Genomic DNA, 42073 nt, shown 5'->3' with positions numbered 1-42073 from the left:
ATGGTCGCCAGGGCGTTGTCGAGCAGCACGGTGTTCGGCTTGTGCGCCTTGTAGTTACGGGCGAACCAGATCTTGTAGATGCCGTTGTCCAGGGCCACGATGCCTTCGGACGGCAGTGCGCGACGGATGTCGGCGACCAAGCGCTGCGGGTAGACCGGGAAGCGGTTGTCGTCGGCACCTTCGGCGATCTGGGCTTCGTTGGCTTCACGGATCGCCATCAGGCGGGTGAAGTCCCAGTGCGCAGTGTCGTTCAGCGCTTCGCTGATCTGCCACACGGCGTTGGCGATGTCGCCGATCACCTCGACCTGCGGGAAGTACACGGCATCGACTTCGGCGGAGCGGAAGCTGATGTGGATCACTTCGGTGCCGCCACGGACCATGAAGAACGGCGGCTTCTCGATCACGTCGTGGCCGATGTTGATGATCAGGTCGGCAGCTTCGACAGCGCGGTGGACGAAGTCACCGGACGACAGCGCAGCGTTGCCGAGGAAGCGCGGATGGCGCTCGTCGACAACACCTTTACCCATCTGGGTGGTGATGAACGGGATACCGGTCTTGTCGATTAACTGCTGAAGGACCTTGGCGGTCATCTTGCGGTTGGCACCGGCGCCGATCACCAAGATTGGGTTTCGTGCCGCGAGTAGTTTCTCAACAGCAGCTTCAATCGACTTGTGCTCCGCCAGTGGGCGGCGGTGCAGGCTACGCGGAACCGGTAGAGCATCGGTCTGCTCGGCGGCGATGTCTTCCGGCAGTTCCAGATGCACGGCACCCGGCTTCTCTTCTTCCGCCAAACGGAACGCTTCGCGCATGCGCGCCGGGATGTTGTCGGCCGAGGCGAACTGGTGGGTGTACTTGGTGATGGGGTCCATCATGCCGCACACGTCGATGATCTGGAAACGGCCCTGCTTGGACTTCTTGATCGGTTTCTGCCCGGTGATCATCATCATCGGCATGCCGCCCAGGTAGGCGTAGGCGCTGGCGGTTACCAGGTTGGTCGCGCCAGGACCCAGAGTCGACAGACTGACGCCGGTCTTGCCGGTCAGGCGGCCGTAAGTGGCGGCCATGAAGCCCGCGGACTGCTCGTGGCGGGTCAGCACCAGCTTGATCTTCGACTTGCGCAGGGATTCCAGCAGGTCGAGGTTTTCCTCACCGGGAATGCCGAACACATACTCGACACCTTCGTTTTCCAGGCATTGCACAACGACATCGGCGGCCTTGGCCATTTTTCTTGTAACCTCAAATTCAGAGTATTAGGCGCAGCAGAACCCGCGGGGCCGCAAGCGGCCCCGTGGGTGGTCTTCGGGTAAAGGTGGGCTATCAGGCCAGTTGGTACGTGGTTTTAACGCGAGTGAAGAATTGGCGAGCGTGAGTACCTTGCTCGCGGGAGCCGAGGCTCGAAGCGCCATTACCACCAAACGGGACGTGGTAGTCCACGCCAGCGGTTGGCAGGTTAACCATGACCATGCCTGCCGAGCTGTTACGTTTGAAGTGCTCCGCATAACGCAGCGAAGTGGTCACGATCCCGGCGGAAAGGCCAAACTGGGTATCCTCAGCGGCGGCAAATGCCTCCTCATAATCGCGGACCTTCAACACGCTCAGTACTGGGCCGAAGATTTCTTCGCGATAAATGCGCATTTCGGGAGTGACTTCGGTGAACAGTGCAGGCGTGAAGAGATAGGCACCTGCCTCATTCTCGATGCGCTCGCCACCACAGACCAACTTGGCGCCCTGCTCACGGCCGCTGGCTACGTAAGACAGGTTCTGCTCCAGCTGGCGACCATCCACGACTGGACCGATGTCGGTGGAGGGTTGCAATGCATCCCCTACTTTCAGGGCACGGGTACGCTCAGCGAGGCGAGCCACGAATGCATCATGAATGCCCTCAGTCACGATAACGCGAGAGCTGGCAGTGCAACGCTGACCCGTGCTGAAGAACGAACCATTCAGCGCGACGTCCACGGCTTGTTCCAGATCCGCATCATCAAGCACGATCAGTGGGTTCTTGCCGCCCATCTCCAGCTGAACTTTCTTCATGCCTTCAGCAGCAAGTTTGGCGATCTGGCGACCCGTGTTTTCCGAGCCGGTGAAACTGATGCCATCGACTTCAGAAGAACGAATAATGGTATCGCCGACGCTGCGGCCAGGGCCGATCAGCATGTTGAAAACGCCAGCTGGCAAACCCGAGCGGCTAATGATTTCGGCCAGGGCCCAGGCCGAAGATGGAACCAGCTCAGCAGGCTTGAATACCACACAGTTGCCGAAGCACAGTGCCGGCGCGATCTTCCATGCCGGAATGGCGATCGGGAAGTTCCACGGCGCGATGATGCCAATCACACCCAGAGGCTGAGTGAACACGTCAATGCCTACGTCCTGACGCACCGACTGGTACTTTTCACCCTCGGCGCGAAGGGCTTCCTGAGCGTAAAACTTGAACGAGCGGCCAGCGCGGTCAACTTCACCAAGTGCTTCACGAACGATCTTGCCTTCTTCGCGGGCCAGCAGAGCAGCAAGCTCTTCACGGCGAGCGAGGATTTCGGTACCGATAAAGTCCAGAGCATCCGCACGTTGCTGAGGGTTGCTGCGAGCCCATGCTGGCTGAGCGCGGCGTGCAGCAGCAATGGCCTGCTCGGTCAGGTGCTGGTCAGCGCGCTCAAAGCGCTCCACCACTTCACCTGGATTGGACGGGTTGCGGTTTTCGAGAATATCAGCGCCGCTACCCAGGGCAACGAAAGCGCCGTCAACGAAGCTGCTTTTAGTGGCGATGGTCATGCGGTACGGATCCTTTTCTCAGTGGTGTGACGGGCAACAAAATCAGTAATGTTGTCGACGGCGCGATCCATCAACTGCTGCATCGCATCCTCACTGCTCCAGGCAATGTGCGGATTGAGAATGAAATCATCGCGGTCGATCAACTGGAATAGAGGGTTGCTCGGGTGCAGCGGCTCGACTTCAACCACATCCAGGGCAACGCCACCCAAACGGCCATTTTGCAATGCATCGATCAAAGCGGCTTCGTTTACGATGCCACCCCGCCCAGTGTTGATGACTAGCGCATCAGGCTTCATCAACGCGAGCTTGTCAGCGTCGATCAAGTTATAGGTTTCAGGCGTCAATGGCGCATTGATTGACAGGACATCACAGCTTTTGAGCAGGCTTTCCAGCGAGCGATTCTCAGGCCCAGGACGTTTGCCGCCTCGGTCTTCAAACAACACTTCCATGCCAAAAGCACGCGCCAGCTCGGCCAGGCGGATGGCAATAGGACCGCTGCCAATGATCGCCATCTGTTTGCCTCGCACATCACGGATGCGGTGGTCGAAATAGATGTTTTTGTACTCGGCCTGCCCTGCATGCACTTTACGCATAAGCCGGCTGAAAGCCGCCGGACGACGGAACAGCTCTAGCATCATCGCCATGCTGTGTTCGGCCACCGTGTTCGCAGCATACCCAGGGACGCTGGACACCTCGATGCCGTGAGCATCGCAGTAATCGACGTCGACAATGTCGCGGCCAGTTAATGCCAACGAAATCATCTTCAGTTTCGGCAATTGACGCAGGTGCTCCTCACGAAGCGGTACGCTGCAAGTCAGTGCAACCGTGGCATCTTTCAGGTGCTCGAGCACCTGGTCAGGATGGGTGTATGCAAACTGCTCCCAGGTATGTTCGCAGTCAGGGCGTTTCAGACGCGTCGAGGCCGCAAGACCCTCGTCGTCGAGAAAGACAATGTGTTCGCTCATAATCCTATTACTTATTTTTTCTGGGCGGGAACGTAGCCGGCCGGTGCCATGGCAACCAGTTGGCGAGTGATGAAACCTGCGTCCTGATCGTGGTCTTCAAGGGACTCCTTTCGCACCAGAGCGTCGCGCACCATATGTGCACCAAAGAAGCGGAAAGGCTCAGGCGGCAGTAGTTTCATCTTCTGATTGACCAAGCCACAGTTGGCCCACTCATCGTTCGCGTGGGTAGCCAGCGACTTGATGATGCGGCTGGCGAAGACCGTGGTGGCAACACCGTTACCCGAGAAGCCGATGCCATAGCTCACCGTCTGGTGGTGGTCCAGATAGCCGAAGTTCGGCAGGCCTTTCATGGCGCGGTCGATCGGGCCGGTCCAGCTGCTGACCACCGGCACGTCAGCCAGCTGTGGGTACAGGCGGCGCAGCTCGGCGGCGACCTTGTCAGCGGCGGGCGACGGCTTTTCATAAAGGTTGCCGATTCGCCCGGCGTAGGCGAACTGGCCCAGCGGCTTGCCGAACACCACACGGCCATCCGGGGTGTTGCGCCAGTAGTTGAGCACGGTGCGTGAATCGGTCATGCACTCGCCGCCGCTGAAGCCGATGGCGTCAAGCTTGGCCTTCACCGGCGCGGTGGCCACCATGTCACTGGACATGATCGCGATCATGCGACGCAGCTCGGGGAACTGAGCACCCCAAGCATTCAGTGCCAAGACAACGTGGTTAGCTTTCACGCGTCCCAAAGCGGTATGCACCACCGGGTTTTTGCCGCGCTCCAGGTGAGTGAACGGGGATTTCTCAAAAATCTTCACCCCAAGCTTCAGCGCCACTCGGCGCAGGCCGCGAGCCAGCATGGCTGGCTGCACGGTGGCAGCATTAGGGTCGTAGATACCACCCAAGACCAGTGGCGAGCCAACGCGACCGCGAATGGTCTCGCGATCCAGTTCCTGGAATGGGTTCACATTGAGCTTTTGAAGGCCGTCAGTCAGAACTTTCCAAGAGCCCATTTGGCGCTGGTTTGTGGCTGTCCACAACCAACCATCTTTACGGTACTGAGCATCGATACCGTGCTCCTGGCAGAAGCTACCAATTTCGTCGATGGCAGACTCAGCAGCTTCACAGATACGCCGAGCTTCTACATCGCCGCAGATGGTGCGCACGGACAGATACTTGCCCCACCAGTTCGTGGCAACGCCGCCGTTACGTCCACTCGCGCCAGAACCGCAACGGTCGCGCTCGACAATAACGATAGTTTTTTCCGGGTGCGCCTGTTTCAGGCGGATGGCCGACCACAGGCCAAGGAAACCGCCACCGACGATACAGACGTCAGCTTGAATTGAATCCTGCAAAGCAGGGGCCAGATCGCTGTCCAGGTCGAGTGCCTGGGCATACCAGAATCCACGGTACATAGTATTGGTGCCTTTGCGTAAGAGCATGTTGGTTTTTGCAACATAATGCTCACCCTAGGGGCGCTCTCGCTGTAACAAGCATGACAATTGATAGTAGAAGCACGCCTAGGGACTACCTTTTGTCCCGTTTTTTCTACTTGCTGAGATTGATATGATATTCCGGACCCTGCACTCCATCTAAAATGTAGGCAGTCACGATGAGGTGAGGTATTCGTCCATGGTTCACCAAGAGCACTATGACGCTCCGCTCGAGGCGGATATCAAGCTGCCGGTCAAACCCGAACTGAGGGTAGGCTTTGTGCTGCTGAACCAGTTCACCTTGGTACCGGTTGCCGGGCTGGTTGACTCGCTGCGCTTCGCAGCTGACAAGTCCTTCCGCAGCCAGCAACTGTTTTGCCAATGGGATTGGATGACGCTGAATGATCAGCCCATCACCGCCAGCTGCGGCATGCCAATCCATCCGACCAAACCCCTAAACATGTTCGCCCAGTACGACTACATCGTCATTGCTGGAGGGCTGCTTGGAGAAACCAGGAATCCGCCCGACTGGCTGCTCGACGCGCTACGTAGCGTGAACGCTGCGCACATACCGATCATCGCCCTGTGCTCCGGCTCATTCGTATTGGGAAAAGCAGGACTACTAGACGGCCGTCGCTGTGCAGTTCACTTCACGTTGAGAGACGAGTTCAAAGAGCGGTTCCCCGCCTCAACAATGGTCATCGACAAGAGCTACGTCGATGATCGAGGAATCATCACCTGTCCCGGTGGCACCGCCATCGACTTGGCAGCGAACCTGATCAGACGTCACTGCGGCGCTGTGCGCGCCCAGAAAGGCCTTGAGTACCTGCTGGTCGAGGAGCGCCGAGAAGATGAGAGAGCGGCAGCAGCTAGTGAAAGCGTGTATCAGAACGACAGAGTTCAACGCGCCATCGAGTTTATGCGAGCACATCTGGACGCGTCGATGACCCTCCAAACGGTTGCGGAAGCGGTGGGCACTCACCCACGGCAGCTCCACCGCGAGTTTGTCGCCAACACGCAGGAGCCACCTGCCAACTATTGGCGCAAATTACGCCTTGAGCATGCGCGCCGCTTGCTCGTGAATACCAGCCAGAACATCACCACCATCGCACTGGCCTGCGGCTTTTCCGATGCGTCACACTTTATTCTTTGGTTCCGCAAGCTATATGGGGAGACTCCCTACACTTTCCGCAAACGACGCCATGAGGTGGAGCGCTTTGACTGGCACGGAGACAGCGCAGGCTTGGATCCAGACCTGTAGCCAATGAAAAAGCCGCCGCAACCTGAGTTGCGGCGGCTTTTTTGTGTTTCGAGCCTAGGACTAGAGCTGCCCGAACGCTTGAATCTCAATCCGATAGCCAGGCGCGGCAAGCGGCGCACCGACGCAAGCCCGCACAGGCGGAGCTTCGCCCACCCAGGCGTCATAGACCTCGTTCATGCGATCGAACTCAGCCATATCCGCCAGCCAGATCTGCATACGCGACAGATTGGCCTTGGTAGCACCCACCTGGGCCAACCACGCCTCCAGCTGACTCAAAACACAGCGGGTCTGCTCAGTGATATCGCCGTCGAGATTCTGTGCCACGATGCCGGAAGTCTCAATCCGGCCACCGATAACAACCAGCTGACTGGCACGCTTACCTGGGTTAATACGCTCAATCATGTACCAGCTCCTTAGAACAGGACGTAGGTCTTGCGCAGCGTCTCGTGGATGTTCCAGACGCCTTCACAGTTTTCCGGGAACAGCACAGCATCACCAGCACGCAACTCAACAGGCTCACCGCCGTCGGGGGTGAAGGTGCAGGAGCCGCTTACAATGTGGCTAAACTCGCGGTTTTTCAGGTGACGACGGAAAACACCTGGGCTGCTTTCCCACACACCAATTGCTGCATTAACAGCTTCATCAGCCTGATGCTGACCAGTCGCTGCATGGGCGATTACGTCGCCGATTGGCAGCTTTGCCGGGGCCATCTCACCCAGCGGGGACTCAGCAGCTTGACGCACGACAGTAAGAACTTGGCTCATGAAAAAAATCTCCGTTTGATTGAAATGTCTGGATCAGCGCGCGCCGGCGCAAACATCCAGTGAAGATGCTTGTTGCAGGTCGAGTTTCGCGGTCTCTGGCGCAAGCCACCACGACGCCAGAGCGCCGAACAGGGAAATCGCAGCAGCAGCCAGCATGGTGGGACCAATGCCGAGTGATGCCAGAGAAATAGGCACAAGGTACGTACCAGCAGCAGCGCCGATACGTGAAAGTGAAGTAGCCAGGCCAACACCAGAGGCGCGAATCTCGGTGGGGAAAAGCTCGTTGGGATACACGTATTGCAAGACCTGCGCACCGCCGATCACAAATGCATAAGCGCCGAACAAGAACAGGACTATCGCCGGAGCTGCATCAGGGAAGAAACCCAGTACTGCTAGCGCAACCCCCGACCAGAAGAGGCTATGTATGACCATAGGCCGGCGCCCCATGCTGTTGATGACACGTGTTGCCGCAAGACAGCCGACCACAAACAAGACGGTGATGGCGATCGAGCCCACACTTGCCATGTCATCCGAGAGCTTCAGCGCCTGCAAAACTTTCGGTGCAAAGGCGTAGATTGCGAACAACGGCACAATCGAGCAGGTCCAGAACAAGGTCACGAAAACCATGCGCTTGCCGTACCCAGAATGGAACAACGAAGCAACAGACACCTTCTTCTTGCTGGCCGGCTCCGGCAGATCACGCGACGAGTAATCAGGACCATAGATCCCTTTAATGATCTCGTCCGCCTCAGCAATACGGCCCTTGCTAATCAACCAGCGCGGCGACTCTGGGGTAAGCATACGCGGCACAAACAGGAGCAGCCCTGGCACAGCGGCACTGGCCAGCACCCAGCGCCACGCATCGGCGCCACCTAGGCGCAGAAGCATCTCCCCTACCCCATAAGCTACCGCGGCCCCTACGAACCAACTCACAACCATACTCGCCAGCAAAGGACCTCGAGCCTTCCGCGGAAGGAACTCGGCGAGCAAGGAGGTGGCAATAGGCAGGTCCGCCCCAACCACCACGCCGATCAGCAACCTGTACAAGAACAGCATCCAGGCAGAATCCACCCAGAACTGGGCAATCGAAATCACTATGATCACGGCGATGTCGATCACGTAGAGCAACTTGCGGCCGTAACGGTCAGTAAACCAACCGCCTAGAAAACCGCCGAAGAACAGTCCAATCAGCGCAGCGGAGGCGATCAGGCCCTCCCAGAACAGATTGATCTGCAAGGCAGAAGACAGGTGCGACATGATCACACCGATGATGCTCAGGACATACCCGTCCAGGAACGGACTGCCAGAGGTAGAAAACGCCAATTTCTTATGGAAGCCATTAAGGGAAGCGTCTTCAATGGATCGTTTACAACTCGACATTGAAGTTTCCTTTTATATTTGTTATTGCAGTAACGCCCAGCTAATCACTGTGACGCAAGGTCCAATATTACAAGTTTACGGGCACGCCAAAGTTGCGCGCTGACGATTGTCGCGTGCTTGCTCTGTACAACTCCCTCTCCTAAATCAGTCACTTAGAGCTGCGACCATGCGTCGCGCCCCACCTGTGAATCACTATGTCACTCCTGCACGCATACCCATATAACAATTATGACAAGTAGTCGTATGAATCCCCTGGCGCTCGAAAAACCAAGGCCGCACACCCAGCTCGTCAGCAGCCCTGCCCGATCATCACATGAGATGTCCCAAACGTTATAGGGCCTTGATCAACAAGGGTGAGAGAGTGCGCGCATACGGAGACGCGCACAGCCTGCATTTGATGCTTTCCGTACAATGTTGCCCTAACGCGTTGCGTGTCCCGACTCATTCAGAGCGCGCAGCGGTAGGGTGCGTGCTTGTCTGTATATATGAACAATAAGCTGGAGTTCCCATGGCCTTCAAAAGAACCATTCACGCGGTCGACACCCACGCTGGCACCCCAATGCGTGTGATTACTGGCGGCGTCCCGCACATTCCTGGCGACACCGTATACGCCAAGATGAAATGGCTGGAAGAGAATGATGACCAGTTGCGTAAACTGATGCTGCGCGAACCGCGCGGCTATCCAGCACACTGCTGCAACATTATCGTGCCGCCCTGCCATCCTGAGGCTGACGCTGGCTATGTCATCATGGAGCAGATCGAGTATCCAGTGATGTCTGGCGGCAACACCATCTCGGTAGTGACCGTGCTGCTTGAGATGGGCATGCTGCCGATGACCGAGCCGGTGACCGAGCTTACGCTCGAAGCCCCCGCCGGCCTGATCCGAATTAAAGCCCAGTGCGAGAACGGCAAGGTCAAAGGCGTTACTTTCCAGAACGTCCCCGCCTTCGCTGCTCATCTCGATGCCGTCATCGACGTACCCCACTTGGGTAAAGTCCGCGTCGACGTCGGTTGGGGTGGCATGTTCTATGTCATCGCCGATGTACGTCAGTTCAAAGGCCTGGAACTCAAACCTGAGCACGGCGGTGAAATCGCCCGCGTTTCGTCGATGATCCGCGAGGCCGCCATTGAGCAGTTGCCGGTCGCTCACCCAGACTATCCTGGCGTAGGCATCACCATCTCGCAGTTGTCCGGCCCGTCCGACGATCCAAAAGCTGATTGGAAAAACACCGTCACCATGTCCTCTGGCACCTTCTCGTGGGATGACCCTGCCACTTGGACTGGCGCATTGGACCGCTGCCCATGCGGCACTGGCACCAGCGCCAAGATGGCGACCCTGCACGCCAAAGGTGAACTGCCGCTGAACCAGGATTTCCGCCACCAAGGCATCCTCGGCAATATCTACACCGGCCGCCTGATCCAAGAAACCACTATTGGCCAGCACAAGGCCGTGGTACCGACCGTTACCGGCACCAGCTGGATCTATGGCCTGAACACCTTCGTGCTGGATCACGACGATCCATTCACCGAAGGCTTCACCATCGGGGATATCTGGGCTTGACCTGATGGGTGGCGTCGACTGACGCGCTCGAAGACAAGGCTTCCGATTGCGTGGATCAATCGGAAGCTTTTTTTTGGCCAATAATAATTTCCAAAGGGTCAATCATGAACATAAAAAACAAGCTGACCTTAGCGTTCGCGGGCATCGCCTGCCTGCCAGTCGTGCTGGTTGCGGCCATCGTGCTGATGAACATTCGCACACAGGCTCAAAACAACTTCATGGATAGCACCTCCCGTGAGATGCGCCAAATTGAAAACGCCATGGCGATTTTCTTCGATGGCATCTCGCAGAACGTGAATGACTTCGCCAGCAATCCCCAGGTAATCGGCGCTCGCCCACTGAAGGATTACACGTCGGCCGAAGCAAGCAGCATCCCGCTATCCCCTGATCACCAGCGTCTGATGCAGGTATTCGGGCAGTTTGCCCATTCACATCCCAGTACCGCGTATCTGTCCTATGGACGTGATGACGGCACCTTCGCAACATGGCCTGAAGACCCTCAGCGGCACAGCTACGACCCCCGGCAGCGTCCGTGGTACCAGCTTGCGATGTCTCAACCCGGGAAAACACTTCGCTCCAACGCCTATTATTGGCCAGCCGACAAAGCCATCCTGCTCAGTACCGTTCGCACCATCAGCGACGACCAAGGCAACCCCAAGGGAGTGTTCGCCTTGGACGTCTCCATCAATCAACTCACGGATATCATCCGCAAAATCAAGCTGGGCAAGACTGGATACCTGATGCTAATCGAGGGTAATGGCAACGTATTGGTCGACCCGACCAACGATGAGCACAATTTCAAGCCACTCGGTAACCTGGGCCCCGGCTACGCGGAATTGGTAGGACTCGATGGGCTTGGGAAAGTCCAATTGGGCGGGCGCAATTTCATGGCCAACAGCTGGCGGTCCGAAGCATTAGGCTGGCAATTCGTCGGTTTGATCGAGGAAGACGAAGTCAAGGCAACTGCTAGACAGCTCACCTGGTTGGTCGTAGCGATTGTGGTCATCCTTTCGATCGTATTCGCTGCACTGGGAGCATGGTTCGCTAACCTGATTGTTCGCCCCATCCTGACAGTTTCAGGCGGCCTGGCAGATATCGCACAGGGTGAAGGCGACCTCACCCGCGATCTCAAGGTTCAAGGGCGGGATGAAACGGCAACACTGGCCCGCTGGTTCAACCAGTTCCTTGGAGCAATCCGCCTGCTGATACAGCGCATAAGCAATGCATCTTCGCTGCTGGACCAAGCATCATCATCCGCCACCCAAACTGCGGCTGAAATGAATGATGCCGCAGGGCGACAGCGCGAATCAGTAGAGCTGGTGTCTACTGCCTTCAATGAAATGGTGGCTACCGCCAATGAGGTCGCTCGGTCCTGCTCTGAAGCCGCAAACTCCGCCGATGATGGTCAGCGACAAGTACATGATGGCCAGAGCCGCATCGAGGAAGCCACCAGCAGCGTATCCCGGCTTAGCGAGACATTGCGCGACTCGACGATCGCTATGCAGCAGCTCGAACGCGACAGCCAAAACATCAATACCATCCTGGGAACCATCGGCGCCATTGCTGAGCAGACCAATCTACTCGCACTGAATGCCGCTATCGAGGCCGCCCGTGCAGGGGATCAGGGAAGAGGCTTTGCAGTGGTTGCCGATGAGGTACGCGCCCTTGCACGGCGCACAGGAGAATGCACCGGGGAAATAGACTCGTTACTCAGCGGCCTTGGGCGACGAACCCAGGATGTGACTCGACAAATGCAAACGTGCCTGAGCATTTCCGATACCAGCGTCGCAAATATCCGGCAGGCGCGTGAGAGCTTCGAATCAATACGTTTCTCAGTGGATCAGATCCGCGACCAGAATACGCAGATAGCAACGGCTGCGGAGGAGCAGCATCAGGTGGCTGAGGGCATCAATCGACACATCACACAGATCCATGAGGACGCATGCCTAGTCGAGCAACTCGCTGGTGATGCCAAGACTGGATCTGAGCGTTTATCCGATGTATCCACTGAACTTCAAGGACTGGTAGGCCGCTTCCGCCAGTAATACTCAACAGGGAGGAGTGCGCGAGCGTTCCTCCCAAACGGTCCAAGTCATCTTATGGCTTCTGTGCTTCCAGCTTCGAGCGGGTCAGCAGCGCATCCAAAACCACTTCGCACGCTGCCCCCCAGCTGGCACTAACAGGCTGATGCATGAGCACCTCTAAGCCGGCATAGGTAAACGTACCAGGAGTGGCGATCGATTGCCCAAGTTCGCTCAAGGACTGCTCAGGGTGGTACTGCGCCCTGGCGATACAGTCTTGCAAATTGCCTAGCACAAGCGTTCTCGCATCTTGCGCAGAGAGGCCCTTTTCACTCAGCCACTGCTGCAAATCGTGAAGCAAGAAGTAGAACCAGCCATTCATGCATGCCGCAACCGTTGCCAGCTCGAATGATGACTCATCGTTAACCACCACCAATTGCCCAAGCGGCTTCAATAGCTCCTCAGCTCGAGGGTCAGGCGGGCAAATGACAATAGTGGATTGATTGAACAGCGCGGCATAAGACAGCATGACACGCACACAGCTGGCGCCTGGGAATGCTTCGGATAGCTGCTCTAGAGAGATACCAGCCAATAAGGAAACAAGATGCTGCCCTTCACGGAATGAAACCTGAGCAGCCAACTCGTTAAGCGTTCGAGGCCGGACCCCCACAATGACGGTATCCGCTCCATCCACCACCGCCTGGTTGCTATCCATGATACGGCAGTCACACTCATCTTCGAGCAGAGCGGCGCGCTCGGCGTTTCTAGGGGACAATAGGATGGTGCCGGAATAGCCACTACGACGCAGCCCTCTCACAAGCTTATCGGCAAGCTCTCCGACCCCCAAGATACCCAAGACGCTCATGATTATCCCTCTACCATTCTGATCAGTTGCAAACTGACCGCGGTGCATAAAGGGGCTTTGACCAATAAATGCGCTGCGGCGTCATGCTTTCACTATGTCACCGTACAACCTTTGGGCATATAACGAGCGGGACGAGTAGTGGTAATTTTTATATCAATTCAAGGGCAGCGTGCCAAGCCGCCCGAGTTAGAGCACTGTGGGTGAGCAAGACCTGATCAGGCTCACCCGAAGCCTGACGCCAGCCCGGCTACTTCGCGACAACCCGCAAGCTTGGTAACTCTTTGGCGTTGACCATCGCTTCTGCCAGCCGCCGGAACGTCACCACACCCAGTGCCTTACCATTTGGAGATACAACCGTCACATCTCCGTCAGGTGCCGACACGAGCATACGAACGGCCTCCTCCACCGTTGTTCCGGCGGCAATAGTAGCGCCGGTAGAAGCAGCCCCCGCTCGAACAGGAATCATGACCGCTTCAACTTGGAGTACCCTTCCCCGATTCACTTCCTTCACGAAATTCGCGACATAGTCGTCAGCGGGGCGGAGGACAATGTCCTGGCTTGTGCCCTGCTGAATGACTTGACCGTCTCGCAAAATCGCAATCTGATCCCCCAGACGCAACGCTTCATCCAGGTCATGGGTGATGAACACAATCGTCTTTTTGATCTCCTTCTGGAGATCAAGCAGAACCGTCTGCATGTCCATACGAATCAGCGGGTCAAGCGCCGAGTAGGCTTCATCCATAAGGAGAACCGGTGCATCGTTTGCCAACGCTCGAGCCAGACCAACACGCTGCTGCATACCCCCGGACAACTGGTTCGGGTACTTCTTCTCGAATCCTTTGAGGCCTACGCGCTCAATCCAGCGCATGGCAATTTCTGTGCTTTTTGCACGTGGCAGCTTTTGGATATCGAGGCCGTAGACGGTATTTTCCAGCACATTTCGATGAGGCAGCAAAGCAAACTTCTGGAAGACCATGGCCGTCTGCTGCCGACGAAAATCTTGCAACTGGTTGGGATTCATCTTCACCACATCATCACCGTTGACCAGCACTTCGCCAGACGTCGGATCAATCAAACGGTTGATGTGGCGAATCAAGGTCGACTTACCAGACCCGGATAATCCCATGATGACCTGAATACAGCCGGCCGGCATTTCCAGGTTAATGTCGCGCAAGCCGAGCACATGCCCATGCCGTTCCATCAATTCGGTCTTCGTCATACCCGACTTCACGGCGTTGATGTGGGTCGCGGCATGCGGGCCGAAGATTTTGTAGAGATTACGGATTTTGATACCGTCGATTTTTTGCTCAGCCATGGACCACCTCCAGGTGTTTCTGAAGTCGTTGCCCGTATGCCTGGCTGACTCGATCGAAAATGATGGCAATACCCACGATGGCAAGGCCGTTGAAAATCCCAAGGGTGAAGTACTGATTGGCGATGGCTTTCAACACTGGTTGACCAAGCCCCTGTACGCCGATCATCGAAGCGATGACCACCATAGCCAGCGCCATCATGATCGTCTGGTTGATACCGGCCATGATGGTGGGCAGTGCCAATGGAAGCTGAACGTTCTTGAGCTTCTGCCAGTTAGATGAACCAAACGCGTCTGCGGCCTCTAGTACATCCTTGTCGACTAAGCGAATCCCGAGGTTAGTCATTCGGATCATCGGCGGGATCGCGTAAATGACCACCGCGATCAAGCCAGGGACCCTGCCGATGCCGAGCAACATCACCACTGGGATCAGGTAGACAAAACTCGGCATGGTTTGCATCACGTCCAGTACCGGATTGATTACCCTCTGAATACGCTCTGACCGCGCCATCAGGATCCCGATGGGCAAACCGATGATGATCGACAACACCGTACACACGAAGATCATGGAGATGGTACGCATCGAATCATCCCACATGCCGAAATATCCGATTGCCAGCAATGCGACGAGTGCTCCAATTACTACCTTGACGCTTCTGCTAGCCGCCCAAGCGATGCCCAATATGATGAGCACAATAATTGGCCACGGCGTCTGAGTCATAAACTTCTCAGAAATTAGCAAAAACTTTTGTAGCGGCGCGAAAAAACCCTCAATGGTTTCGCCATGACTACGCGTGAACGTTCTGAAGCCTTCATCAATTACTTGCTTCATGCTACGCAGAGCGTCTTCGTCCATTTGAGGAAAATCTTGAAACCAAGTCATATGCTTACCTATACCAGTTTACCAGGCTCATTTTTGTTGTTCCCGGTTGCAGGGAGCGGCGCCATCAGGCGCCACACCGGTCAGCGATTACAAAGCGGACTTAACTTTCTCAGCCGCGTCTGCATCTACCCACTTAGTCCAGATATCAGGATTTTTCTTGAGGAACTGTTTGGCACCGTCTTCACCCGTTGCCTGGTTATCCGCCATCCACGCAAGCATTTTGCTGACGGTCGCGTTCGGCCATGAGCGAGTCTTCAGATAGTTGTAAGCAGAGCCAGCTCGATCAGCAAACGACTTGGTTACAATTGTGTTGACTTCATCTGCTGGCCATTCATTAGGCTTGGGATCGGCGCACTTCTCGACTTTGTTGCAACGGTTCCACTCAGCTTCGTCATATGGCGCACCGCTGGGCAGACGCACCATCTGGTATTTTCCGAGCAACGAGGTCGGATCCCAGTAGTAACCAATCCACCCTTTCTTACGCTCGTAAGCATGAATCAGAGAACCATCATGCCCAGCCGCGGAACCTGTATCCACCAAATTGAACCCAGCCTCTTTGCCTTTATAGGCCTTGTAGTACTGGCTTGCGATGATCGTCCCACCCCACCCCTGCTGACCAGCAGACCAGGCGCCTTTGGATGGATCCTCAGGATCAGGGAACAGTTCGGGATGCTTAAATGCATCAGCAATTGTCTTAATGTCAGGGTGTTCATCGACGATGAATTTGGGGACATAGATGCCTTGCACCCCGCCTTCAGTGAACGCTTTGCTCGCGATGAGCAGCTTGCCCTCTTCAATATTCTTTTGGGTAATTGGCGGGCGCAAGCTCGTCCACGACTCGGGAGCCACGTCTGGTTTACCCTTCTCAGCCATCGATGTCAGTGTAGGGACGGTGTCACCTAGGACAATGCTCGCGTCGCACTCGTAGCCGTTCTGAAGAATAAATTTGTCCACCTCCGCGAGCAGCTCAGCTGAGGCCCAGTTCATGCTTGCGATCGTCACAGCTCCACAGTCCGCCGCGTGGGCTGCGGGTGACATCGCCGCAAAGCCAATCATAAAGGGCGTCGCTAAAAGAAGCTTCTTAAACCCGACCTGACTAACGCCAGCTTGGGAGACTACCATTCTCACACTGTTCATTCGCGACCACCCTCATTATTGATTTTATACTTGAGCTTATCTATCGGCACACAGATGCCCCAAGCTCAACTAGAGAGCAAGGTAATTATCTGTTAAACAGCGGCCGAATGCGCCGTTACTGCAAATTTTGAAGCACAGAAACCTTCTCTCGCAGATGGCGAAAGATTGACTTGTAAATTTGATCAGCTGAGCTGGAGCGCAGCATCACCAACGAATGCTCGGAGCACTCGGAATGAAGGACACTGGGTTCAGGCAAATAAAAGGCAGGGAGGTAGTCCGTTCTAACGGAGCAACCTTGGGAACAATCGTCAGCCTGGTATTCTTGTAGTTTCATGGCGATCGACTCTTCGAGACGTAGATTGATTCTGGGGTCGGGCACAACGAACGTCTATAAAGAAAAGGACGATTAACAGCAGAATTCTACATTTCAGGAGCCGGCGGAGAGCCTGGCACCAACACCCTCTTCCATGGGATCAGCCACTAGGAGAGGTGGAGAAGTTCGGGAAGCCAAGGCTCCGCCAGCTCCATGGTCCTAGCTGTAAGCTGTCTGGATAGGATAGACGATTCCCGATCAAGACCCCCATCTCGGAGGTGTCTTCCTTTTGATCGATCCAATCGTAGGGGATGAGAGGGATTCGAAGGCTGAGGGGGGGCAATCCTTAAGGCCCCGTCATAAAGCAGAGTAAGCCCACCGATGACGACCCACCCTCCGTTCTGGAGCTGTTCCAGCCTCAGCTCAGATCTCCTTCCAAGATAATCAGCTCGCGGCTTGCTGCTCGGAGCGCGAAGCTTTTCGCTTCGGCATAAGCTGGATCTTCGTAGCAAGCTTTAGCGTCGGCGTAACTGGGGAATTCGACGACGAGCACCCGGCCGTCCGCCTTGACCTCTAGCTTGGCGTCCGGCGACAAAGTCTTGATCTTGGCGCCGTACCGTTCTGCGATAGGAGTCCAAAGCCGCCCGTATTCCTGCTGCGCCTCGGCGTCAGCGACAGCAGATCCGAAAATAACCCAGTAGCCCTTCATCTTTATCTCCTATGAATGTGTTGCCACGCCCTTCAGTGCCAGATGCCATCGAAGAGCCGCGGCTTGGAACGATTAGATAAAGCTGCCCACGGCGAGTAAAAGTAGCAGGCCGATGATGACCCTTCGAGCCACATCTTCCTCTACCCGCTTTGCGATTCGAGAGCCTAGCCATACTCCAAGAACTAGCACGGGCAAGCTCATGAGACCGAGGTGAATAGACTCCCTCCCGAATAGATCCAGCGCCCAGAATGCGGGCAACGCTGCAACGTCCATCGCCAGGAATGCCGCAATGATCGACGCGCGCCCGGCCTCCAGCGCCAAGGGAGACCCGAGGAAAAAGACTATAACTGGGGGCCCACCCAAGCCCAGGGCGCCATTCAGTACACCTGCACCTGTCCCTGTTGCCGCTGTTTCCAGGAAAGACGGCATTCTACGGAGCTTGAACCCCGTAATCATCGTTAGGCAGCACGCGATGATTAGGACGGCTAACACGACCTTAACGTAGTCCCCAGGGATTTTGACCAGCAGGTAGGCACCTAAGGGGGTCGCAATAATGGAAGTGATCACAAGCACACGTATGGAAGACCAATGGACTTGACCCCAGATCGATGGCAAGAGCTTCACACCTGCGGCTATCTCAAGCACGAACATCGCCGGCACGATGGTCGACAGCGGCAACACGAAAGACAGTGACATGATCGCGAGTAACGTAAAGCCGAAGCCTGAAAAGCCGCGAGCGACCGCCGCTACAAACACGCAGCAAAGGGCGTATGCAGTGATTGAAGGTGAGACAAGTAGGAACTCAGATAACATGGGCGGTGCAACCTCTATATCCTTTGACGACTGCTACATTGAGGCGCTCAAGCTTGATTTCGTCAGGCGATACGAAGCTGCCACCGTGCTAACCATTGTGCGGTCCGTCGTTTGTGCAGGATAGGAAGGAAGTGACTCAATACATGAGAATAATGCTGCCCGCCATCTCCCGCATGGGCATGCGCATAGCCGATTACCAGAGCTTTTGGTAAGCGATGCGATACCTCGTCGGCCCGAGCCAGTGTCAGCCCCGGAACAGGCCTTGAGACCCAATGCTGCTGAACTGAACCAACGTATGCCCATTCAGGGACAGGACAGCACCAGTATCCCCACTGCTCTCACCGCTGTATTGCCTCCAAAAAATCAGTGGATTCTGCATCCTGCTTCATACGCAGGTTTATACGCTGAATCGGTGTCCTAGATTTACGCGAGTAGAGCCTCGTCTAGGCTCTGTACGAAAAGAGATGTCGCAAACACCGCATGGAACAAGCCAGTGAGACCATGGCGGCATAGCTTTTCGCAAGCTTGTCGAAGCGGGTCACGATCCTGCGGTTCTCTTTCAGCCAGCCAAACATGCGCTCGATGATGTTGCGCTGCCGGTACTTGGGCCGATCAAACAGTCTGGGTAAGCCAGGTTTGGGTTTGCGCTTCATTGAGCGCAGCGGGATGACGGGCTGCATTCGATATTGATCGCAGTAGCGGCGTAGCGCTTCGGCGTCGCAACCCTTGTCGGCAAGCAACCATTTACAGCGTTTACGTGGGCGGCCACGTTGGCTTGGGGAATGCTGACGTCGTCCAGCAAAGGCTGGGCGTAGCTAATGTCACTGGCTTGACCACCAGAGAGAAGGAGGAAGCGCAACGGTGTCCCGTTGGCGTCGCAGAGCATATGGATTTTGGTTGTAAGGCCGCCGCGACTGCGGCCTAGAGCGTGATCGGCAGGCTCGTCAGGCCCCCTTTTTTCCCGGCGCCAGAGGAGGCTCGGGTTGCGCGTACGGCGGTTAAGAAAAACCAGGGGGCTGCAACGTACTACACGGCAGCTGAAACTCACGGCGGTCGGCGAGCGCTACCTGCACCACTGCCAGGCCATGCTACTGGAAGCCGAAGCCGCTGATGAAGCCGTGGCCAGCATGAGCAGCGAACCGCGCGGGCGGTTGCGGGTGTCTTGCCCGGTGGCGCTGGCACATGCCTTCCTGCCGGATGTGATCAGCCGCTTTCTTGCGCAGTACCCGCTGGTGCAACTGGACATGGTGCTGCTCAACCGCCGGGTCGACCTGATTTCCGAAGGCATCGATGTGCCGCTGCGAGTGCGTGACCTGGGCGACGAAGACCCAGCCCTGGTTACCCGCCGCTTGCGCCAGGCGCAAATGCAACTGGTGGCCGCGCCCGGTTTTGCCGACCACATCCGTGAACCGGCTGAGCTCGCTTCACTGCCCGTACTGGGCGCCGCTGAAGCGGACCGGTTGGTGCACTTCCGCTTGTTCGGCCCCCATGGCAAGCAACAGGAAATCGCCCTGGAACCGCGCTTGGCCATTGACGATTTCGTAGTACGTAATGCTGCTGTACGGGCTGGCCTCGGCTGCACTGCCCTGCCCAGCATGTTTTGCGAGGAAGAGCTGGAGCGCGGCGAACTGGTGCGCCTGCTGCCAGACTGGTCACTGCCAGGCGGGTACTTGCAGGCGGTGTACCCGCACCGGCGGGGTGTACTGCCTGCCGTGCGGGTATGGATCGATCACCTGGCGGCATCATTCGAGGCCTGTGGAGAGCGGTATGTCTGAAAGGAAAATGAGCGAACCCGAAGTGGCAGCGTTTTGCCTGAGCCTGCCGGGTGCGCGGGAGGACTACAAATGGGGCGGTATCCGGGTGTTTTCGGTGGCCGGCAACAAGATGTTCGCGGTGCTCGACCTGGCCGGTGCCGGGTTGTCGTTCAAGGTGGCCGATGAGCTGTTTCTCGGCTATTGCGACCGCCCTGGGGTGCGGCCTGCGCCGTATCTGGCGCGGGCAAAATGGATCAGCATGGCGCTGCCCTACCCCATGGGGCGGGATGAGCTGTGTGATGTGTTGCAGCGCTCGCACCAGCTGGTGGTGCGCCGGCTGCCGAAGCGCTTGCAGGTGGGGTTGGTGATGTAGGGCAGCCTGTACCGGCCTCTTCGCGGGTGAACCCGCTCCCACAGGGGTATCACATCCCTTGAAGCCTGTGGTGTATCTGTGGGAGCGGGTTTACCCGCGAAGAGGCCGGTACTGCCACGCATCAACCAAAAGGCAGGTAGCGCCCTGCAAAAAACAGCCAGTGCGCCCAGAACACCTGATGCACCAGCACAATCCCCCAGAACACCAGCTGGTAAGAAACCTTGCGGGTCTTGTGCCGAAACACCTGCTGCGCCACCAGCGCCCCGGGCCAGCCGCCCAACAGCTCGCTGGCATGCAGCACTTTCTCGGGCGTGCGCCAGGCCTGGGTACACGCCTGCTGTTTATCCTGCCAATACAGCAGCAAACTGATCAGGCTCATCGCCGGGTACAGCGCCAGCGGCCACCAGGCCTGGTCGTTCCACGCCATGCGCGCCGCGCCCAATAAAGGCAGCAGGCACAACACCGCCAACAACAGCAGCTTCAGCCGCACGTTACGCACGCCCTCAACCCGTTGCCCACGCAGCGCCTCAGCCATGGGCGGTCGACCAGTCCACCCAGCCGAACTGCCAGGTCGCCAGAATCAGCAGGCCGAACACAATGCGGTACCAGGCAAACGCCGCGTAGCTGTGATTGGCAATGAACTTGAGCAACGCACGCACGGCAATCATGGCGAAGATGAACGACGTCACGAAACCAATGGCAAATACCGGCAGGTCGCCGGGCTGGAACAGGTCACGGTACTTGTAGCCCGAATACACCGCCGCACCGACCATCGTCGGCATCGCCAGGAAGAACGAGAACTCGGTCGCTGCCTTGCGCGACAGGCCGAACAGCAGGCCACCGATAATGGTAGAGCCGGAGCGCGAAGTACCCGGGATCATGGCCAGGCACTGGACAAAACCGATCTTCAGGGCATGGCTCCAGCGCATGTCGTCCACGTGGTCCACCTGCACGCGGTGCTCGCGACGCTCGGCCCAGAGCATGATGATGCCACCCACCACAAGTGCCGCCGCCACGGTAATCGGGTTGAACAGGTACTCGTGAATCAGGTCGGCGAACAGCACGCCCAGCACTACCGCTGGCATGAATGCCAACAGCAGGTTACCGGTAAAACGCCGCGCCTTGGGCTCGCTGGCCAGGCCGAACACCACTTCGAAAATCTTGCTGCGAAACTCCCACACCACTGCCAGGATCGCCGCCAGCTGGATGATGATGTTGAAAGCCATGGCCCGCTCGCCACCAAAACCGATCAGGTCGGCGACGATGATCTGGTGCCCGGTACTGGAGATCGGCAGAAACTCTGTCAGCCCTTCGACCACACCTAAGATGATTGCCTGGAAGGCAGTCCAAAAATCCATCATTCCCCCGGATGGAGCGCTGCTTGCTGCAGGCCCCTTGTTCTTGATTTGCTTGAAATTGCCGCACGCGGCCCGGCTGTTTTACAGCGACTGTTGGGCGCAACGCCAGTAGAAAAGTTCACGCCTGCTAAAGGTTTCATCTTGCGCGGCCGAAATCCTAGCAGAGCGGCTTTGCAATCGCTTGACGCGACCTGTTGCAGACTCTTGCGAAGATAGCACTTAGCCATTAGTCGGGTGGGGGCCTGTCGCAAAGCATGCTTGGATGCACCTCAATAAAAAGAACAATGCGGGAGCGCCTGGATGAACACTCTGAGATCTATGTCGATCAGCCGTCGCCTGTGGCTGATCCTTTGGGTGGCGGTGGCCATGCTGGTGGTGCTTGGCCTGTTGATGCTGCGCCAGATCCACGGTGACCTGTACCAGGCCAAGGCCGAAAAAACCCGCCACGTCGTGCAGACCGCAGCCGGGGTGCTGGCCTATTACCAAGGGCTGGAAGCAGCCGGCACGCTCAGCCGTGATGCCGCCCAGCAACAGGCGCTGCAAGTGGTGCGCGCGCTGCGCTACGATCACGACGACTACTTCTGGATCAACGACCTGGGGCCGAAGATGATCATGCATCCGGCCAACCCCAAACTCGATGGCCAGGACCTTTCAGCCATCCGCGACCCCGACGGCTTTGCCGTGTTCAACGAAATGGTCGCTTTGGCCCGCCAGCAGGGCGCCGGGCCCGTCAACTATCGCTGGCCCAAGCCCGGCGCCAGCGAGCCGGTGGCCAAGACTTCCTACATACAACTGTTCAAGCCCTGGGGCTGGATCATCGGGTCGGGTGTGTATGTCGATGACGTGCAGGCCGAATTCGCCCGCCAATTGCGCGACGCCTCGCTGGTGGGCGTGGGCATTGCCTTGCTGATGGCCCTGGTGGTCATGCTGATTGCCCGCAGCATCGCCCGCCCGTTGCAGGAGGCAGTGCAGGCCATGAGCAACATCGCCAGCGGCGAAAGCGACCTGACCCGGCGCCTGGACACCCATGGCCGTGACGAAATCACCCACCTGGGCGAGCACTTCAACCGCTTCAACGGCAAGCTGCAGGGGGTGGTCGGGCAGTTGCAAGGCGCGGCTCACTCGTTGGCCCAGTCCGCCGGCCACGTCGGCGACAATGCAGGGGCGGCACAGCAGCACAGTGCCCAGCAGTCGCTACAGATGGACCAGGTGGCCACGGCCGTGAACGAGGTGACTTACGCCGTGCAGGACGTAGCCAAGACTGCCGAACAGGCCGCCGGCGAAATGCAAACGGCGCAGCAACAGGTAGCCCATGGCCAGGAAGCCATCCACGGCAGCCTGGTACAGATCGATCGGCTGTCGCTTACCATCGACCAGGCCGTGCAGGTGATCCGCGACCTGGCCGGGCACAGCACGCGCATCGGCGGTGTACTCGATGTCATTCGCTCCATCGCCGAGCAGACCAACCTGCTGGCGCTAAACGCCGCCATCGAAGCGGCACGGGCCGGCGAGCAAGGCCGCGGCTTCGCCGTTGTTGCCGACGAGGTGCGCCTGCTGGCCCAGCGCACGGCGCAGTCAACGGCCGAGATCCATACGATGATCGAACACCTGCAAAGCCAGTCGGACGCCGCGGTCAAGGCCATCGACACCAGCAGCGAAGCCTCGCGTCAAACCGTCCAGCAGGCCCGCGAGGCCGGTGCAAGCCTGGATGCCATCAACCAGGCACTGACCAATCTCACCGCGTTGAATGCGTCCATCGCCAGCGCCACTTTGCAGCAAGCGCATGTGGTCGAGGAGATCAATCGCAATGTGCTGGATACCGCCGGGTTGTCCCAGCAGACAGCGGATGCCGCACGCCAGTCCAGCGATGCGGGGGTGGCGTTGGGGCAATTGAGCGAGGAGCTGGAGCAGCTGTTGAGACAATTCCGGGTATGACTTTTTCAGGAGCAGCCTCTTCGTAGTACAAGGCTGCTCCTACAAAGGTTCGCCTGCAACACATCGACCCGCTACAATCGCGCCCTTCCCCGATTGTCTCCCCAAGGATCGCCGATGTCCGGCCTTGAACTCATCGCCGCCGTCCTCGGCGTCACCGCTGTCTGGCTAACGGTCAAGCAAAACGCCTGGTGCTGGCCGATTGGCCTGGTCATGGTGCTGATCTATGGCTGGCTGTTCTACGAGGTAAAACTGTACTCGGGCATGCTGCTACAGGTGGCCTACGCGCTCCTGCAAGTCTACGGCTGGTGGCAATGGAAACGCCCCGGTCACGCTGAAGACGCTCGTCAGGTCTCCCGCCTGCAACGCCAGGCGCTGTTCACCGGCCTGGCTGCCGGGGTACTGCTGAGCGCAGCCCTGGGTGCGGCCATGGCCAACTGGACCGATGCCGCCCTGCCCTGGCTGGACGCCACCCTGACCGGTTTCAGCCTGGTGGCGCAACTGTGGATGGCCCAGAAGCGCCTGCAATGCTGGCCGCTATGGGTGGTGGTGGACATCGTCTATGTCGGCCAGTACCTGCATCAGCAGCTGTATTTCACCGCAGGCTTCTTTGCCGTGCTCACACTGATTGCCGTGCGCGGCTGGCTGGAATGGCGCCGTGACACGGCATTGGTGCAGCCATGAGCGCTCAACACGCCATGAAGGTGCTGGTGCTGTGTGGCCCCGAGTCCAGCGGTAAAAGCTGGCTCAGCGGCGTGATCCAGGCGCATTTCGGCGGCGTGGTAGTGGCCGAATACGTGCGCCACTTCATCGACCAGGAGCGGCGCGACACCTGCTACGCCGATATCCCCACCATCGCCCGGGGCCAACTGGCCTGGGAGGACCGCGCCCGCGAACAAGCCCCACCGTTGTTGATCCTGGACACCCACCTGCTCAGCAACATGCTCTGGAGCCAGGCCTTGTTCGATGACTGCCCGGCCTGGCTGGAACAGGCTTTGCTTGCAAGGCATTACGACCTGCATTTGTTGCTAAGCCCGCAAGGCGTTGACTGGGTTGCCGATGGCCAACGCAACCAGCCCGATATCAACGACCGGCAACACTTTTTCGACAACAGCCTCGCCTGGCTGAAACGGCACAATCAGGCGCACCAGATACTTGAGGGCGATTGGCCACAGCGCCAATTGCAGGCCTTGCAAGCCGTTGCTATGCTGCTTGATAGCAATGCGCCATCCTGCCCGACCGAGTGTTAAGCCACTGACACAGGTGGGTGGGTCAAAGCCCCCGAAAATGCGGGGGTTCCCCCCGCTCCGGGGCCAGTGTCAAGCCAGTGAAACACCCCTGCAAAATCCCTTCCAGTCAAAGCCAGCGCTGGCTTAGGCCGCACCACTGCGCGCAGTCTGTATCACCGCTGAGACAAAATACGCCGCAATTTCTCAACCCATTGCCTTAACCTGTTGATCTGCAAACAATTCTCAAAAACGGCACACCTTCTGCTCTGTTGTTCGCATCGCTGAACAAGGCCAGCGCTCAAAGAAGGAGTTGCCGTCGTGAGGAAGAGTGACAAACGCCTCTATCACTGGGTGCTGGTGGGTTGTGTATTGGGCTCGCTGAGCCTTGCGGCCCAGGCGGACAACGGGATCATCATCATCAAGCGCGACGTGCAGGTACGCAACGCGACCATACCGCCCTTGATCCCCGACCCGAGCCCCACCACTGTCAACGCCAACCCTTCTGCCTATGTGCTCAAGCAAACCAATGAACTGAGTGATGGCGACTTCGCCAGCATCAGCAGTGGCGCAGGCATCAGCAACATGATCACCCAGCAAACCAACAACCTGGGTGGCAACCTCGGTAACCAGAACCAGTTGCCCAACCTGTCGGGCGGTCGCGGTACGGGCGGCTCGGGTAATGGCATCTCGAACATGGTCAATTCAAGTGTGCAGCGCGGCCTCGCGCCGTTGCAGATCCTGACCGGCGGGGGCAAGTGACATGAAGCACATGCTGCTGATCCTGGCCACCCTGTGCAGTGCTCCGGCCCTCGCCGAGTCGCTGGTTCCCGTCATCAATAACGCCGACATCAACAACTCCGGCAGCCGCTACCAGGGCAACCTCTCGGTCAACCAGGCCGCTGGCGACAAGCAGCAACAGGTCAACGCGCGTGCCATTGCCGTGGGGCCTGAAGCCAACGCCAGCACGCAGATCCGCCAACGGCTGGACACACCCGCAGACACCGCCATGGATGCCCGCTCGACTATCCAGGGCAACGCGTTCAGCAACGGCAGTGGGGCGCTGGGCGTGAACCAGAGTGCCGGTGCCAATACCCAGCAAGCCAACGCCCTGAGCATCACCCTCAGTACGCAACCGCAAAGCATCGACGACAGCGTCCTCATGCAACAGAACGTGGCGCTGCTCAACAACTCCGGAGCAACTGACATCCCGGCCGGCTATCGCCAGGTCACCACAAGTGACCAGGCCTTCACCGGTAGCCGTGGGGTGATCCAGTTGAACCAGAGTGCCGGGGTGGGAAACCGAATGGCCAACACCTTGAGCATCCGGGTCGCGGATTGACCCTTCCAGTTAAGAACAACACTTAACCTAAATAGAGTACGGAGAATCACCATGAAACCCTCGATGGCAATCAAGCCTCTGGTTTTCGCAATTGCTGCGGTCATGGCTGTTGCTGTACAAGCTGACCAAAACGACCGGCGTGGCGGGCACCACAATGGCCACAATAATCACGGCCAGCACACGCCTCCTCCAACCAAGATCCCGGTGTATGCAACGGCCAATGCCTGGGATACCCAGTCCAGTACTGATAACCGCATCACCAACCAGGGCACTATCAACGAAGCCGAAATGAGTGACTCGGGCACGGGTTCCAGCGGCAACGTCGGCATCAACGTGGCGGCCGGTAACGGCAACCAGCAGGACAACGCCGCTGCCATTGCCAACGCCGGCTCCGAATCCAGCCTGGACAACAGCTTCGTGTTCGGCATGGCCAATGCTACTGCCGACGTGCAGCAAACCAGCGACAACAACCGGGTGGACAACTACTCGACCCAGTCGTCGGCTTTGATGAGCGGCTCGGCCAGTGGGGCTGAGGGCAACATCGGCATCAACATCGCCGGTGGCGACCTCAACCAACAGAAAAACACCATGGCCATCGCCAACACCGGTGCCCCATTGGGTAACGCCACTGCCACGGCTTCTGCCGAACAGGATGGCCCAGGCCTGGTCGTGAACAACGCGGCTGACCGCACCTATCGCGTTGACACGATCACCATCACCACCTCGGCCAGTGGCTCGAGCTCGCGTGATGGCACGTTCAACTCGACCGACGACCGCAGCTCGTCGTCGAGCTTCAGCGTGGCCGGCTCGCAAAGCGCCAGCTCCAGTGGCTCCAGTGGCTGGAACTCCAGCGGTTCGAAAACCAGCAACGCCAGTGGCTCCAGCAGCATGACGGCAAGCGGCTCCAATGGCTGGAATGCCAGCGGTTCTGCCAGCGGCAGCAACAGCTCGTCGAGCAGCGCCAACCTGAACGCTTCGCTGGACGCTGCAGCCAACGCTACGCGCACCTTCACAACCGATGACGGCCGTCGCGAGCGCACCCGCTCCAGCACCTTCGATGGTTCGCTGAGTGCATCGCTGGATGTTTCGGTCGACAAGTCGCGCGAAAGTGCATACGACTCGTCGTTCGAAAAAGCCTTCGACTCCAGCTACGACAAGGCGCGTGACTCTTCGTACGACAAGTCCAAAGAGTCTTCTTACACCAAGTCTCACGACTCTTCGTACGAGAATGCTTCGGCGTCTGACTTCTCGAAGTCTGGCGAAAAATCGAAGCAATCCTCGAACGACGTTTCGAAGAGCTACAGCGAAAGCAGTGCTTACGACTTGAGCAATACCGTGTCCTTCCAAGTGCTGACCCCGACCGGCTGGGCCAACCCTGTTACCAATACTGCAACCCTTAGCGGTTCGGTCAACGGTGGCAGCGGCAACCTGGGCGTGAACGTGGCAGCCGGTGTGGGCAACCAGCAGAGCAACTCGCTGGCCATCTCCAACACCTCGTTCTAAACGCTGCGCTTGAGGCCCCCTTCGGGGGGCCTTTCTTCAACACCCACCGGAAGGCATCCGATCATGCGCATTATCGCCTTGGCGTTTTTGCTGTGCCTGGCCAGCGTGAGCGAAGCTGCACAAATGCCGCTGTCCGTCCTGCCGGGCGGTGCCGTGGTATTCAAGCCCATCCAGAGCGTGCGTGAACGCAAGTTCGCCGACCTGGTGCAACAGAAAACCGACTTCAGCTGCGGCGCCGCCGCACTGGCGACCATCCTGCGCCAGGCCTACTGGCTGGATGTGGACGAACATCAGATCATCGAAGGCATGCTGGCCCACGCCGACCAGGACCTGGTGCGCACGCAAGGCTTTTCGATGCTCGACATGAAACGCTACGTCGAAAGCCTGGGGATGCGCGCCCGCGGTTACCGGGTTGCGCCCGACACCCTTCACAGCGTACGCATCCCGGTCGTGGTGCTGATGGATGTGCGCGGCTACAAGCACTTCGTGGTCATGCAGAAGGTCGACAAAGGCTGGGTGTATGTCGGTGACCCGGTACTGGGCCATCGGCGCTACAAAGTCGACGACTTCCTAAAAGGCTGGAACGGCATCATCTTCGCCGTGATCGGCCAGGGTTACGACAAGAACAACATCCTGCTCGACCCACCCCTGCCGCTGACCGCCAAGGGCCGGGTGGACAACTTCACCCCAGTGAAGGACGCCGAGCTGCTGGATTTCGGCTTCATCAAAAGCGACTTCTTCTAACGACTGTTCTAATGACAAGGAGCATGATGCTCCAGGGAGCATTTCATGAAGACTTCATTGTGGCTGGCCATGGCTTGCCTGGCTGCCAGCCTGCCCAGCCACGCCGAGCCGTTGAAACCCATCGAACTGAAGGACCAGGAGTTGGCCAACCTGCGGGGCCGCTACGTGATGCCGGGGCGGATCGTGAGTTTCGGCATCGTCATGTCCAGCACCTGGCAAAATGCCAAAGGGGACGTGATCGGGGCGACATCCACGTTGCAGGTCCAGCAATCGACCATCAAGCCCCAGTTCTATGTCTCGATGATTGATGAAAAAGGCACAGGTGCGGCGTCGAGCAACGCTTCTGCTGCGGGCACTGGCGTGGTGACCGGCGGCAACGGCCTTACCACTACCGAAGGCGTCACCCAGGTAGTGCGTGCTGCCGGTGACAACAACACGGCCTACAACAACGTCGATATCAACGTGACCAAGGCCAACCAGGCCCCCGCCGTGCAACAGCAAGGCCAGGTGCTCGCCGCCGGCCAGACCCTGGTCGGCGAAAACGGCGCCGGTGCGCTCAGCGTGTCTTCGAGCGGCGTAGGTGTGCAACTCAACATCAATGCCAGCAATAACCAGGGCAGCAGCGTACAGCGCCTGGCCCAGGGCGGCCTGATGCAGAACTCGACATTGCTCGGCAACGGCAACAGGGTCAACAACGTTACCTCGCTGAACGTTGTGATGCGCGAGAGCGTACCGACCGCTGCGTCGCTCAATGGCAGCCTTGACCAGCTCAAAGGTCTTCGCACCTTCGGATACTGATCTACGCTCTGTCTCATCAAAAGTAGTTGGAAGGGACGGCAACTCCATGTACCGATCTTTATCGCTCAGAGCTTTTGTGTGTTTGACTACCCTGGCCCCCACCGCACTCTACGCAGCCGCCGACCCGCAGGTCGAAGCACTGAAACAGGAACTGATCGAACTTAAACGCCGTTACGAGGCGCAGCAACAAGCGCTGATGGTGCTTGAGCAACGTGTGCGACAGGTCGAGGAGGCCCCCGCAGCGGCGCCACCCAAGCGCCTGGTCAGGTCCCCCGCCGAGGGGGTCAAGGGGGCGCAGACCGTTGCGTCTGGCACACCAGGCACTACAGGCAGTTCCTACGGCCAGGCGCTTACGGCCGATTCCGAACCCGCGCAAAGCGTATCCAACCTGTATGACGAGGCCAGCGGGTTCTTTGGCGGCGGCAAGTTCAGCTTCGAAACGGGTGTTACCTATACCCATTACGATACCCGGGCGCTCACGCTCAATGGCTTCCTGGCGCTGGACTCGATCTTCCTCGGCAGCATCAACCTCGACCGCATCAAGGCCGACAACTGGACCCTGGACATGACTGCGCGCTATAACCTGGCGCAGCGCTGGCAGTTCGACATCAACGTTCCCGTGGTGTACCGCGAGTCCACCTACTCCTCCGGCGGTGCAGGTGGCGCCGGTGCCAGCACCTCGGACGCCAGCGTGACCCGTGACCCGGAAATCGGCGACATCAACGTGGGCGTGGCCTACAAGTTCCTCGACGAGGACGAAACCTGGCCGGACGCTGTCGCCACCCTGCGGGTCAAGGCGCCGACCGGCAAGGACCCGTATGGCATCAAGCTGCGCGAGGTCGACGGCAACAGCAACCTGTCTGTACCGGACAGCCTGCCAACCGGCAACGGCGTGTGGTCGATCACCCCGGGCATCTCGCTGGTCAAGACCTTCGACCCGGCCGTGCTATTCGGCAGCCTGTCGTATACCTACAACATGCAGGACTCGTTCAGTGACATCAGCCCGCAGGTCAACAGCAAGGTGCCAGGTGACGTGAAACTCGGCGACTCCTGGCAGATTGGCGGCGGTATCGCCTTTGCCCTGAACGAAAAGATGAGTATGTCGTTCTCGGTGTCGGACCAGTTCGCCCGCAAAAGCAAGATCAAACCTGATGGCGGCGACTGGCAGTCCATCTCCAACAGTGACTACAACGCGGCCAACTTCAACGTCGGCCTGACCTTCGCCGCCACCAACAACCTCACCATCGTACCCAACCTGTCCATTGGTCTGACCGATGATGCACCGGACTTTTCCTTCAGCCTGAAATTCCCTTACTACTTCTGATACTTGCCCTCTGCCTGGCCCGCACAAGCGGGCCAGGCTTTTGGTTACCAGCCTTGTAGCGAACCGCTTTCCCTTCCCCGGCCTGTTATCATCAAGCACAGATGCATGACGATTTAATGGCAAAAGGGAAGTTTTTGTGAAGAACCTGTCAGACCACCCACGCACCCGGCTTGCCGCGTTGGCAGCCCTGGTGCTGGTGATCCCACTGGGTACGCGCGCCATGCTGGGTTGGTCCAACCCGCTCGGTTACCTGTCCGACCTCGCCCTCGGCAGCCTGCTGGTCTTGCTGCTGCACCGCCGGCCATGGTGGCTGGCCCTGCCCGTGCTGCTGGCCTGGGCAGCCCTGTGGGTGGCTTCGGCCGAACTTGTGAGCGCGGTGGGCCGGTTGCCCACCAGCGCCGACCTCACGTACCTCGTCGACCCGCAATTCATGGAGAATTCGACTGGCGGCGGCCTGGCCCATGCCTGGCTGCCCTTGACCCTTGGCGTTGGCCTGCTCGCCTGGCTAGCCGCCGCCTGGCGCAGCCGATCCCAACGCAGCACACCGCTGCCGCGCAAGGCCTGGGCCATTCCCGTGCTGCTGTTCGCTGCCCATTGGGGCAGCCAGCAACTGGTACCCAGCGACGCCGACCAGTGGCGGCAATACAACCTCAGCCACCAATTGATGTCGGCCGGGGTTGGCAGCCTGGAGCGCAAGGTCGAAGGCTGGATGGGCCGCACGCAACCGTTCACACCGCTGGCCAGCAGCGGCCTCACCCAGTCCGACTTGCATGGCCAGCGCTTGCTGGCCGGGCCCGGTAGCGCCCGCAACCTGCTGGTCATCACCGTAGAAGGCATCCCCGGGGCCTACCTGCGGCCCAACCGCCAGGCCCTGCACAGCCGCTTCGACGAGGACCTCATGCCCAAGGTCAGCCAGTGGGCCGAGCGCGGCATGAACACCCCCGACTACGTGCTGCACACCCACCAGACCATTCGCGGCCTGTACGCCATGCTGTGTGGTGACTACGACAAGCTGGCCAATGGCACGCCCAAGGGTGTGGAGCTGCTGACCCAGAACGAACGCAACCAGGCCTGCCTGCCGGCGCAGCTGCGCCAGGCCGGCTTTACCACCCACTACCTGCAAGGTGCCGGCCTGCGCTTCATGGCCAAGGACCGCATCATGCCGCATATCGGCTTCGACTCGGTGCATGGCCTGGAGTGGTTCCGCAACAAGAACTACCTGGACTTCCCATGGGGCAAGGATGACCGCGCCTTCTTCGAAGGTGCCCTGGACTACGTCGGCCAGCTGCAGAAGCAGGACAAACCCTGGATGCTGACCCTGCTCACCGTGGGTACCCACCAGCCGTACTCGGCACCGGCCGAGTACCTGGAGCGCTATGACACGCCAAAACAGGCGGCGGTCGCCTACCTGGACGATGCGTTGGGGGCATTCCTCGACAACCTCGAGCGCCAGGGCGTGCTCAAGGACACCCTGGTAGTGGTGACTTCTGACGAGTCCCACGGCATCGACGGCGTGCGCCTGGCGTCGTCCTGGGGCTTCAACCTCACCCTGGCGCCAGAGCAGGCGCAACTGCCGCACATCAAACGCGGTACTTACGGCCATATCGATCTGGCCACCTCGGTGCTCGACTACTTTGCGCTGCCCATCCCGATGGCGCTGGGTGGCCGCTCGCTGTACCGCGACTACGACACTGGCCGCGAGATGATCTCCTACACCAACGGCATGCTGCGCTACCACAACGGCCAGGGCGTGTTCACCGAGTGCGATTTCCAGCAGCGCTGCCGGCGTTATGCCAGTGAGGGTTTCATTGCCGACCAGGCCCGCTACCTGGGCCCCGGCGACAGCCTGCTAGGCCAGCAGATCGGTGCACTGGCCGGGGTGCTCGACCAGTCCCTGCTGCAAACCCCGCTCAACCTGCGTTACCAGTTCGGCGGCCCTTCGCCGATCAAGCTGCGCAAGCGCATTCACGATGACTGGGCCGACAACCTGATCGGCGCCCAGTACCTGGAAATGCCGGAAGGTTCGCATACTCGCGTGCGGGTCAAGGTACGCTCGCTGGACCCCAAACGCGCCGCCTATATCCAGCTCAAGGCCAAGCAGCTGGAGCAGGACGTGCCGCTGGGCCTGCCTGCTGAAGTGAAGGTCACCGCCGATGAGCCACTGGAAATGGAATTCAGCTTCGACAACCCGACCGAGCGCAAAGCGTTCTCCTTCCATTTGCTGGGCTACGGCGGCGGCAAGGTGGAAGTCAGTGACTTCAGCGTGATCACCGCGCTGCCAGGCGAGGAAGAGGCCGCGGATGAACTGAGCGAGGGGCATATCGCCCATTCGGGCTGAGCGGCCTACCACTCATCGCCCGGCCACCGGTGTCTGTCGATTCGACCTGAACGTGCTCGACTACTGTGTGAATCCCCTAGCGTGGAGAAAGCACCATGAGCACAAGCGAAAGCAGGCACCCGGTGGTTTCCCGTAGCCAGTGGCTGGCGGCCCGCCGGCAACTGTGGCTGCACGAAAAAGCCTTCACCCACCACCGCGACGCGCTGTCCGCAGCACGTCGCGCACTGCCCTGGGTCAGGGTGGAGCAGGACTACCGCTTCCACGGGCCGGACTGCGACCTGAGCCTGGCCGAGCTGTTCGCGGGCCGAAGCCAGCTGTTGGTCTACCACTTCATGTTTGCCGAAGGCTGGAGCGAAGGCTGCCCCGGCTGCTCGTTCCTGGCCGACCATTTTGACGGTGCCAACCTGCACCTGGCGCACCACGATGTGTCACTGGTGGCGGTATCGCGGGCGCCGTATGCCGAGTTCCAGGCGTTCCGTCGGCGCATGGGCTGGCAGTTCCCCTGGTACTCGTCACACGGCAGCGGTTTCAACGAAGACTTTGGCGTCAGTGTCGGCAGCGAAGGCCAGCGGCAGTACAACTATGAGCCGTATGATGGCAGTGAAACCGAGCTGCCGGGCTTGAGTGCGTTCTATCGCGACGCGGACGGCAGCGTTTACCACACCTATTCGACCTACGCCCGCGGGCTGGACATTCTGGTCAATACCTACAACTTCCTGGACATTGCGCCATTGGGGCGTAACGAAGGCGGGACCATGGACTGGGTGCGGCACCATGACCGCTATGAACAGCAGCCCGGCAAGCCTCATTGCTGCCACAACTGAATGCCAAGCCAGCTTCAATCCGGAAAACTGACCTGAAAACTCACCGCCCGATGATCCGACGGGCCTGCGGCACTGACCTGTCCAGGCTCGGCTGGGGTGCCATCGACGATTGCGTAGTCCAGCATGTTTTGCGGCGCGGTGCTGGGATGGGTTTCGGCGGCTGGCAAAGCCAGCTGGGCGATGTCGGGTGGTGAGATCCAGTTGCCTTGGCCGCTGGGCGTCTGGGCCGAAACGTTGCGTGGATCACGGTTGAAGTCGCCCAATACGATAAAGCGCGAGGGCGTGTGCCAACTTATTTCGCGCAGCATGCGCGGGGCGTTGGGACCACCTGAGGAAATGGCGTGAAAACAGTATACCGTCATGTTTTCTTGCGATGTCGTAAGACGGCGTAGCTGCAAACCCAGTGCAGGACGATATACCGGAGCATTCTGATCATCTGGCAAGCCATCGGAAATCACCACCGCTTGTACGATATCCAGCCCGCTGGCTTCGGAAACGACCAGTGCCAAATTGACCCGCAAGCGTTGAACGTCCAGATAGAAGATATGGTATTGCTCCGGACGCGACATGGTTCCGGCGTTCCACAAGTAGTGATCGACCCGCAAAGTCGTACCGAACTGGTCTGGAACCGGTAATTGGGCGGCGAGCAGCGAAGAAGACGGCATTACGCCTGCTTCCTGAAGGGCCACCACCGCATTGCTGCGCGCCAGTTGCAGCACGAAACTTCGCCATTTCGTCTCGGCCGTTTCCGAAGAACCCTGCATGTTCCAGGTCGCGACACTCACAGGATGCCTGCCAGTCAGCGGGAGCCTGCCCAGTTCGATCAGCGCATCCTGACCGTCATCGCGAACAGAGGCGTGATAATAGTCCCTGATGCCGCCTCGCAGCCGGATGCGGGAGTGCCAAGGGCCGTGCGCCGCACCGACGGCGAACTGCAGCATTCTGAGAGCGTCCCCGTGGTCGAGGATCAGAGGGCCACTCGGTGCCCGCAAGCCGTTCATGATCAAGGCGTGGTGCAGGTGATAAAAACATAACAGCACCGGATAACTGTGCCGAGGATGCACTGCATTGATGTGATCGATGAAGCGACGGTCGTTATATAGGCGACGAAAGACTGACTCCAGAATCTGTGCGTATTGCTGCTGAGAAGCCTCGTTCGAGCGGTGCATGTAGTGAGTCGACACGAAATAGACAAGCCAGACCGCAGTGTGCCGCGCGTCATCGGGCGCATGACGCAGCAGCGCCACGATATCCGTCACGATGATTTCGAACTGAATTTCAAAATGGACTGAGTCTGTGGACGGCGGCAGGTGGGCGCGCGTGTAGTCGTAAATGGCTCTATCAACCGACATGGGCTGGGCTCCCGATCAGGATTGAGTATCAGGGTTGACATGCGCACCTGCATAGACCGCGACCAGCGCACCTTGCTGGACGGCCAATGCAGGGCTTCCTTCGCCGCAATCGAGTTTGATGCTGCTCACCAGCGGGCTCACCGCGTTCCCGTCATAGCAGTACTGATCCAGCTTGCTGCCATCGCCAGTGAACAGCAGTTTGAGCAGTCCGTTATGTACGCAAAGGCCGGGAGAATGGGGATATCGCTTGTCTATAAGGCTGATGCTGCTTGTCCAGTTTTCGCCATCGCATTTGAGCATGTAGTTACGTTTATCTGTCTTGTCCTGATAGATCAGATGAATCAGGTTCTGGTACGTTGCGGCAACCGGGCTCATGTAGGTCAAGACGGATTGATTGCCGTTGTTCTTGACGACGGGCATCTGGCTCCAGTTAATAAGATCGGATGTCGTGGCATACATGATATTGGAACTATTTTGCACTTTATAAAACATGTGCAAGATACCATTGAGCGCCGCGAACGCCGGTGTCTGCGACAGCTGTGCTTGTATGTGCGCCATGGTGATAAAGGTTCTGGAGGCTTCGTTGTAACGGCACACAACAGTCATGTTCGTGGCATCTGCGTAGACCATGACCAAGTCATCCTTGAAGGACACCAGACCGGGCAGGCTGACGCTGGTCTTTCCGGCAATCGCTGTGACCGAAGCCCAGGTGGAGGACGGGCGCCTGCTGAGCATCCTGATCTCGTCGCCGTTGAGGTAGACGCAGTACAGCACATCATTGTGCAGAACCATTCTGCAATCCTGGCTGGAGGTCTCGTCGAGCAGGGTCGACCTGCTCAGGATGCCGTGGAGGTTTTGCGAGTAGTTCAAGTGCATGGCAGTGAGGTTTCCTGAAAGGGAACCGTCATCTGATCGGATCGCAGGCCTGATTTCTGTCGCCCATCAGCGTTTGCGAATGTGGGAAACAGACTGTCCAGTGATGTCCGCTTTCCGCCCTACCAACCTCTGCGTGAACAGTCGGCGAGAAGTTCGCCAATCAGCAGTAGCGTAAGGCGGAAGCGGTTCCCACCAGGGCCTGCGCAATCCTGATATTGCTTCAGCCACGCACACCCAGCATGCCGCGCTCGACAATGAAGTCGATCACCGCCTGCAACCCTTCACCCTTCTTCAGGTTACTGAAAGTCCAGGGACGCTGCGGGCGCATGCGCTGGGTATCGCGCTCCATCACTTCCAGCGAAGCCCCCACATAAGGCGCCAGGTCAGTCTTGTTGATTACCAAAAAGTCCGACTTGGTAATGCCCGGGCCGCCCTTGCGCGGGATCTTCTCGCCCTCGGCCACGTCGATCACGTAGATGGTCAGGTCGGCCAGCTCCGGGCTGAACGTAGCGCTCAGGTTGTCACCGCCGCTTTCGACGAAGATGACCTCCAGGTTGCCAAACTTGCGTGCCAGCGCCTCAACGGCAGCCAGGTTCATCGAAGCATCTTCACGAATGGCCGTGTGCGGACAGCCACCGGTTTCTACTCCGACGATACGCTCCGGCTCAAGTGCGCCAGCCTCGGTGAGGATGCGCTGGTCTTCCTTGGTGTAAATGTCGTTGGTGACCACGGCAATCTGGTAGTGATCGCGCATGGCCTTGCACAGCGCTTCCAGCAGTGCAGTCTTGCCGGAACCGACCGGGCCACCGACGCCGACGCGCAGGGGTTGTTGATAGCTTTGCATGAAGGCAGTCCTCAGGAACGGAACAAACGGGTGTATTGGGTTTCGTGACGCGATGAGGCAATGGCCAGCAACGGCAGGCCGCCACCAAGCTGGTCATCGCCCAGTGCCAGTGCCTGATCGAGGGCGGCAGGCAAACCTGCGCCCAGGTCGCGCAGCAAGGTCTGGGCGGCCTGCTGGCCGAACGGCACCAGCTTGACCCCAGCCATGACCGCGCCCTCCAGCCAGGCAAAACCATGGCCCAGGGCCAGCTGGCGCAGCGGGATGGCCCAGTGCGCAGCCAACCAGGCCATGCCGCCCAATTGGGTCAATTCAAGGCTGGTGCGCCAGGCCGGTGACTGGCCCAGTTGCCAGCCGTCGAGCAGCCGCGCAAACGCCGCGCCGCGCTGCTGTTCTTCCAGGCGTAGCTCGGCGGTTTCGCGGTTGGCCAGCAAGAAGCGGCTCCACTGGGCAAACGCCTCGGCATCCTCGGCCTGACACGCGTGATACAGGCGCGCCAACACCGGCCAGTCGAGGCACGCCAGGGTGTCGGCGACCTGCTCGCGCTGCCAGGCAGCGAAACCGTCCACACCCTTCACCCAGCCAGCCTCCACCGCCCACTCCAGGCCTTGCGAGTAAGTGAAACCACCCACCGGCAAGCCGGGGCTGGCCAGCTGCAGCAGGCGCAGTAACGCCAGGTCGCTGCTCATCAACCGGCCAGCACCAGCGCGGCGCCGGCCAGCAGGCCACCGCCAAAGGCCTTTTGCAGGCCGCTGTGACGGCGCAACAGGCAGCCGACCGCAAAACCTGCCGCCAGCAGCAGGCCGCTGACCGTGACAAAGCCGGCGCTGAACTGCCAGAACGCGCTCGGCGTGGCCTCCACGCCGTGGGCCCAGCCATGGAACAGGGCAAACACGGGCATGGCCATGGCCAGCAGCAACTGCCGGCTCGGCAGCAACATGGCCCCGGCAGCCACCAGCACCGACAGGGCGATCAGGGTCTCCATGCCCAGCACGTCACCGAACAGATGGCCACACACCGCCCCGCCAAACATTGCCGCCAGGGTGGCCAGGGGCAACGTCAGATTGCGCCGGGTCAATGCCGCGAGCACACCAGTGCCGAGCAGCATCAACAAGTGGTCCAGGCCGGTCAGCGGGTGCAGCAGGCCGTCATGCAGTGGGTTGCTGTCATGGCCTGGGTGGGCGAAAGCTGGCACGGCCAGCATCAGCAGAAACAGTGCAAGCGTCTTTTTCATAGGGTTGCTCCAAGGCAGTTCAGGAATGGGCAGGCAGGCGTACGAACGGGTGATCATGGCCATGGCCATGCGGCGCACTCTGGTAGGCACCCGCTTCGGGTTCAAACGGTGCCTGCTCGGTTTCTACCGCCAGGCCCAGGCCACGCAGCATGTCGTCCAGCACATGGTCATGCTGAAAACGCAACAGGCCAGGCTCGATCTGCAGGGGTACATGGCGGTTACCCAAGTGGTAGGCCGCGCGTGCCAACAGGTGCGGATCGGCGCAGCGCACCGTGGAGACAGTTTCGGGCGCTGCCAGCACGCGAATCAGCTGGTTACCCTCGGCATCGGCGAGCAGTTCTCCCCCGCGCAGTAGGTGGCCGCGCTCAAGCATCAAGCCAGCCTCGCGGCCATCGTCCAGGGTGACGCGCAAGCGGCTCTTGATGCGGCTGTCCACATCCAGGGTGACAGTGCCGGTTTCAGTGAGCGTGCCAGGCTCGGTGATGCGGCGGGTCAGGACAATCATCGGTGCTCCTTCAAAACAGGAAGTAACGCTGGGCCAGCGGCAATTCGCTGGCCGGCTCGCAGACCAACAGTTCGCCATCTGCGCGTACCTGGTAGGTCTGCGCATCTACCTCGATCAGCGGTTGCAAGGTGTTGTGGACCATGTCCGGCTTGCGCACGCGGCGGCAGCCGTTGACCACGCCAATCAGGCTGCGCAGGTTCAGGTCTTCGGCCAGGCCACTGTCCATGGCCGCCTGGGGCAGGAAGGTCATGCGTGTGGCATGCCGCGCCGCGCCGAGGGCACCGAACATCGGCCGGTAATGCACCGGCTGCGGCGTGGGGATGGAGCCGTTGATATCGCCCATCGGCGCGGTGACGATCATTCCGCCCTTGATCACCAGCGCCGGTTTGACCGCGAAGAACGCCGGCGACCACAGCACCAGGTCCGCCAGCTTGCCCGCCTCCACCGAGCCGACTTCATGGCCGATGCCATGCGTCAGCGCCGGGTTGATGGTGTACTTGGCGATGTAGCGCTTGACCCGGAAGTTGTCGCTGTACTGCGTGTCAGGTGGCAAAGGCCCGCGTCGCAGTTTCATCTGGTGGGCGACCTGCCAGGTGCGCAGCACCACTTCACCCACCCGGCCCATGGCCTGTGAGTCGGAGGACGTCATGGCAAAGGCTCCCATGTCATGCAGGATGTCCTCTGCCGCGATGGTTTCGCGACGGATGCGCGATTCGGCAAAGGCCACGTCCTCGGCGATGCTCGGGTCCAGATGGTGGCAGACCATGAGCATGTCCAGGTGCTCGTCCACGGTGTTGACCGTGTACGGCAGGGTCGGGTTGGTCGAAGACGGCAGCACGTTGGCCTGCCCCGCCGCGCGGATGATGTCTGGCGCATGACCACCACCGGCGCCTTCGGTGTGGAAGGTATGGATGGTGCGGTCACCGATGGCCGCCAAGGTGTCTTCAATGCACCCGGACTCATTGAGGGTGTCGGTGTGGATCGCCACCTGGATGTCCATTTCCTCGGCCACGCCCAGGCAGCAGTCGATGGCTGCCGGTGTCGAACCCCAATCCTCATGAAGCTTGAGGCCCACCGCACCGGCCGCGATCTGCTCACGCAACGCTTCTGGCCGCGAGGCATTGCCCTTGCCCAGCAAACCAATGTTGATCGGCAGGCTGTCGGCGGCCTGCAGCATGCGCGCCAGGTACCAGGGGCCGGGGGTGCAGGTGGTGGCATTGGTGCCGGTGGCCGGCCCGGTGCCACCGCCGATGAAGGTGGTGACACCGCTGTTCAGCGCTTCGTCTACCTGCTGCGGGCAAATGAAGTGGATATGCGAATCGACGCCGCCCGCGGTAACGATCTTGCCCTCGGCCGCGATCACTTCGGTGCCCGGGCCCACCGGCACATTGACGCCGGGTTGCACATCGGGGTTGCCGGCCTTGCCGATCACCGCAATACGCCCGTGCTTAATGCCGATATCGGCCTTGACGATACCCCAGTGGTCGATGATCAAGGCGTTGGTCAGCACCAGGTCCATGGCCTCGGCGGCCAGCATCTGGCCTTGCCCCATGCCGTCGCGGATTACCTTGCCGCCGCCGAACTTCACCTCTTCGCCGTAGATCGTGAAGTCTTTCTCCACCTCTACCCACAGTGCCGTGTCGGCCAGCCGCACGCGGTCGCCGACCGTGGGGCCAAACATGTCGGCATAGGCCCGGCGAGAAATACGGCTCATACCCTGCCCTCCAGCGCGCCCATCACCTTGCCCTGGAAGCCATACACCTCACGCTTGCCAGCGTAGGCCACCAATTGCACGGTACGTGCCTGGCCCGGCTCGAAACGCACCGCGGTGCCGGCCGGAATATCCAGGCGAAAGCCCAAGGTAGGCGCACGGTCGAACACCAGCGCGTCATTGACTTCGTAGAAGTGGTAGTGCGAGCCGACCTGTACCGGCCGGTCGCCGTGGTTGGCCACGCTGACGCTGACCGTTTCACGGCCAGTGTTCAGTTCGATGTCGCCAGCGGCGACCTGGATTTCACCTGGGATCATGTGGGGTTCCTGGGCGGGTTCAGACAATGGGGTCATGCACGGTCACCAGCTTGGTGCCATCCGGGAAGGTCGCTTCGACCTGCACGTCGTGGAGCATTTCGGCAATGCCGGGCATCACCTGGTCACGGGTCAGCACTTCGCGCCCCAGGCTCATCAGTTCGGCCACGGTGCGACCATCGCGGGCGCCTTCCAGCACAGCGGCACTGATCAGCGCCACGGCTTCCGGGTAATTGAGCTTCAGGCCACGCGCCAGGCGCCGTTCTGCCAGCAAGGCGGCGGTGAACAGCAGCAGTTTGTCTTTCTCTCTCGGGGTCAGCTCCATGGCGCTCTCTCAGGTGGCCCAAATTCGTGGAGGGCACGCAGGCAGGCCGAGGACGGCCGGACGCAGCACGTGCCACAGGTGTTGCAGGGTGCGTTGCAAGTGTTGGTTGTCATGGTCGACTACACGGATGACCAGCAGCGACCCCAGCAGCGTCGCGCCAGCCGGGTTGGCCAGTTCATCGAGCAATGGGCGAACCTGTTCCAGTACCGCCTGGTCGGCCGGTGCCGCGCAGAACGTAGCGAGCAACGGGTGGCCGCCGAGCTTGTCCAGGCGCCCGCCTTCTATGCGCAGGCGTTCATGCAGGCCGACTTCGTCGGGCAGTTCGATGTGCAAACGGCTGTCCAGCGCGCCCTGTTCGAAACGCTCGTTCATCACCGGGCGCCCCATGCACAGGGTCTCCCAGGCCAACAGGCGCGCCCCGGGTTCCAGGGTAAAACGGCTGTCGAGGCTGGCGCGGGCGCCCGAAAAGAAGATGCTGTCTTGCGGCAGCCATTCCAGGGTGCTGCCAGCGCCCAGCCGAAAGCGCTGGGTCAACCGTGCTGTCGGGCCAATGCTGCGGTAGAACTTGCTGGCACCGGGCATGGTCAGCAGTGCGTGGCTGCCGGGTTCCAGCTGGATATCCAGTTCCAGACGGTCGCCGGCGACAACGCCGCCCGGCGGGTGCAGCACGTAAACGTGGCACGGTGCACCTTCAGGATAGAAAGGCCGCTGCACCAAAAGAGGTCCGAAATGCCGCCACGCACCAAGGCGGGTCACATCGTCACGCCTGACAAAGCGCAACTGCAGGTGGGCGCTCCAGCCTGCATCGTCTTGTTGTAGTTCGATCTGCTCCGCGAGCGACATCCTGCGGCCCCTGAAATCCGTGGCCTATCGGCCGTTTAGAGAGTCCGGCGCAGGGCGCTGCTTGCGCTCACGGCCTGACCACTCGATCAAATTCGCAGGCTGGATATAGCAGGTTGCGGGCCAACTCCGCAGGTGAAGGCAGATGAAACTTTTAGCGCAGCCGCTCTGGCATCGGGCATACCGGGGGATGGCGCACAAAGCGGGGGCGTACCCGGGCCCTGTTTCGGTGCCCTTCATTGCTACGGAACTGCAAGCTCCGCCCGACGAATAATTCGTTAGCCTGCTTTCATTTCCCGGATGTAACAGCCATCATGGACCCACGCCCAACCGCCCACCCGCGAAAGAGCCCATGACCGCGCAACAACCCGCCCCCACCAGCAAT

General features: G+C 59.4%; 41 protein-coding genes and 3 pseudogenes (1 of these 44 cut by a window edge). 18 read left to right on the top strand and 26 right to left on the bottom strand.

Annotated features, from left to right (window positions below; translation table 11 throughout):
* The 4 genes from ACQKPZ_RS10865 to ACQKPZ_RS10850 all read right to left on the bottom strand — a co-directional run.
* On the bottom strand, positions 1 to 1223 hold a 1223-nt coding region (locus ACQKPZ_RS10865), incomplete at its 3' end, for an acetolactate synthase large subunit (protein WP_427537684.1).
* 94 nt (positions 1224 to 1317) lie between these two features.
* On the bottom strand, positions 1318 to 2769 hold the full coding sequence (locus ACQKPZ_RS10860) for an aldehyde dehydrogenase family protein (RefSeq protein WP_427537681.1): 1452 nt from the start codon (positions 2767 to 2769) through the stop codon (positions 1318 to 1320).
* Positions 2766 to 3734, bottom strand: coding sequence for an NAD(P)-dependent oxidoreductase (locus tag ACQKPZ_RS10855; RefSeq protein WP_427537678.1), 969 nt, complete (start codon positions 3732 to 3734; stop codon positions 2766 to 2768). The genes ACQKPZ_RS10860 and ACQKPZ_RS10855 overlap by 4 nt, the downstream gene beginning before the upstream one ends.
* An 11-nt stretch (positions 3735 to 3745) precedes the next feature.
* Positions 3746 to 5164, bottom strand: a complete 1419-nt coding sequence (locus tag ACQKPZ_RS10850; protein ID WP_427537675.1) for an NAD(P)/FAD-dependent oxidoreductase — start codon at positions 5162 to 5164, stop codon at positions 3746 to 3748.
* Between the two features lie 190 nt (positions 5165 to 5354).
* On the opposite strand from ACQKPZ_RS10850, the gene ACQKPZ_RS10845 reads away from it, so the two are divergent.
* Positions 5355 to 6416 carry a GlxA family transcriptional regulator gene (locus ACQKPZ_RS10845; RefSeq protein ID WP_400693164.1) on the top strand — a complete coding sequence of 354 codons (1062 nt, stop codon included), beginning with the start codon at positions 5355 to 5357 and terminating at the stop codon, positions 6414 to 6416.
* 60 nt (positions 6417 to 6476) lie between these two features.
* Here ACQKPZ_RS10845 and ACQKPZ_RS10840 read toward each other — a convergent pair whose 3' ends face one another.
* Genes ACQKPZ_RS10840 through ACQKPZ_RS10830 form a run of 3 tightly spaced genes read right to left on the bottom strand, consistent with a single transcriptional unit; the run spans position 6477 to position 8560 of the window.
* On the bottom strand, positions 6477 to 6818 hold the full coding sequence (locus ACQKPZ_RS10840; protein ID WP_400693167.1) for a RidA family protein: 342 nt from the start codon (positions 6816 to 6818) through the stop codon (positions 6477 to 6479).
* Positions 6819 to 6829: 11 nt separating this feature from the next.
* Positions 6830 to 7180, bottom strand: coding sequence for a cupin domain-containing protein (locus ACQKPZ_RS10835; protein WP_427537672.1), 351 nt, complete (start codon positions 7178 to 7180; stop codon positions 6830 to 6832).
* Between the two features lie 33 nt (positions 7181 to 7213).
* Positions 7214 to 8560 (bottom strand): MFS transporter, encoded by a 1347-nt coding sequence (locus tag ACQKPZ_RS10830; protein WP_427537669.1) that lies wholly within the window; start codon positions 8558 to 8560, stop codon positions 7214 to 7216.
* A 508-nt stretch (positions 8561 to 9068) separates the two neighbouring features.
* On the opposite strand from ACQKPZ_RS10830, the gene ACQKPZ_RS10825 reads away from it, so the two are divergent.
* From ACQKPZ_RS10825 to ACQKPZ_RS10815, 3 genes and pseudogenes are all read left to right on the top strand, one after another.
* Entirely contained in the window at positions 9069 to 10121 is a 1053-nt protein-coding gene (locus ACQKPZ_RS10825) for a proline racemase family protein (RefSeq protein WP_400693177.1), read from the top strand.
* Positions 10122 to 10225: 104 nt separating this feature from the next.
* A pseudogene (locus tag ACQKPZ_RS10820) lies at positions 10226 to 11308 on the top strand (cache domain-containing protein); the annotation flags it as partial.
* A gap of 90 nt (positions 11309 to 11398) precedes the next feature.
* Complete coding sequence (locus ACQKPZ_RS10815; protein WP_427537689.1) at positions 11399 to 12166, top strand: methyl-accepting chemotaxis protein; 768 nt, start codon at positions 11399 to 11401, stop codon at positions 12164 to 12166.
* A gap of 52 nt (positions 12167 to 12218) precedes the next feature.
* Here ACQKPZ_RS10815 and ACQKPZ_RS10810 read toward each other — a convergent pair whose 3' ends face one another.
* From ACQKPZ_RS10810 to ACQKPZ_RS10780, 7 genes and pseudogenes are all read right to left on the bottom strand, one after another.
* Positions 12219 to 13007, bottom strand: coding sequence for an NAD(P)-binding domain-containing protein (locus tag ACQKPZ_RS10810; RefSeq protein ID WP_427537666.1), 789 nt, complete (start codon positions 13005 to 13007; stop codon positions 12219 to 12221).
* A gap of 247 nt (positions 13008 to 13254) precedes the next feature.
* Positions 13255 to 14322, bottom strand: a complete 1068-nt coding sequence (locus ACQKPZ_RS10805; RefSeq protein ID WP_427537663.1) for a quaternary amine ABC transporter ATP-binding protein — start codon at positions 14320 to 14322, stop codon at positions 13255 to 13257.
* Positions 14315 to 15175: an ABC transporter permease gene (locus ACQKPZ_RS10800; RefSeq protein ID WP_427537660.1), complete on the bottom strand. Its 861-nt coding sequence runs from the start codon at positions 15173 to 15175 to the stop codon at positions 14315 to 14317. The genes ACQKPZ_RS10805 and ACQKPZ_RS10800 overlap by 8 nt, the downstream gene beginning before the upstream one ends.
* Positions 15176 to 15289: 114 nt before the next feature.
* Positions 15290 to 16339 (bottom strand): ABC transporter substrate-binding protein, encoded by a 1050-nt coding sequence (locus ACQKPZ_RS10795; RefSeq protein WP_427537657.1) that lies wholly within the window; start codon positions 16337 to 16339, stop codon positions 15290 to 15292.
* Positions 16340 to 17070: 731 nt separating this feature from the next.
* Positions 17071 to 17361, bottom strand: a complete 291-nt coding sequence (locus tag ACQKPZ_RS10790) for a DUF1330 domain-containing protein (protein WP_427537654.1) — start codon at positions 17359 to 17361, stop codon at positions 17071 to 17073.
* A gap of 72 nt (positions 17362 to 17433) precedes the next feature.
* Positions 17434 to 18174 carry a sulfite exporter TauE/SafE family protein gene (locus ACQKPZ_RS10785; RefSeq protein WP_427537651.1) on the bottom strand — a complete coding sequence of 247 codons (741 nt, stop codon included), beginning with the start codon at positions 18172 to 18174 and terminating at the stop codon, positions 17434 to 17436.
* Between the two features lie 443 nt (positions 18175 to 18617).
* Positions 18618 to 19173: pseudogene (locus ACQKPZ_RS10780) on the bottom strand (IS5 family transposase); the annotation flags it as partial.
* Positions 19174 to 19178: 5 nt separating this feature from the next.
* On the opposite strand from ACQKPZ_RS10780, the pseudogene ACQKPZ_RS10775 reads away from it, so the two are divergent.
* Positions 19179 to 19949 (top strand): annotated as a pseudogene (locus tag ACQKPZ_RS10775) (LysR substrate-binding domain-containing protein); the annotation flags it as partial.
* Entirely contained in the window at positions 19942 to 20301 is a 360-nt protein-coding gene (locus ACQKPZ_RS10770; protein ID WP_427537648.1) for an MmcQ/YjbR family DNA-binding protein, read from the top strand. The pseudogene ACQKPZ_RS10775 and the gene ACQKPZ_RS10770, both read left to right, overlap by 8 nt.
* Before the next feature lie 121 nt (positions 20302 to 20422).
* On the opposite strand, the gene ACQKPZ_RS10765 is transcribed toward ACQKPZ_RS10770, so the two are convergent.
* Positions 20423 to 20836 (bottom strand): DUF1294 domain-containing protein, encoded by a 414-nt coding sequence (locus ACQKPZ_RS10765; protein WP_427537645.1) that lies wholly within the window; start codon positions 20834 to 20836, stop codon positions 20423 to 20425.
* Positions 20829 to 21659, bottom strand: coding sequence for an undecaprenyl-diphosphate phosphatase (locus ACQKPZ_RS10760; protein ID WP_391133265.1), 831 nt, complete (start codon positions 21657 to 21659; stop codon positions 20829 to 20831). The genes ACQKPZ_RS10765 and ACQKPZ_RS10760 overlap by 8 nt, the downstream gene beginning before the upstream one ends.
* A gap of 300 nt (positions 21660 to 21959) precedes the next feature.
* Between ACQKPZ_RS10760 and mcpP the strand changes: the two genes are divergently transcribed.
* From mcpP to ACQKPZ_RS10705, 11 genes are all read left to right on the top strand, one after another.
* The gene (gene mcpP, locus ACQKPZ_RS10755) at positions 21960 to 23594 is read left to right on the top strand and encodes a methyl-accepting chemotaxis protein McpP (protein WP_427537642.1); all 1635 of its coding nucleotides are present in this window, start codon (positions 21960 to 21962) and stop codon (positions 23592 to 23594) included.
* Between the two features lie 114 nt (positions 23595 to 23708).
* Positions 23709 to 24275 (top strand): nicotinamide riboside transporter PnuC, encoded by a 567-nt coding sequence (pnuC, locus tag ACQKPZ_RS10750; RefSeq protein WP_427537639.1) that lies wholly within the window; start codon positions 23709 to 23711, stop codon positions 24273 to 24275.
* Complete coding sequence (locus ACQKPZ_RS10745) at positions 24272 to 24841, top strand: AAA family ATPase (RefSeq protein WP_427537636.1); 570 nt, start codon at positions 24272 to 24274, stop codon at positions 24839 to 24841. The genes pnuC and ACQKPZ_RS10745 overlap by 4 nt, the downstream gene beginning before the upstream one ends.
* A gap of 297 nt (positions 24842 to 25138) precedes the next feature.
* Positions 25139 to 25579, top strand: a complete 441-nt coding sequence (locus ACQKPZ_RS10740) for a hypothetical protein (RefSeq protein WP_391133254.1) — start codon at positions 25139 to 25141, stop codon at positions 25577 to 25579.
* 1 nt (position 25580) lies between these two features.
* Complete coding sequence (locus ACQKPZ_RS10735) at positions 25581 to 26159, top strand: adhesin (RefSeq protein WP_427537633.1); 579 nt, start codon at positions 25581 to 25583, stop codon at positions 26157 to 26159.
* 51 nt (positions 26160 to 26210) lie between these two features.
* On the top strand, positions 26211 to 27662 hold the full coding sequence (locus tag ACQKPZ_RS10730; RefSeq protein WP_427537630.1) for a heme utilization protein: 1452 nt from the start codon (positions 26211 to 26213) through the stop codon (positions 27660 to 27662).
* Between the two features lie 63 nt (positions 27663 to 27725).
* Positions 27726 to 28406 (top strand): C39 family peptidase, encoded by a 681-nt coding sequence (locus tag ACQKPZ_RS10725; RefSeq protein WP_391133246.1) that lies wholly within the window; start codon positions 27726 to 27728, stop codon positions 28404 to 28406.
* A gap of 45 nt (positions 28407 to 28451) precedes the next feature.
* A complete protein-coding gene (locus ACQKPZ_RS10720; protein ID WP_427537627.1) occupies positions 28452 to 29204 on the top strand; it encodes a hypothetical protein in 753 nt (250 codons plus the stop codon).
* Between the two features lie 46 nt (positions 29205 to 29250).
* Entirely contained in the window at positions 29251 to 30528 is a 1278-nt protein-coding gene (locus ACQKPZ_RS10715) for a hypothetical protein (RefSeq protein ID WP_427537624.1), read from the top strand.
* Between the two features lie 136 nt (positions 30529 to 30664).
* Positions 30665 to 32866: an LTA synthase family protein gene (locus tag ACQKPZ_RS10710; protein WP_427537621.1), complete on the top strand. Its 2202-nt coding sequence runs from the start codon at positions 30665 to 30667 to the stop codon at positions 32864 to 32866.
* A 95-nt stretch (positions 32867 to 32961) separates the two neighbouring features.
* Positions 32962 to 33690 carry a DUF899 domain-containing protein gene (locus tag ACQKPZ_RS10705; RefSeq protein ID WP_427537618.1) on the top strand — a complete coding sequence of 243 codons (729 nt, stop codon included), beginning with the start codon at positions 32962 to 32964 and terminating at the stop codon, positions 33688 to 33690.
* A gap of 14 nt (positions 33691 to 33704) precedes the next feature.
* Here ACQKPZ_RS10705 and ACQKPZ_RS10700 read toward each other — a convergent pair whose 3' ends face one another.
* From ACQKPZ_RS10700 to ACQKPZ_RS10655, 10 genes are all read right to left on the bottom strand, one after another.
* On the bottom strand, positions 33705 to 35042 hold the full coding sequence (locus ACQKPZ_RS10700) for an endonuclease/exonuclease/phosphatase family protein (protein ID WP_427537616.1): 1338 nt from the start codon (positions 35040 to 35042) through the stop codon (positions 33705 to 33707).
* A 15-nt stretch (positions 35043 to 35057) separates the two neighbouring features.
* Positions 35058 to 35918, bottom strand: coding sequence for a hypothetical protein (locus ACQKPZ_RS10695; RefSeq protein WP_391133229.1), 861 nt, complete (start codon positions 35916 to 35918; stop codon positions 35058 to 35060).
* Positions 35919 to 36138: 220 nt separating this feature from the next.
* Positions 36139 to 36762 (bottom strand): urease accessory protein UreG, encoded by a 624-nt coding sequence (gene ureG, locus ACQKPZ_RS10690; protein ID WP_010953755.1) that lies wholly within the window; start codon positions 36760 to 36762, stop codon positions 36139 to 36141.
* Positions 36763 to 36773: 11 nt separating this feature from the next.
* Positions 36774 to 37448 (bottom strand): urease accessory protein UreF, encoded by a 675-nt coding sequence (locus ACQKPZ_RS10685; protein WP_427537613.1) that lies wholly within the window; start codon positions 37446 to 37448, stop codon positions 36774 to 36776.
* Positions 37448 to 37993 (bottom strand): HupE/UreJ family protein, encoded by a 546-nt coding sequence (locus ACQKPZ_RS10680; RefSeq protein WP_427537610.1) that lies wholly within the window; start codon positions 37991 to 37993, stop codon positions 37448 to 37450. Before ACQKPZ_RS10680 ends, ACQKPZ_RS10685 begins: the two co-directional genes overlap by 1 nt.
* 19 nt (positions 37994 to 38012) lie before the next feature.
* Positions 38013 to 38498 carry an urease accessory protein UreE gene (gene ureE, locus ACQKPZ_RS10675; RefSeq protein ID WP_427537607.1) on the bottom strand — a complete coding sequence of 162 codons (486 nt, stop codon included), beginning with the start codon at positions 38496 to 38498 and terminating at the stop codon, positions 38013 to 38015.
* A gap of 10 nt (positions 38499 to 38508) precedes the next feature.
* Complete coding sequence (ureC, locus tag ACQKPZ_RS10670) at positions 38509 to 40212, bottom strand: urease subunit alpha (RefSeq protein WP_427537604.1); 1704 nt, start codon at positions 40210 to 40212, stop codon at positions 38509 to 38511.
* Positions 40209 to 40526 carry an urease subunit beta gene (locus tag ACQKPZ_RS10665; RefSeq protein WP_391133213.1) on the bottom strand — a complete coding sequence of 106 codons (318 nt, stop codon included), beginning with the start codon at positions 40524 to 40526 and terminating at the stop codon, positions 40209 to 40211. Before ACQKPZ_RS10665 ends, ureC begins: the two co-directional genes overlap by 4 nt.
* Positions 40527 to 40545: 19 nt before the next feature.
* Positions 40546 to 40848 carry an urease subunit gamma gene (locus ACQKPZ_RS10660; protein ID WP_427537601.1) on the bottom strand — a complete coding sequence of 101 codons (303 nt, stop codon included), beginning with the start codon at positions 40846 to 40848 and terminating at the stop codon, positions 40546 to 40548.
* 9 nt (positions 40849 to 40857) lie between these two features.
* Positions 40858 to 41691: an urease accessory protein UreD gene (locus tag ACQKPZ_RS10655; protein WP_427537598.1), complete on the bottom strand. Its 834-nt coding sequence runs from the start codon at positions 41689 to 41691 to the stop codon at positions 40858 to 40860.
* A 349-nt stretch (positions 41692 to 42040) separates the two neighbouring features.
* Between ACQKPZ_RS10655 and ACQKPZ_RS10650 the strand changes: the two genes are divergently transcribed.
* Positions 42041 to 42073, top strand: the 5' end (the start) of a protein-coding gene (locus tag ACQKPZ_RS10650; RefSeq protein ID WP_427537595.1) for an MFS transporter. It continues 1161 nt past the right edge of the window; only the first 33 of its 1194 coding nucleotides appear in the window; its start codon is at positions 42041 to 42043; the stop codon falls past the right edge of the window.

It is taken from the genome of Pseudomonas sp. NPDC089547, from assembly GCF_050280665.1.
Taxonomy (GTDB): domain Bacteria; phylum Pseudomonadota; class Gammaproteobacteria; order Pseudomonadales; family Pseudomonadaceae; genus Aquipseudomonas.
This window is presented reverse-complemented; position numbering and strand designations above follow the sequence as displayed.

What these genes read in the sequence shown, in the direction of transcription:
- ACQKPZ_RS10790 (WP_427537654.1), bottom strand. Translation starts at nt 17,361, where the DNA reads ATGAAGGGCTACTGGGTTATTTTCGGATCTGCTGTCGCTGACGCCGAG.
- ACQKPZ_RS10800 (WP_427537660.1), bottom strand. Translation starts at nt 15,175, where the DNA reads ATGGACGAAGACGCTCTGCGTAGCATGAAGCAAGTAATTGATGAAGGC.
- ACQKPZ_RS10795 (WP_427537657.1), bottom strand. Translation starts at nt 16,339, where the DNA reads ATGAACAGTGTGAGAATGGTAGTCTCCCAAGCTGGCGTTAGTCAGGTC.
- ACQKPZ_RS10785 (WP_427537651.1), bottom strand. Translation starts at nt 18,174, where the DNA reads ATGTTATCTGAGTTCCTACTTGTCTCACCTTCAATCACTGCATACGCC.
- ACQKPZ_RS10855 (WP_427537678.1), bottom strand. Translation starts at nt 3,734, where the DNA reads ATGAGCGAACACATTGTCTTTCTCGACGACGAGGGTCTTGCGGCCTCG.
- ACQKPZ_RS10745 (WP_427537636.1), top strand. Translation starts at nt 24,272, where the DNA reads ATGAGCGCTCAACACGCCATGAAGGTGCTGGTGCTGTGTGGCCCCGAG.
- ureG (WP_010953755.1), bottom strand. Translation starts at nt 36,762, where the DNA reads ATGCAAAGCTATCAACAACCCCTGCGCGTCGGCGTCGGTGGCCCGGTC.
- ACQKPZ_RS10665 (WP_391133213.1), bottom strand. Translation starts at nt 40,526, where the DNA reads ATGATCCCAGGTGAAATCCAGGTCGCCGCTGGCGACATCGAACTGAAC.
- ACQKPZ_RS10765 (WP_427537645.1), bottom strand. Translation starts at nt 20,836, where the DNA reads ATGGCTGAGGCGCTGCGTGGGCAACGGGTTGAGGGCGTGCGTAACGTG.
- ACQKPZ_RS10860 (WP_427537681.1), bottom strand. Translation starts at nt 2,769, where the DNA reads ATGACCATCGCCACTAAAAGCAGCTTCGTTGACGGCGCTTTCGTTGCC.
- ACQKPZ_RS10850 (WP_427537675.1), bottom strand. Translation starts at nt 5,164, where the DNA reads ATGCTCTTACGCAAAGGCACCAATACTATGTACCGTGGATTCTGGTAT.
- ACQKPZ_RS10705 (WP_427537618.1), top strand. Translation starts at nt 32,962, where the DNA reads ATGAGCACAAGCGAAAGCAGGCACCCGGTGGTTTCCCGTAGCCAGTGG.
- ACQKPZ_RS10805 (WP_427537663.1), bottom strand. Translation starts at nt 14,322, where the DNA reads ATGGCTGAGCAAAAAATCGACGGTATCAAAATCCGTAATCTCTACAAA.
- ACQKPZ_RS10695 (WP_391133229.1), bottom strand. Translation starts at nt 35,918, where the DNA reads ATGCACTTGAACTACTCGCAAAACCTCCACGGCATCCTGAGCAGGTCG.
- ACQKPZ_RS10835 (WP_427537672.1), bottom strand. Translation starts at nt 7,180, where the DNA reads ATGAGCCAAGTTCTTACTGTCGTGCGTCAAGCTGCTGAGTCCCCGCTG.
- ACQKPZ_RS10770 (WP_427537648.1), top strand. Translation starts at nt 19,942, where the DNA reads ATGTCTGAAAGGAAAATGAGCGAACCCGAAGTGGCAGCGTTTTGCCTG.
- ACQKPZ_RS10720 (WP_427537627.1), top strand. Translation starts at nt 28,452, where the DNA reads ATGAAGACTTCATTGTGGCTGGCCATGGCTTGCCTGGCTGCCAGCCTG.
- ACQKPZ_RS10815 (WP_427537689.1), top strand. Translation starts at nt 11,399, where the DNA reads ATGAATGATGCCGCAGGGCGACAGCGCGAATCAGTAGAGCTGGTGTCT.
- ACQKPZ_RS10760 (WP_391133265.1), bottom strand. Translation starts at nt 21,659, where the DNA reads ATGGATTTTTGGACTGCCTTCCAGGCAATCATCTTAGGTGTGGTCGAA.
- ACQKPZ_RS10810 (WP_427537666.1), bottom strand. Translation starts at nt 13,007, where the DNA reads ATGAGCGTCTTGGGTATCTTGGGGGTCGGAGAGCTTGCCGATAAGCTT.
- ACQKPZ_RS10680 (WP_427537610.1), bottom strand. Translation starts at nt 37,993, where the DNA reads ATGAAAAAGACGCTTGCACTGTTTCTGCTGATGCTGGCCGTGCCAGCT.
- ACQKPZ_RS10840 (WP_400693167.1), bottom strand. Translation starts at nt 6,818, where the DNA reads ATGATTGAGCGTATTAACCCAGGTAAGCGTGCCAGTCAGCTGGTTGTT.
- mcpP (WP_427537642.1), top strand. Translation starts at nt 21,960, where the DNA reads ATGAACACTCTGAGATCTATGTCGATCAGCCGTCGCCTGTGGCTGATC.
- ureC (WP_427537604.1), bottom strand. Translation starts at nt 40,212, where the DNA reads ATGAGCCGTATTTCTCGCCGGGCCTATGCCGACATGTTTGGCCCCACG.
- ACQKPZ_RS10685 (WP_427537613.1), bottom strand. Translation starts at nt 37,448, where the DNA reads ATGAGCAGCGACCTGGCGTTACTGCGCCTGCTGCAGCTGGCCAGCCCC.
- pnuC (WP_427537639.1), top strand. Translation starts at nt 23,709, where the DNA reads ATGTCCGGCCTTGAACTCATCGCCGCCGTCCTCGGCGTCACCGCTGTC.
- ACQKPZ_RS10725 (WP_391133246.1), top strand. Translation starts at nt 27,726, where the DNA reads ATGCGCATTATCGCCTTGGCGTTTTTGCTGTGCCTGGCCAGCGTGAGC.
- ACQKPZ_RS10830 (WP_427537669.1), bottom strand. Translation starts at nt 8,560, where the DNA reads ATGTCGAGTTGTAAACGATCCATTGAAGACGCTTCCCTTAATGGCTTC.
- ACQKPZ_RS10735 (WP_427537633.1), top strand. Translation starts at nt 25,581, where the DNA reads ATGAAGCACATGCTGCTGATCCTGGCCACCCTGTGCAGTGCTCCGGCC.
- ACQKPZ_RS10700 (WP_427537616.1), bottom strand. Translation starts at nt 35,042, where the DNA reads ATGTCGGTTGATAGAGCCATTTACGACTACACGCGCGCCCACCTGCCG.
- ureE (WP_427537607.1), bottom strand. Translation starts at nt 38,498, where the DNA reads ATGATTGTCCTGACCCGCCGCATCACCGAGCCTGGCACGCTCACTGAA.
- ACQKPZ_RS10660 (WP_427537601.1), bottom strand. Translation starts at nt 40,848, where the DNA reads ATGGAGCTGACCCCGAGAGAGAAAGACAAACTGCTGCTGTTCACCGCC.
- ACQKPZ_RS10845 (WP_400693164.1), top strand. Translation starts at nt 5,355, where the DNA reads ATGGTTCACCAAGAGCACTATGACGCTCCGCTCGAGGCGGATATCAAG.
- ACQKPZ_RS10715 (WP_427537624.1), top strand. Translation starts at nt 29,251, where the DNA reads ATGTACCGATCTTTATCGCTCAGAGCTTTTGTGTGTTTGACTACCCTG.
- ACQKPZ_RS10655 (WP_427537598.1), bottom strand. Translation starts at nt 41,691, where the DNA reads ATGTCGCTCGCGGAGCAGATCGAACTACAACAAGACGATGCAGGCTGG.
- ACQKPZ_RS10730 (WP_427537630.1), top strand. Translation starts at nt 26,211, where the DNA reads ATGAAACCCTCGATGGCAATCAAGCCTCTGGTTTTCGCAATTGCTGCG.
- ACQKPZ_RS10825 (WP_400693177.1), top strand. Translation starts at nt 9,069, where the DNA reads ATGGCCTTCAAAAGAACCATTCACGCGGTCGACACCCACGCTGGCACC.